Genomic DNA, 49,178 nt, shown 5'->3' with positions numbered 1-49,178 from the left:
ACCTTGAGCGCTACACAAACCCATCAGCGCCATCGGCAGAGGAGCTGGCAGAGTTCTTGGGAAGAGAGGTTAGGGAGGTGTCTAGGGAGTTCGTGGAAGATGGTAGAAGGATTCTTAGAGAGGCGAAGGAGGCTGATGTAGCGTTAGCGTGCTCAGGAGACCCCATGGTTGCGACAACACACCAAGAGCTCAGGGTGAGAGCGGTCAAAGAGGGTGTGCAAACCAAGATAATACACAGCACATCCATAGTCTGCTGCATAGCAGGCGAACTAGGGCTCCACCAATACAAATTCGGCAAAACCGTCACCGTAACAGCATCGCCACAAGCAGCGCTCACAGTGCTAGACACCATCCACTGGAACCTACTCAGAGGGCTACACACACTCCTACTACTAGAGTGGCACCCAAACCGAAACCTAACCCCAAGCGAAGCCCTAAAGATGCTGATCGACGCAGACGAAGAAGCGAGGCTAGGAATCCTCAACCCAAATCTATTCGCAGCTGTCGCAGCACGCCTATGCCAAAGAAACCAGCTGATAAAAGTTGGGCAGCTCAAAGATCTCCTACACTACGACTACGGCGAACCACCCTACAGCATAGTGATACCAGCAGACCTACACTTTACAGAAGCAGAAGCCGTCGAAACACTCTTCAAGACAGAGTGCAGCAACGCCAACAACACACAATACGCCAAGAGTAAGGCTAACATTTTAGTACCCAGATACGTTGAGAAGACCCGCGCAACCCTAAAGAGGGTAAGAGAGATGCTCACCACAAAGGAAACCAAACTCAACACCACCGATCTACTTGAAAACGTCGACTGCTACAGCAGCGACGCACTACGCTTCCTAAACGAAGGAAAGCCTGAGCTAGCCATACTAAGCATAGGATACGCCGAAGGGCTTCTAGATGCGCTACGCTTCCTAGGTTTGGTGGAGGTACCTTGGTGAACAAGGAGATAAAAGAGGTCTTAGCAAAGATCCTCATCAACCAGATAAAGCAAGGAGCCGCGAGGATAGAGGATCTCAAACAGACACTACCATTCAACACAGCAACACTAAGGAAGCTGATTAAGGAAGCGGCGAAAAAAGGTTTGATTAAGAGAAGCCGTGGCACCCTCCTCTTAACCGAAAAGGGTAGAAGTACTCTAAAGGTGGTTTTAGCAGGCGGGGTCTTCGACGTTATACACCCGGGGCACATCTACACGCTGAAGTCATCCAAGGCTCTAGGCGATGTGCTCGTAGTTTCGGTTGCGAGGGATAAGACGGTCTTGGCGAATAAGGGGCATATGCCCATAAATAGCGAATCTGAACGTGTTGAGCTCGTCTCCTCAGTTAAATACGTTGATCTAGCGCTGCTGGGAAGTGAGTCGAGCATCTACGAGGTTGTCGAAGCTGTACGCCCAGACATAATAGCACTAGGGTATGATCAGAAGCACAGAGAGGATGAGCTGCGTTCAGAGAGCGAGAAGCGGGGTGTAAAAGTGGAGGTGGTGAGGTTAGATACCCCTAAACCCCATGTGAAGACATCCACTATCCTCAGAACAAGGGACGACGTATTAGAAGACTTTTAGCGCTCAGAATCATCCTCCATCAACCGCACGTTAACGGTTACTTCAGCGCCATCCTTCAACCCAAGCCTCTCTCTAACATTCACAGGCGCTATAAACTCAACTACACTATCATCGTAGTGTGTACGATCTATAGCGAGCACAGCACCCTCCACCACATCGTTTAGAGTCGCTCTAAAGCATCTAGCCCCACCATACGTTCGCTGCCCATCCTCAAACTCGTGTATCCTTATGCCCCTGTAATGCTCCAGCTCCCGCCTAAGCCTCCTATCGACAGGTGTGGAGAGCTTTATGTTCAACGTGCCCGGATAGGGGTCGAAACCTAGTTTAGCTATGAACTGCTTACGGTACCCTTTCAGAGAAACGTAGTAGGCGCCCTCCCCGATTCCTGTGAACACCCTTCCACGTAGCGTAATAGATTCGGGCATAGCTTCTAGAGCTTGCCTCAGCCTCTGGTAGATGTCAGCCAATACCCGCAGACCCTGCTCGCTCAGCTTAACCCCGAAGCCTCCTTTCACCCTTAACCGCTCTACGTAGCCCTCCCTCTCCAACTCAAGTAGGTGGTTGGATGCCGCTTGCTGTGAGCGACCGATCCTCTTAGCTAACTCATAGGTCGAGATCTTGATCGGCTCATCTTTGGCGCCCAGCAGAAGAAGCTCTATGAGCGTAGGTATGAGCGCTGGTTTTATCTTAGGCTGCTTGTCTCCAGCTTCTTGCAAGCCTATCAGCCTCTCTAAGCGCATCTGGGTATCTTAAGCCTAGTAGTTGAATTATTCTCCTCACACCACTCAACCCAACTTTATGCCCAGGGCTTACGTAAAAGGCTCTGCAACCCTCGGGTTTAACTCGGTATCCTACACATCTACCCTCATAAACTATTCTAGCGAGCGCTTTACCGCTATCTTCAACTTCACCAACAAGAAGCCTCTTAGCCACACCAACAGTAGGTTGGTCGAGAAGAACACCTATCACTGTAGCCAAACCAGCTCTTCTAGGGTGGGCTAAGCCGTGACCATCCACCAGAATGAGGTCTGGCACACCCCTAAGGTTTCTGTATGCAGCCAATAAGAGGGGTGCTTCTCTGGCGTAGAGTAGTGTTGGTATGTAGGGGAAGGAGGGGGTGCTTCTTATCACACTCTTTTCAACAACACCTTTCCCGATCTCCCAGATCACAGCGGCTGCCGATGCGGTGTTGTTGGAGTAGGCTGCGTCAAGCCCACACACCTTGGTTATCTTCGGCTCAACCCCACTTCGGTAGAGCTTGGCTATAGCTTTCTGCATAGCTTCGAAGAATATTATCTGATCCTCCATAGGCTTAGGGTTCATCGCTGCCCGCCATTTTAATTGTCTTTTGAAGGTCTTTTATGAGCGCGGCACGCCTTAATTCTTCGGTTACGATGGCTCTCGTGTCCTCTATCAGTACCCTGGCGACATCGGTCTTCCTCCTTATCCCCTGCACGATATGGTCGTAGGCTGCGAAGGGTGTTAATGAAGCGTATATGTCCTCCATCGCCTTGAAGAGCCTTATGGCTTCCTTCACCCTACCCTCTCTTAAGCGGTCATAAACCATTCTTTTGATCTCACCTACCGCATCTAAGATACCTAAGAGGTAGGGTATGTCGTCTACACCTAATTCCTCCTGCTTAGGGATGCTCTTCTTCTTCTTAGATACAGCTATGGTTATAGATGCCTCAACAAACTCTGCTGCCGGTTGAATAAGATACTTTTGGAGGTCGTTTCCAGCTATCTTAGAGGTTTCGACCAAAACCCTCCTCGACTCCTTAAGTAGACGCTCAGCCTCCTTCCTCCTCTTCGCGTGCACACTTATGATAGCTTTGGAAGCGTTCAGCGTTACGGCACGCACATCTCTTAAGATCTTTTCACGCCGCTCCTCTATCTCCCTAAGCCTACCCTCAATCCTACCTAGCGTTTCCACATCTATTAAACTACCCATTTTGCCTTCTGGTGGTTTAAGCGGCTACAAATATCTTTCGAGCCCCAACCATTTGTGTAAGAAGGGTTCTATGTAGTCTGCTTCGCCTTTATCTAATCCTCTGATTCTTACGATCTTAGGTAACCTACCTTTCCTACCCACATATCTGCCTTTGACGATGAAAACACCATGAAGGCGATCGATCTTATCCGCCTCCTCCAACCCACTTTGCACCGCACCCTCATCTTCCCCCTTAACCGCATTACATATCCTTGTGGCAGCAGCATCGGCTAAAGCAGCGCTTTCAGCGTAGACGACAGCAGCATCTGCTTCACCAAAACTCATCGCGTGGCTGACGGTAGCAGAGCTGGTAGCCAACCCAGCTGGTAAGCCATCGCCCCCTAACACGAAACCTATCTTATTGGATATGGGGGTTGCACCAGCGTAGAGCGCGACGCATATCTCTTTATGCGAGGCGGCTGAAACCTCTCCTCCGTTCTCAACCACCCTTACCCTGCAGCCCAATCTCCCCATGCTCTTAGTAGCTAAGTCAGCTAACGCTCCCGGTAAAGCTGCCATAGGGCCTACATCAGCTAATTCCGCCGCTACACAAGCGAGCTTCACCGCTTCGGGTGCTTCATCAAGCGGTCTTATCGGTTTGAGTGCGTACCTAAATCTTAGATCTCTTCTTATGTAGTGTTCTAGTAGGAGCCTCTGCTTATAGACGGTTTCTGCTGCGAGAGATATCGCTTCTCCTTCGTCTGAGATGATGTGTAGGTTTGACTCCTTGATCCTCACGTTAGCGTAATAGAGGTCTCTATGGTATGTGGGGTATATGCTTGGGAGGGTTATCAGCGTGCTCAAATCAGCTGGATGGCTTTGCGTGGGCAAGCGCTTATACATATACCACAACCTATACACCTCCTCTCATCTATCTCGATATCTAAGCTCTCATCGAATCTTATGGCTCGAGATGGGCAGGGCGATATGCAGGCGCCACAGGATATGCATCGCTCTCTATCGACTTCAACTAGGCTGCGGAGCTCGGTGACCTCTAAACCAGCTGCTCTAAGATACTCTAAGGCTCTCTTTAGTGCTTGGCCTTGTGTAGCGATATCTATAACCATCTCACCCTCCTTTGGTGTGAGCTTGGCTTCGATGATGTTGATCAGCAACCCAGTCTTCAGTATGATCTCAGCTAAGACTGGTTTGGAAGCGGCTTCGTGTGAGTATCGGAGCTTCACTTTCATACCCCTCTCCTCCCTACGAGTTTCCTGGATATGTCGTCTGATGTAATCAGACCCTTTACACGCATAACATCATCAACCACGGGTAACCCTGAGATGTGGTGCTCTGCCATACGCTTAGCAACCTCATCGACCCTCTCAGACTCCTTTGCTGTTATGACGTATCTTGTCATTATCTCTTTCAAGGTCTTCTTGTCCTCAGCCAAAGCTCTCGTCAGATCCCAGGTTGTTACGATCCCTATCAGCACACCTTCTTCGCTTACGATAGGAACGTGGTCTATGTTCTTCTCAATGATCATCTTCGCTACTTTCTTTATATCGTCCTCTGGTTTTGCCAAGACGAGGTCTTTAAGGGGCATCATGATGTCGCCAACTGTCACCTCGCGCTTCTTGATCTTGAGCGGCTTGAACTCTCTGTAGTTTGGTAGGAGTTCTATCGGGCGCTGTATGAAGAACTCTCCAGCTTCTATCCACCGCTTCAGTGTTTCAGCTATCTTCCTAGCAACCTTTATGCTTGAAAGCGGGGATGATGGTACCTCCTTATCCCCTATAACTACCTTACCGGATTTGAGCTCAGCATAATTACTCTTCTTAATGATCGGTCTATCTCTGGAGGGCACGCTATAGTCAAGTATGTCAACTGGTATATCTTCGTCTTTAAGAGCTGCTGTGGCTGCTACACGCATATTTATGATCGGGATTGGGATGCCTACACCAACATAGAGAGTTGTGCCGTAGTTGTGGAAGACAGCGCCCTTCAGATACTCTGCACTCATTCCTCTGAGGTCTCCTTTGACCGCGAGTGTCGCAAACCCGCTTTGGGGTTTATGCTGTGTGCCTTCACCTACCACGTAGCCGACGCCTCCTCCTAGGAAGATTCTGGTGCCGAAGCCGATCGTCTCTAAGTTCAGATCTTTGTAGAGGGGGCTGAGTTGACCTGAGCCTGAGAAGGTTACGTTACCGTATCTAGGCAATAGTGTTCCCATGTAGGTGTAGAGGATGTGGTCGGAGGTGTTCGTTGCTGCGTTGTATCTCTGGTAGGCGTTGCGTGGGTTATAGAGGTAGGCTTGGTTAAGATCATCTAAGATGATCGTAGTCTCTAAGCTTCTTCTCGGGTAGCAGTCCGTGCCATATGATTCAGCTCTCAACTCAACCTCCTTACCAGAAACCAGATCCTCTATTACGTGCCCCCCACCGTATTCAAAAGGCTTGGTTTCACTCATCGATGTAGCGCCTAAGTATGCGTCTACGGCAGCAAGCCCTTTATACACAGGAACATCATTAAGCCAGCATCTAACCATCTTAATAGGCGGCTCAGAGTGGCCAAAATTTAGGAAGGCGCCTGAGCTGCACATAGCGCCGAAGGTGCCTGTTGTTACAACATCAACTTCTTTAGCTGCTTTTTCTAACCCGCTCTGCTCAACAAATTCGATGAACTCTTCAGCGGTCATAACTACTGCGTCTCCACGTCGAATCTTCTCATTTATCTCCTCGTATCGTCTAAGCTCTTCTTTGCCTCGTTCCACATTCAATCAGCTTCAACCTCCCGCGGATGCGGACGATTTAACAACTTTACTATACGCTTTTTCAACAGCGTTTAATTTTAGATTAAACTATACCTATAGCGATTTCCCGAAATCTGCGGTTGGTAAAAGAGATTGATAAGAGGCTAAATAGAAAGTTAGCCAAAACATTTAATAACTTTAGTGTAAAAGAGCAACACCTTCGGCGACGCTCGATGCTGACAACAACCAGCAACGGTGTAGTTGCTTACTTCGTCATGGAAGTTGGGATCTCCAGTAAGATACCCACCTACAGCGGAGGATTAGGTATACTTGCAGCAGACACCTTGAGGGCTGCTTCTGATCTAGATCTACCGTTTGTTGGCGTTACTCTGCTCCATAGGCGGGGCTATTATAAGCAGATTCTATCTGCTGATGGTAAGCAGATGGAGGAGTCGGATGAGTGGAATCCTTCTGAGCATCTGAGTAGATTACCGGTTGAGGTTTCGGTTGAGCTTGAGGGTAGGAGTGTCAAGGTGGGTGCTTGGAAGATGGATGTGAGGGGCGCTGATGGTTCTCCTGTGCCTCTTATCTTCTTGGACACCAATTTGGATGCGAATGTGCCTGAAGATAGGGAGATTACGTCCCTTCTATATGTGGATGATAGGGTTTGTAGGTTGAAGCAGGAGGCGGTTTTGGGCATAGGTGGTGTGAGGATGCTTGAGGCTTTAGGCTATAACGTCAGAAAGTATCATATGAATGAGGGGCATACGAGCTTGGTAGCAGTGGGGCTTCTTAGAAGGTGTGAGATGGCGGCGGAGGAGGTTAAGAGGAGGTGCGTCTTCACAACACATACACCAGTGTACGCTGCGAACGACATATACCACTATGGTTTAGTTAGCAGCATCTTAGATGGTATAGTGCCTGAAGATGTTTTGAGAAGGTATGGTGGGCAAGATGCGCTGAACATGACGCTTCTTGGCTTAAATCTGAGCGGTTTTGCTAATGGTGTTAGTAAGAGGCACGCTGAGGTCGCTAGGCAGCTATACCCAGACCACGACATAAAGGCTATAACTAATGGTGTTTATCCATATGCTTGGGTCTGCAAAAGCCTAAAGACGCTTTACGACAGATATCTGCCCGGCTGGGGCAGAGAGCCAGAGATTCTGAGCAGAGCCGATCTTATACCCGATGATGAGCTCTGGCAAGCGCATTTGGAGGCTAAGAGGGATTTGATCGACTATGTTAACCAGAAGGCTTCCACAGACTTATCTTATGACGCTCTGACAATAGGTTTCGCTAGGAGGGCAACCGGCTACAAGAGGCACACCTTAATCTTTACTGATCTGCGGAGGTTGAAGAGGATCGGGAGGGGGAGTAAGCTTCAGATAGTTATGGCTGGGAAGGCGCATCGGAGTGATATAGATGGTAAGGGGATGATTGAGGCTGCGCACCGCAGCATAAGGGAGTTGGGTGGGCACGTTAAAGCGGTCTACCTCGAGAACTATAATATTGATATTGATATGGCACTAAAGATGGTTTCGGGCTGCGACCTCTGGCTCAACACACCTCTACCACCATATGAAGCCTGTGGAACAAGCGGGATGAAGGCTGCACTTAACGGTGTTTTGAACTTCAGTGTGCTGGATGGTTGGTGGATTGAGGGCTGCATAGAAGGCGTAACAGGCTGGGCGATCGGTCCGTATCCAGACGCTCAAGTTTCTGCTGAGGAGCGCTACGTCAAGGAGCTTGAAGATCTATATGGGAAGCTGGAGTACATAATTTTGCCGAAGTACTATAAGGAGGGTAGGGGTGAGTGGATAAGGATGATGAAGAACTCTATAAAGCTCCTTGGACCGAGATTCAACACACACCACATGCTCTACAAATACATCGCCTCAGCATACAGCAGATAATATCGCAGCACAAACGTGGACCACATAGTAAACGCGTTCAACTACAGCCTAAGACGTAATTACCATCGAGCAAAACTTATCTATTAACAGATAATCTCTTTGGCAACGTGAGTAGATGAGCCAGGAGGAGCTGTTAGAAGCCTTAAAGGAGCTCAACACCCAGCATTATACCTTCCGCAAAAGATTCGAAGAACTGCAAAGCGCTTTGGATAGGGACCCGGTGTCGGCGAGCAGAGACTTCCTAATGTTCTTTGAAAACGTTATAATACCGCACTTCAAAATCGAAGAAGAAAAGGTCTTCCCGACTGTCTTACATATTAAGCCGGAAGCAGAGCATTTAATCACCCAGTTGAAGGAGGAGCATAAGACGCACTTCAGCCTACTTAACCAAATCAAAGAAGCCATCAAAGAGTTGTGTAGAGTGGGTGCTAGCCATACGGAGAAAGAGGAACCTTTGTATCAGATAGTTTTAGAAGAAGTGTTAAAAACGGTAGGGAAGAAGTAGGTTCAAACGTTTTTTCCCTAATAGCTGGTTTGAGGAAGAGAAGAACCAGTTTTCCTACAGGCTGAGCTCATTAGGGTAGGATACGTTTTGAGAAGTAGTGTGAGGAGTAAAGGGGTGCAGCTGGGTTATGACCAGTAGCCCTATCTTTAGCTATCAAGTAAACTATCGGAGCCTTGGAGAACCTCATAAATATGGTATCGTGACCCACACATAACCCTACAACGACGTTCAACTCTGTACAAACACGATTTAGCACCATCGCTTGAAGAATTGGGTTGCATATAGGTTCATAACGCCCAGGTTTCCTCTTATCCTCCTCCTTGAGTCCGATGCGCGTCTTATCTATGGAGCCGCATTTACAGGCTACGGAGTAAACATCAAGCCCCCACACCTCAAAAACCTTATCGAGCTTGCTAGCCTCATCACTTAAACCTACACAAAAAGCAACACCAATCCTCCTAACATTAAGCCTTCTACAAAGTTCAACGACCTCCCTAACTCTAGGCCAGAACCCATACCCCTCCTTCTCGATGAGCGTGGAGGAGCGGTGAATATTTCTAATAAACTCGTTCTCATACTGCTTCATAGACTCCTCAACGATCCCAGGGTATGCAACCATAGGGCAGAAAGCAGGCTTTTTAGCTTCAGGATCATTTGCGCAGGGCTTTAATGGACACTTAGCGCATTGAGGAGATTTCTCACCACTCATATCGATGAGTTTGAATCAAGAGGATATTTGAACTTAGCGTTCAATTTAACGACTATCACATAGGTTTATGCTCTAGAGTATGTTGAAGCATCTCTAAGCTTATTACCATAAACAGTTTTTATATGATAGAGAAGAGAGGCTGTCCTTATGCCCAACCTCTCTTTGCTTGTAACCGGCGCCTCTGGATTTATTGGGCGGCACGTCACAGCATACCTTTTGAAAAAAGGCTTTAGCATATTAACTACAGATCTCAGAGGTGCTGACCTTAATGGAGACCTACGCGATAAGGTGTTTGTGCTAGATGTAGTTTCAAAGCTTAAGTTCGATGCGGTTGTTCACTTAGCCGCTGTAACTGACATAAAGATGAGCATCCAAGACCCCTACCAAACACATCTGGTGAACAACTTCGGCACACTCAATATACTGGAAGCAGCTTCAAAGAAGGGTGTGGAGAGGTTCATCTACGCGAGTTCAGCAAACGTTTACGGTCTTCCATTCGAGCTCCCTGTTAGGGAGAGCACACCCTTCAACCCCAGAACACCCTACGACTACTCAAAGGTGGTCGGCGAGTATCTCGTCAGAAGCTACGCAGCAACCAAGAAGATCAAGACCACCATATTAAGATCTTGGAAGATCTTTGGGGAGTATGAGAGGCTTACGGCTGCGATACCCAACTTTATTAAGTGCTGCTTAAGAGGCGAGCCTATACCGCTCTACAACGGAGGCGCTGACACCACAGACCCATATTACGTTGAAAACTACGCTAGAGTCGTGGAGCTCTGCCTAATCAAAGAAGAGGCTATAGGAGAGGTGTTTAACGTAGGGACTGGTGTCGAGCGCTCGATCAAGCAGATCGCCGAAGAAATCAAGCGTCTCACAAACTCTAACTCACAACTCCTAAACCTACCGCCTCGAAGTGATGCGGAGAAGGAGCCTATGAGAAGCTACCCAGATATATCGAAACTTAGGCGGCTGCTCGGCTATGAGCCAATAGTCTCATTTGAGGAGGGTTTGCGAAGAACGATCAGCTGGGTTAAAGCTGTCATCAGTTAGATTAGAGAAGCGTTGACTAGACAGCAAGCTCTTGGAGGATTTCAGTTATGTCAGCGGCTGGGAAGCCTTCTGGCGTGCTTATCCTCTGCTTCGCAGGCGGGTTAGAGAGGTAGCTTCGTAGTCTAAGATCTAACCTCTGCTCATAAGTGGGTACATTCTCATTCTGGTAGAAGACACCTATCGGGATACGGTCACCCCACTCGAACGAGAGCTCGATAACCTTAGAGATCTTCGCCATAACCTGCTCTTTTGTCATATCAGCCCTCACCACAGGATCATATCCAACATCCTCAAGCCTATACACACGCGGTCTAGGCTTCTTAGTCACCGGATCCAACCTATCTTCACCAGAGTAGAATGCTTTAGTGTTGACATCGTTGTAAGTCGGGCAGGGCTGAAGCACATCGACAAAAGCGAAGCCTCTATGCTTAATCGCCTTCATGAAGATCTCCTTCAAATGTCTAGTATCATAAGCATAACCCCTAGCTATAAAGGTTACACCGGCTGAGAGCGCTAAGAAGATCGGGTTTACGGCTTCGTTTATGTTAGGCTCAGGCAGAGCCTTGGTCTTCACACCATATCTTAGCGTAGGAGAGGCTTGACCCTTCGTAAGCCCATATACACCATTATCATGCACAATATACGTCACATCAACATTCCGCCTACCAGCATGGATAAAGTGGCTCACACCTATACCCAACCCATCGCCGTCACCACTCACAGCGATAACCTCCAGATTAGGGTTCGCCAACTTAGCACCTATAGCGTATGGCAAAGGTCTGCCGTGCAGCGTGTGGATACCGTATGCTTTAACGAAATGCGGGAGCTTACCTGAGCAACCTATCCCGGAGAAGATCACAACATCATCAGGCTCTAACTCAAGCTCAGCCAAAGCAGACTGAAGCGCACTAAGTATGCCGAAGTCTCCGCAGCCTGGGCACCAGTCGTTATGTATCTGCTCCTTGAAGTCCGCTAGCTTAAGCGCCAAGTGTCAGAACCCTCCTTTTAGGCGCTGTGCCTTCAACCACAGACCTTAAGGCTTGATAAACCTCGTCTTGCAGCATAGGTCTCCCATTATATTTGACGATGTAGTTACTTATCTCTATGCCCGTCTTCTCTGTGATCAAGCCACCTAGCTGACCCGAGTAGTTCATCTCAACATCTATCACCTTTGAACCATCCAGAATTTTGGCGATGTGCTTTGACGGTAGGGGGCAGAGCATCTTTACTTGTAGGAAGCCTACCTCAACACCCTCAGGGTTCTCACTAATGTGCCCAAACTCATCATGCTCATCCCCTGAAGCCCAATGCACACAGCCCTTTGTACCCAGCTTCACCCTCGGCGAAATACCTGTTGGCGTAAACTCAAACCGCTTATACTCCCCACCAGCAGCCTTAATCTCCGCAACCTCTTCTTCGCCAATAAGATCTCCGCGCTCTATCTTCACCAAACTCGGATCCAGCGTTAATGTCTGATTACTATTAGCTAACGCTTTGTCCACCAAATGGATAACTAGGGTCTGATACTTCTCAGCGTAGTTAAAGGCTCTTGCAGCATCATAGAAGGCTTCCTCAATATCACCAGACGCTATAACGATCCTAGGGAATTCACCGTGCCCAGCGTGTAGAGCAAACCTCAGATCACCCTGCTCATGCCTAGTTGGAAGACCTGTTGACGGACCACCTCTCTGATATAGAGTTACAACCACTGGCACCTCATTCATACCAGCCCAACCCAACCCCTCAACCATAACGGAAAAGCCTGGTCCCGAAGTGGACGTTGCTGCACGAGCCCCAGCTAACGCTGCCCCAGTAGCGCTTGTTAGCGCTGCGAGTTCATCCTCGGTCTGAAAGACCACTATCGAGCCTGACTCATCGCCTCCGTTAAGTCGGAAGACAGCGTGCGCTTCCAGAAAGACGCTTTCGTCAGCAGCTGGGGTGATCGGGTAGTAGCTCTGAAATCTACATCCGCCTACAAGCTTACCTAGAGCGATAGCCTCGTTCCCAGTCAAGAGAATGAGCCTACCATTAGGTTGGCTCTTCAGCTTATGGGGGTAGGAGCTGCTGAAGCGCTTCTTAACGTAGTCATACGCAACTCTTGCGCCCTCAATGTTTTCCTCAACAGCCTTTGCCTTGCCTTTAAAGACGTTCTTTATAGCCTGCTCTAAGAAGGCCAAGTCGAGCTCCACTAGCGCCAGGCTGGAGGCTACAGCCAGCACGTTGATCATCCTAGCCAATTCGCTGATCTTCTTTTCAGAAGCTCTGGAGATTTCACCGAGTATCCCATCATAGGGTATGGGGTACGTCTGCACACCCCTCGCCTTACATTCCTCAATTAGGCTGCCGATCGTAGAGTTTAGACCGCGTTCCTCAAGCCGCTTCACTATCCTATTCTTTACAATCTTGTCTAAAGTTGGTATAGCTGCTACCTTCCTATCTAGAAGCTTCGGATCATAGATTAGTCCACCACCTTCAGCAACCTCATCGCAGTGGACAGCAATCGTCTCCTCGTCAAACGAAGCTAGCAAATCCACTCTACTCTTCAAAGATCTTACAGGCTTATCGCTGACCTTGAGCTGAAAGTAGCTATGCATCCCTTTTATGTTGGAATGGTATTCTCTTTTCCCATAGATGTGTAAGCCCGCTAGACCACACGCCTTGGCGAAGATGTTAGCTGAGGTATCTACTCCGCTACCCTGCTGGCCCCCTATCATATATGTGAAGCTGTTTATCAAAAAGGTTCAGCCACCTGTTGCTCTACCATACCCTAACGCGCACTCACAATCATCGATCTTCCCACAGTAGGGGCAGGCGCAGACACACTCATCAATAGGCATATGGCATCTCTCACAGTAGGCTTCGGCGAACGCTGGTCCAAGAGGCACGATAGTTAAGACCTCAGGCACCTCCTCTCTGATAGCGTTAAGTATGCCTCTTTGAAGCTCGAAGGCTAGTAGCTTGCATTCTGAGCAGGCTTCAGACGGTCTGATCTTAAGTACCCCCTTCTCAAACCCTACGTAGCGCAGAGCCGTATCTTCTCCGATCTCTCTGTTTATCTTCGCCAATACGGCTTTGATTCTCTCTTCTAGTGTTTGCATACCCATATAACCACCTTCTGCGAGCTAAAATTGTTTTCGCCACCTTCTGAAGCCACGCGATTAGGAAGCATCTAAATCAATATTATACCGACCGCAGCATTTAACCGTTTACACCAGTCGCAAAAGTGTGGGGGCAAGTTTAAAGGTTAGGGTTGGCAAAATGGGAGGGAGGGGCTCAAGCGTGGACACAACCTCACCTATAGAATTCTTGGTGAACGTAAGAGAGAACCTACTAGCCCTATCTCCAATGAAGATTATTCTTAGACGCAGCATACCGCCCATCAACCTCCCATCGTTTAAAATAGAGGAGCAGCCCGAGGGAACAAGTTTGGAAGTACCGAGGTGGGTCGGTGAGGTGCTGGTTGATTTAGGCTTCGCCTCAGCACCAAACGAAGGGTTTGAAACTGAACTCTTCAAATCACTCAGCAGAGAGCGTATGCAAGGACCTTTGCAGCTTTCAACCCTAAAGAAAGACTTCTACATCAACCTAAAGACATTCCTTGAAGACCTATCTGAAAAGGCCCGCAGCGACACCAAGTTTATTACGCAGTATGAGAAGAGTGCTGCTGCTGCGCGTGATCTGATGAGGTATAGGGTTCAGAAGCTCCTCTACATAGCCTCAGCAACAACACTGACCTCCGATTTGATAGAGAAGACCACACCAGAGGAGCAGAAGCTCATCGAATCTGTTAAAGGTTTGGTCAAGAGCTGGCTATCTTCAATTATAGGTGAGGGGTGATGGCTGAGCTTACACAAGCCCGTCTGCAAGACGTATTCAGCGACTTCATAAAGACATATAGAGATAAAACCGGAGCCTTAAAGTATAGGGAACGTGTTTCACAGATACCCATTTCAGGTGCGAAGTCCCTTGTTGTAGACTTCGATGATCTGTCATTCTATAATGTGGATGTGGCAGAGAAGATTTTACGAGAACCTGATGAAGCTTTAGCTGCATTCAAGAACGCAGCCTACGAAGCTGTTAGAGTTGAGAACGCTACTTATGCGGAGAGGATACGTAATGAGTTGACCGTCAGAATAAGGGGTCTGCCGACGAGAATCGAATTAAGGCGCATATCAACAGAGTATCTGGATCAGCTAATCTCTGTTGCAGGGATGGTGGTGCGCACATCTGAGCTGAGACCTTTAGCGGTTAAGGCTGCTTGGAGGTGCAAAAAAGGTGGTCACATAAATTACGTTGAGCAGAAGGGTATCGTCCTTATTAAGCCCAGAAGGTGCTCAGAGTGCGACGAGTCAAAGGAATTTGAACTTGACCCTAAGAAGACCGAATTTGTGGACTACCAAGTCATAAGAATTCAGGAGCTGCCTGAAGAGCTGCCACCGGGGCAGCTACCGCAGACTACAGATGTGAGCCTGATAGGTGATCTTGTCAATAAAGCAAGACCAGGAGATAGGGTGATTGTTACTGGGATTCTTAGGGCTGAGCCTGAGTCTGCACTAGGTGGTGTTAAGTTCAGGCTCTTCCGCTCTAGACTCGATGGGAACTATGTTGAAACATTAGGTGAGACCCCTGAGAAGATTGTGATAACTAAGGAGGATGAGGAGATCATAAAGAGCATCGCCTCACAGCAACTAGCCTATGAGCGGCTGATCGCATCTATCGCACCATCCATCTACGGCTATGAAACACAAAAAGAGGCGATATTGCTACAGCTCGTAGGTGCACCGCAGCGAGTGCTGGAAGATGGCACAACCTTAAGGGGCGACATAAACGTGCTTCTGATCGGAGACCCCGGTACCGCTAAATCTGAGATGTTGAAGTATGTAGCGCGAGTCGCCCCTAGAGCACTATACACTTCTGGTAGAGGCTCGACCGCTGCGGGTTTGACCGCTGCTGTCGTGAGGGAGAAGACGGGCATGATGATGCTTGAAGCTGGGGCGGTTGTTCTGGCGGATCAAGGGCTGGCTTGTATAGATGAGTTTGATAAGATGAGACCTGAGGATAGAAGTGCGTTACACGAGTGTATGGAGCAGCAGACTTGTAGTGTGGCTAAGGGTGGTATAGTTGCCACGTTGAATGCTAGAACCGCTATACTCGCAGCGCTTAATCCGACCTTAGGTAAGTATGATCCTCACCGCAACTTAACCGATAACGTTAACCTTCCCATACCTCTACTCACTAGGTTTGATCTGATATTTGTTTTAAGAGACGTTCCCGAAAGGTCTGGTGACGAGCGTGTAGCTAGGCATATTCTTGAAACGCATAGGAAGGGTAGCTTCGCGACACCCCCTCCTATTGGTGTAGATCTGTTAAGGAAGTACATAGTCTACGCTAAGAGAATCAACCCCACTTTAACACCCGAAGCTGAAGAGAAGCTTCTGGAATATTATCTTAAGATGCGAAGTGTAGGTGATGCATCTATGATAACCGTCACACCTAGGCAGCTCGAGTCGCTTATCAGATTAGCTACCGCTAGAGCAAGGGTTATGCTAAGAGATAAGGTGAATGAAGAGGATGCGTTAAGGGCTATCTCTCTGATGGAGAGGATGCTCAGCACCGTAAGCGTAGATGTGAAGACGGGTAGAGTTGATCTAGGCGTCTTGCACGGCAGACCCCTCAGCGAAAGAACTCTGCTTGAAACAGCCTTAGACGTATTTAAATCGCTTTCTGGTCCTGAGCAGAAGCCTGTAGATGGTAAGGTGTTTATAGAAGAGCTCATTAAAACTGGTAAATTTAAGCGGGAAGAAGCTGAGCGGATGCTGCAGATACTTCATAGAAGCGGACAGATCTATGAAGTCAGACCAGGCTACTTCAGAAAAGTTGTGTGATCATATCACTTGCGTATAAGAGACCTACCCCTGCCTAAACCCCTTGTTGATCTGCTGGAGGAGAAGGGTTACGTAGACCTCTATCCACCCCAAGAAGAAGCCGTTAGGAGAGGTGCGCTCCAAGGAACCAACGTCCTTCTAACGACACCAACCGCTAGCGGCAAGACACTTGTGGCGATAATCGCTGCTGGCAAAAGGATTCTGGAAGATGGGGGGAAGGTGGTCTACCTCACACCCCTAAGAGCGCTAGCTGCTGAAAAGTATGAGGAGTTCAAGATGTTGGAGGCTCTGACAAAACCCGATGGCTCGAACGTTAAGGTACGCATCTCAACAGGGGACTATGATTCCCCGGGTGAGTTTCTTAGAGATGGTGATCTAATCGTCTTAACCAACGAGAGGTTCGACTCAATACTTAGACACGGTGCTTCTTGGATAGATGACGTGAGGCTGTATGTTGCGGATGAGGTGCACCTAGTAGGTTTACCGAGAAGGGGACCCACTTTAGAGAGCATACTAACCAAGATCAGAGCCTTTTCCCCAGATTCACAGATAATAGGTTTGAGCGCTACGATAACGAATGGGGCTACGATAGCAAAATGGCTTGGTGCTGAGCTCATCAACATAGACTGGAGACCAGTAAAGCTCGTTGAAGGTGTCTGGGACCACGGCAGAATTGTCTACGCAGACGGCAGAACCAAGACCGTAAAGAGCACTGGAAGAGGCGCTGCGATAGATGTTGCCGCAGACGTGCTCGATGAAGGCGGGCAGGCACTAATATTTGCGGAGACTCGAAGGAGGGCTGTTAGCTTAGCGGCTAAAGCTGCTGAGGTCACTAAACGCTATCTTACAGAGGAAGAGAAGCGAGAGTTGAGTGAAGTAAGTAGGAGGATATTGACTGAGGTTGAGGAGACCTCGTTGAGCAGATCTCTAGCTGAAGCGGTTGAGTGCGGTTCAGCGTTCCACCACGCTGGTCTCGCATCTATCCATAGAAGGATCGTCGAGGAAGCCTACAGAAGTGGGCTAATAAAGATACTAACAGCAACACCAACGCTTGCTGCCGGAGTTAACCTTCCCGCCAGGAGGGTTGTGATATCAAGCCTCTATAGATATGATGCAGAGTATGGTGGGCAGAGCCTGCTTTCTGTACTTGAGTATAAGCAGATGTGCGGTAGAGCTGGTAGACCTAAGTTTGATGATATAGGTGAGACAATCCTCTTGGCTTCGCCCTCATTCACCAAAGAAGAGCTCTTCGAGAATTACATAAAAGGTAAGCCTGAACCCATCACATCACAGCTCTCAGACGAAGGTATGCTTAGAACACATCTACTTGCTACAATAGCCAGCCTACCGGGGTTGACCGACGATGATATTGACGAATTCTTCTCCAAGACGCTCTTCACGCTGCAGTATAGGCGACCTACGGTGAAGATTAGGTTGAGCAGATGCCTATCTACCCTGCTAAGAGACGGGTTAGTTGAGAAGGTCGGTCGCAGATATATGGCTACAGAGTTTGGCAAACGAATCTCGCTACTCTATATAGATCCTGAAACGGGAGTGCTATTTAAGAAGGCGCTTCAAAGAAGTAGGGCTGGGCAAAGATACGAAGCCGGTATAATCCACATCATCTCAATAGCGCCTGATATGTCGCCTAAGCTTGCTCTCAGAAGCAAAGATACGGATGAGGCTAGGGAGTATATAGAAGAGCATAGCGAAGAATTCCTCATACAACCCTATGAGGAAGCGGCTTACTGGAGCGGCTCGGACTCCTTCAGGAATGTGCTTGTATTAGATGCTTGGATAAGGGAGGCTAGCGAAGACAGCATACTAGAAAAATATGGTGTTGAACCCGGAGACCTCTACAGAATAACCGAGAACGCCGAGTGGCTACTCTACTCTTTTGAGGAGATTGCCAAACTACTCCAGATCAACTACTTAATAGATGAGATCGAAGAGCTGAGAATGAGAGTAAAGTATGGTGTTAGAGCCGAGCTGCTGCCTCTAACTAAACTCGAGGGCATAGGGCGAGTTAGAGCCAGAGCCCTCTACAGCCGAGGATTCACAGACCTTAGCAAGATTGCTTCAGCCAAAGAGGAGCAGCTAGCCTCAGTACCTAAAATAGGACCAGCGTTAGCCAAGAAGATAAAGAAGCAGGTTCAGAGTTTGAGATGAATCCAGTAAGCGGGCTTGCAGCCTGTATAAGCAGAAGGGAAGAGGATATCTTAACGAAGATACTTTGGCAGATGATTCGTCGGGCACCCTTCGGCTTCCACCTCTACACAAAACAAGGAGACCTAAGCACCTGCAACATAGATGAATACTCTGCTGAGTCCGGGGTTTGCTTAAAGTTTCAGGGTGAAGCACCACATCCTATACCGATGCACGGAGAGATCTATGCGCCTGAGAACTTCGACTTGGAGAAACTGGGGCGCAAACTTCTCGACAGACAGTTTGAGGAGGCTGCCGAAGATCTGAAATCGGTTGATGGAGCGTATGCGATGATCTTCGCTGGTGAAGAGGAGATGATTTTAGTGAGAGACCACCTGGGTCAGAAACCACTCTACTACGTGCAGAAGCCTGAGCTTATAGCAGCAGCAACAGAAAGAAACGCCTTAGAGTTGTTAGGCTTTGAAGCAGAGGAGGCGCCGAAGAACGCTTTACTTCACCTATCTTTCGGCGAGAAGCGGGTGTATAAGATCCCAGAAGTAAGAGACGAGGGGGTGGTGGAGGATCTGGATGAAGCTGCCAGCCGAGTTTCAGCTCTGCTCAGAACATCGGTTGAAGCGAGGTTGAAGAAGGCTGGTAGGGTGGCTTTAGGTTTCTCAGGGGGCTTAGATAGCGCGCTTCTGGCGAAGATCGCCTCAAACATTATGGAGATTAAGGTGCTCTGCTTGGGTTTAGAGGGGTCAAGAGATCTTGTGTGGGGCGCTAAGGCTGCTGATCTTCTAGGTGTTGATGCTGAACTATACACGGTTGATGCTGAGGAGGTAGAGGATGCTTGCAACAGATTACTCGCCTACCGAAGTTTCAGCGCACTCGACTTAAGTATTGGGGTTGGTGTAGAGTTGCTGGCTAGACGGGCAAGGGAGGAGGGTTACCAGACTCTCATGCTCGGGCAGCTGGCTGATGAACTATTTGGGGGCTATATGCGATACCACGGCGCTTTCCTATCGAAAGGTCTAGAGGCTGCCCAAAAGCTTATTGTAGAAGATATCTCATCTGCAGAAAGAGGTTTAGAGAGAGACGAATACGCTTCAGCACCATATGTTGATCTAAGCCTACCATACGCTTCGAAGCCGCTCGTCAAATACGCTCTCAACATACACCCCAGGCTCAAAGTCGACGAGAAAAGGAGAAAGATAGTTCTGAGGAGGGTGGCTGAAATACTAAATCTACCAGAAGAGATCGCCGAAGCTCCCAAGAAGGCGCTGCAATACAGCACAGGTATAGCCAAGGCTATCAAGGCAGCAAAGAAACCCTTATAACAGAAGCAGACGGTAGAAAAAGATAGAGGTTCTGCACAGGTGAGTCGAATGAGCCAATCTAGGTTCCCGATAAAGAGGATAAGCGCCGTGGAGCACCGCATCGAAGCAGGCTTCAAGCCTGGGATGAAGGTGCCAGTCACGATATACGCTAGCGATGAACTACTCGCTAAGATGCTGACCGATAGAACAATAGATCAAGCGGTTAACGTAACGCACCTACCCTACCTATACAAGCACGTTGTAGTACTACCGGATGGGCACGAAGGCTACGGCTTCCCTATCGGAGGGGTTGCTGCGAGCGACGCTGAAAAGGGTGTAGTATCGCCGGGCGGAGTGGGGTACGACATAAACTGCGGTGTTAGGCTCATCAGAACAAACCTCACCGTGGATGACGTTCGACCTCGTCTTAAAGAACTCCTCCAAACGATCTATAGAATGGTGCCATCGGGGCTCGGAAGTCAAGCCATAATAAAGCTCACCTCAAGTGAGTTGGATCTTGTTTTGACCGAGGGTGTGAAGTGGGCTATATCAAAAGGCTACGGCTGGGACCAAGATAGAGAAATGTGCGAAGAGCAAGGGGTTATGAAAGGCGCAGACCCAGCTGCTGTTTCAAACATAGCAAAAAGCAGAGGTGCACCACAACTAGGTAGCCTAGGTTCTGGAAACCACTTCCTCGAGGTTCAGAAGGTGGATAAGATCTTTGACAAAGAAGCTGCGGCGAAATACGGCATAACACAAGAGAACCAGATCATGGTTTTGGTCCACACAGGCTCGAGAGGACTCGGGCATCAAGTCTGCAGTGACTACCTTAAGATAATCGAGGCTGCATCAAAGAAGTATGGTATAGACCTCCCAGATAGAGAGCTGGCTTGCGCACCGATGTATTCGAAAGAGGCTGAAAATTATATGAAGGCTATGGCTGCTGCTCTAAACTTCGCTTGGTCAAATAGGCAGATGATCACACACTGGGTTAGGGAAGCTTTTAGGAAGGTCTTCAAGATAAGTGAGGAGGACTTAGGCATGAGACTCGTCTATGATGTTGCCCACAATATCGCAAAATACGAGTACCACAACATAGACGGCTCGATGAAGAAGGTTGTTGTGCATAGGAAGGGTGCGACTAGAGCCTTCCCGGCCGGAAGCGACGCAATACCACAACAATACAGAGACGTAGGGCAGCCTGTGCTTATACCCGGCTCAATGGGCACCTCATCTTGGGTGCTTAAAGGCACTGAGAAGGCTATGGAGCTGAGCTTCGGCTCAACCGCGCACGGTGCAGGCCGAATGCTCTCGAGAGCCGCCGCAGTCAAAGCTTACACAGCAGAGAAGATAAGGCGGGAGCTTGAATCCAAAGGCGTGTTGATAGAGGCAGCGAGTTGGAGGGGAGTAGCTGAGGAGGCTCCGGCTGCATACAAGAATGTAGATGAAGTAGCCGAGGTCTCGCACGCCGTCGGGATCGCAACTAAAGTAGCAAGGCTTGTACCTCTGGGTGTGGTTAAGGGTTAGTCTTTCCGCCTAAACTTCTCAGCAAGGGGGATAAGCCGCCCGTCTTCTAACACGGAGATCGTGGTTTCAACGGAGATGTGTAGACCTAAAGCCCTAAAGAGCGAAAGAAGCTCACCCCCTCTAATGTAGCCTTGGATGTAGCCTTGCTCTATAAGCTCAGCCAGTCTCTTAACGACGATTTTGGTCTCCTCTGGGTAGGCTCTCTCAGCAGCTTCGAGCACATCTAACCCCCTATCTATAAGCCTAGATATCAGTATGCGCCTTGGATCAGCCTTCTTCTCCTCTTCGCTCTGCTTAAGCAGCTTCTTCCGAAGCTCAAGCATCTTCCTAGCCCTAATCAACTCAAGATCCTTATCCTCAAGGGGGGTTTCTTCTGCGCTCATACCAGATATAGCGATCCAACCACCCTATTTATAGGCTTAGCTGCAGCAAAGTAGGTTGATGAGCACCGAGCTCTGGGTAGCGATACCTGATTCAACTCTAATAGAGTGTGTTGATCTGAGGGAGAAGACTGAAAAAGCAGGCTACATCGCAAGAGCTTGCGCCATACATAGAGTGACGAGGATATACATCTACCACGATCAGAAAGAGAAGGCTAGGAAAGACCAAAGGCTGCTCAGCATCCTTCTCCAATATATTGAGACACCACAGTACCTTAGAAGACACCTCTTCCCCAAGATGCCTGAGCTGGCGTATGCAGGGGTGCTCCCACCCCTACGCACACCAAGCCACCAAGTCAAAACAGATCTAAGTGAAGTTAAGGAGGGGGACGTAAGAGAGGGGTACTGCTATAGACGTGCGGGCGCATATTATGTTGACGTTGGGCTAGCTAAGCCAGCACGCCTTTTGGATGCTGAAGCCAACTTGGGTAGAGTGCTCGTTAAGATAGAAGACGTTGAACCAGAGTTGACCTGCAGATTAGTTGATAGAAGTGCTGTAAAAGGGTACTGGGGTTTCGCGGTAAAGCAGACCGAAGAACTCAGCAAACTCGTCAAAAGCCTAAAGCCAGTTCTGGTAATAGCAACAGCGAAAGAAGGCCAACCAATAGAAGAGAACTGGAAGAAACTACATACCCTCTTGCACTCAAATGAGCGGTGCTTGATACTATTCGGCTCACCAAGAAGCGGCCTCCAAGAGATCCTCCAAGAAGAAGGAACTTCGCTTGAAAACGTGGCAAACATAACCCTAAACTTTGTGCCGGAGCAAGGCACAGCAACAGTCAGAACCGAGGAAGCACTCTACATCGTCTTAGGCATAGTTAACCTTCTTCTACACCTACCTAAGGAGTAAATGATAAGTCGTTCAGCTGATCTAGAAGCTGCAAGTAAATTTACTGCAGAAGAGGAGTTGAATAATGTCCCGCAGAATTACCTTGTAACAATACTCCATCCAAGCCCTTGCAGTGTTGTAATGAAGCCATCTATGTTAGTGGGTGTTACCAAGAGGTATTCGCCACCTCTGAGCTTGAAGACAACGGCTACGTTGCTAGAGACTGCGAGGAACGCTTTTGCACCATTCTTCAACTTGAACCAGCCTAAACTGTAGCCTGGCAGCCCGTGCCCCCACGTTCTCAGACTCGGCTTAAGGTCGCTCCTCGAATTCAGGTCTGCGACGTAGACCTCCTCTACATCCCCTCGCTTAGCGGAGAAGCTGTACATCGGAGGGGCCTTAACCACTACTTCTTCGCTGGAAACCTCTATTTTCAGCAAGCATACGGGTAGAACCAATAATATTAGAACCGCTATGAGGATGATGGCTATGATGACTGTGAATATAACTACTGACTGCGGGGTGGGTATCGTGAAACTTGCTTGCATTCGCGCTTCTCATAAACATCGATTGTACTTGGGATTTAAAGCTTTAGAGGGAGCAGAAAACAGCTTCAGGGCAGCTGTTTCATATCATCTCGTCAAGCCTCATGCGCACCAAAATGTGAGGACGAAGCAACAATTAAGAGAGCATTTTGAACCACTACACAACCTAAAGAAGGGGGGCTAGTGTCTGAGGCCTAAGGAGCTGTGCATCAACGATGCTACCAGCTTCTATAACCTCAACCCCTTCGGGAATCATAAACACAGAGTTCGCTTCAGCCATATCTTGAAGCCTATGCTTAAGCGCTATGGGTTTAACTACCAACTCATCACCACTATAGCTGAGGTGAGCGTAGATGAACTGTGTCCAATCTTTCTGCCCCCTAACCTCTTCAGCCAAACGCGCCTTAACTATTGGGATCAGCGACCTCCTTAGGCCACAAAGCTTAAAGATGGCTGGTAGAACGAGTTGGAGGAAGGCGATTTCGTTCGACGGTGGTCCTCCGGGTAGGCAGAAGACAACTTTTGAGCCGAAGAGTCCGAAGGCTATTGCTTTGCCAGGCCCGATCTTCACCCTATGGTAGATCATCTGCCAACCTAGATCATCAAGCACCTTCACAACTACATCCTTCTCGCTCTTCCAAGCGCCTCCGCTCGTTAAGACCACGTCTGCTCGATGTAAGGCTTTGCTGAGGGCTGCTCTGATCACATCAACATCATCTTTAACGACTCGGCTCCTCAACTTCAGTCCAAGAGACGCAAGCCAGCAGTAGATGTTCAAGAGGTTGGTAGCGGCGACCTTACCGACACCAACTTTTCTCCCTGGAGCGACTACTTCACTCCCGGTAGCGATTATCTCAACCGATGGCTTCTTATAGACCCAGAGTGAGTCATATCCGCCAGCAGCGAGTAGGCTGATCGCAGAGGGGTAAAGTAGCTCCCCTTTGCACAAGATCTTTGAGCCAGCCTCTAGGTCTGAACCCTTCCTCAGCACGTTACGCCCAAGCTCAGCATCGGCATACACTTCAACGTACCCCTCCCGCTCAGCTGTAAACTCGATGGAGACGACCGCTTCTGCGCCCTTTGGTAAAAGGGCTCCAGAAGTTACCTTAACTGCACATCCGTCGGTCAACTCGAGGTCTTTATGTTCCCCTGCAGCTAGTGAGCCTATGATACGCAGCCGCTTTGGGTTTGTTGAGCTTGCGTCTGAAACATCTTTTGATTTGACAGCAAAACCGTCTTTAAGTGAGACGTCTGCCGTAGGCGTGTTCACCTTAGAGTAGATATCTTCAGCGGAAACACGCCCGACAAGTTTAGTTAGAGGGATCAGTTCTCTACCCAACGGCTTAACGTACTCTATTGTTAGCTTGTAGGCTTCTTGAAAACTTATGTCCTCTTTTCTACTCAACCCTACCTTAAAGAAGCAGTACTTGGATTTTAGTCTATCTCACATCACAAGCATCAGTATCCTATATGCTATCCCCCCGACTAGAAGGGCTAATGTGATATCTACTACAACAATGAATAAGGTTCTCCTTAGGCCGAACTCGTGAAGCAAAGCAGCGACTGTGGACACACAGGGTATATAGAGCATACTTACAAGGGTAAATACCACCATCTGCACCGGTGAAAGAACCAAAGAGAAATCGAAGGTGCCAAGAGCATCACCCAAGAGTATAAGAGCGAGCTCCTTACGGAGAACCCCGAATACAAGAGGTATGCTGCTCACAGCTGGCAGACCCAACCACCAACTGATTAGAGGCTCTAGGAGGTTGCTGGCTCGCTGAAGCAGACCAGATATATTCAACAGCTGCAATGCCATCGACCCTCCTACAATGATTGGGAACGCTATTTGTATGAAGTCTTTGGTCTTTGACCAAGTCTGCATCAGAACAGCTCTTGCAAGTGGCTTCCTGTATGGAGGCATCTCCATCACAAGCCCAACTGGTTCGCCTGGGAAGGTTCGGTATGCTAATCTGCCTAGGAGGAAGACGAGTATAAGGTTGAAGAGGTAGATGGCTATGGCAGCGGGTAGCCCAAGGTATCTGCCCACCAAACCCAAGATGATTACTGTCCTCGCTGCACAGGGTATCAGCACGGTAACGAAGGCCGCTAAAAAGCGCTCCCTATCGCTCTCCATTATCCTACAGCTTATGCAAGCCGGTACACTACACCCGTAACCTAGGAGGAGGGGTATGAACGCTTTGCCGTGTAACCCGATCTTATGCATAAAGTTATCCATAAGAAAAGCCGCTCTGGGCAGATACCCGCTGTCTTGCAGCACAGCCAGAATCAGATAGAAGGGGACGATATAAGGTAGAACAACAGTCAAACCCGCAACTACACCACCCAACACACCATCCACAATAAATGCTGCTAGAAGAGGAGGGGTGGCGGTTAGAAGCCCTTCTACAGCCGGAAGCAACAGATCGGTGAAGAAGCCCTCTAAAAGTGCAACAAAGAAGCCACCCACATAGAATATGGTTGCGAAGATGCTTATGAAGAGCGTAACCAATATGAGGTATCCTAATATGCCTCTTGCAGTAAGATCGCTCAGCTTCTCCTCAACGGAAAGCTTTGGTGGCGTAGCGATCTTGACAACTTCACCCGCTACTCTACTCGCCACACTATACCGCTCCGACGCGATTACGAGGATAGAGTTCTCACCATGCATCTTCTCTAAATGCTCTATAATCGCTTCAGCCAAAGCTAGGATCTGTTGCCCAAACCCCTCACGCTTCACCAACTCAACTACTTGGGGATCTTTCTCTAAGAGCTTTATAGCCAGCCATCTTGCAGAATACTTTGATACTAGAGTAGGAGCTCTCTCTTTAAGAACCTCAGAGAGCTTGCCCACATACTCTTCAACCTCTTTACCGTACTTTAACCTACTCTGCGCCCTCCTCCGACCAGATTTAACCACACCGACACAAGCTTCGAGTACTTCACTTATCCCAGAGCCGGTAACAGCTATCGTAGGAATAACTGGAACTCCAAGCAGCTCAGATAGCTTCTCAACATCGATTCTAACACCTTTTTTAGCGGCAAAGTCGACTTGATTTAACGCTATGACCAGAGGAGCTTCAAACTCAAGGAGCTGAAGCGTCAAGTATAGGTTACGCTCAAGGGCTGAAGCATCCACAACATTGACGACTACATCAGGCGTCTCCTCTACCAGATACTCCCTAGTAACCAACTCCTCCATCGAATAAGTTGAGAGAGAGTAGATGCCTGGTAGATCAACGACTTTAATGGTGTAATCTTGAAAACGTAGTGTACCTTCAGCCCTCTCAACCGTCTTACCGGGCCAGTTGGCAACGGTCTGATTTAACCCTGTGAGCTGATTGAATATTGCAGACTTCCCTACATTAGCGTTCCCAGCTAACGCGATTGTTATGCGCTTTGCCTCTGCTTTAGTGTTAAGCACTTGAGCCGCGCCTCACATAGATCTTTGAAGCAACACCATAACCTAGTATTATCGAGACACCTCTCAAAGAAACCTCTATCGGTCCATGTAGGGGTGCTACTCTGACAACGGTAACCTTCACCTTTGGGACGATGCCCATAGCCGCAAGCCTAGCGAGTAACCCTCTACCAGCGACTACAAACGCAACCTCCCCGACTTCACCACGCTTCAACTCAGTTAAAGGCACAACTTCTTCAACTTGACCTTTAAACTCTAGAAGGCTTTGGCGAAGGGCGTCTGAAGTCTCTTTATCTAAGCCGTGTCTGGTGGAGAGGTGCTGAGTAACCTCTTCTTTCGCCCCTCTTGTCAACCGCTCAAGCAGCCTCGATAATCTACCTCCACCCCTATGCACGAGGTGATCGTGAAGGTACTCAGCCCTATGTGCAAGGATCTCCTTAACACCCTTTTGGGTGACTGTAAAGAGAGAGTTATGCTGCTCGATGAATCCAAGCTCCACGCAATCCTTTAGCTTTTCCAGCGTCTTATCGGCGGACAAGCCCAATCTGCTAGCGATTTCGCTCAAAGAAGCACCCCTCCTTTCGCGATCCAGTGAAGCCACGATTTCAAGCAACTCTACAAGCTCGCCACCACTAGGCATAGCGCTCACCCTACGGTTTAGGTAGTTGATAGTAGGCTGGCCAACGCATCTACAACTTCTTTATCTAAAGAATGTTCCATCTTACAAGCATATTTGTGCGCACGCTCAGAAGGAATCATCAAGAAATCGATCAAGAAGCGCTCTACCAATCTATGCCTCTTAACGATCTCAGCAGCGATACGCTTACCCTTCGAGGTCAAAGTGATTCCACGATAGGGTTGGTGGACCACAAGCCCCTTACGCTCAAGCCTCTCAACAAGATTAGTAACCGTACCTAAAGTAGTCCTTAACCCTTCAGCAAGATCGCTAGTCCTAGCCACACCACCCGAAGCGGTCAACCTATACACTAACTCAAGAAACTCCTCTTGCCCCTGTGAAAACCCTGACACACCTCTGTGCACCATGCATGGTTTACGACATTGTCGTAGATATATAAGGATTAGGATGGGTTCAATTTCCGCCACACTTCTTTAAACCGCTAGTATGAGGTTAGGATGGTAGATGCTCCGGGCGGGATTTGAACCCGCGTTTGCGGCTCGAGAGGCCGCGATCCTTGACCGGACTAGACGACCGGAGCTCAGAGCTGGCTATTCATCTTTATGCTTTTAATATTAGCGGTTTGGTGTTGGTTGTGTTTCTCGTTTAATCGTCGAGTCGGACTGCGTGTTTGGTGATCTCTAGTGAGCAAGCGTGGTGTTTGGTGCAGAATTCTTCGCATCTTTCAGCCCAAGTCTTTTCTCGATATAGTAGGTGGCATTCTTCGCATTCATAAAGTATCTGATGCCCTTTTATGATACTCCGTACCATCATCTAACTATTTACTGCGCCTCTCTCTATTAAGAATTTACAGTACTGCTAGCTGCTTAAGAAGCTCTTTGACCTCATCGGGGCTTCTAAGATAGTACTTTGCGCTTGTTTGGATCGGTGTGTTCGCCACCAAGATTGTCACACCTCTGCTGAGCTTTAGAAAGGCATCTTCGTCTGATGTGTCGTCCCCAGCGTATATTGGTAGGCTCTCAGGTGCTACTCTCTCGATGAGAAGCTGCGCAGCTCTTCCTTTATTCCAATCCAACTTAGGCCTAACTTCAAGCACCTTCTTTCCGCAGTTAAGTTGTAGGCGCTGCCAACCTCTTATCACTTCAAGCACCTTCTGCTTAACCAAATCTACCTTCTCTTCTGGGGCGGCTCTGTAGTGTACGCTTACCGTGAAGATCTTATCCTCAACGATAACTCCTTCAAACCCACCTAACTCTCCCTTCAGCTCTTCATAGACTTTTGAAACGCTTCCAGCCAGCCTTTTAGCTCTTGGGTGCACAAACTCTACATCAGGTCCACTCAACTCTAAACCGTGGTTCCCTGCATAATATAGGTCTTCCAAGCCTACCCGCTTCTTAACATCCTCTAAGGTCCTACCTGAGACTATAGCAACCTTGTATCCTTGTTTATCGGCTAAGGTTTTTAGAAGGTTTCTTGTTTCAGGAGATAGATATGCGTCTTCTGGTCTCTCCACTATAGGTGTGAGTGTGCCATCGTAGTCTAGGAGTATGAATAGAGAGGGGCTCGACTTTATGGTACTTATGATTTTATTCCACTCCTCCCAAAGATGCTTGGGCGCCAAGGTTATCCGAGTTGTTGGTTAGGGTGTCTGCCGAGCTTTACTTCTGAACTTCTGCTGAATCTCAAGTATCCTTCTGTTTATCTCGGCGGCAGCTGTTTCTTTCTTCTCCGGCGCGTTTACCATAAGCCTAAGCTCTAGATGTATCTCTTTCTCATCACGCCTCTTTGTTGTTAGAAGAGGGGGGAAGTTTTCATCCCAATACATCTTCAGCTTATTGCAAGCCTTAAACACGTTTTCTTCAAATTCAGCCAAGTCGATGCTGGCTGGCACAACTATTGGTACGATTATCTCTTTCCAAGCTGCTTGCGTTGAGTTAACGATCGGCTCCTTCATAAACATCTGGTTCGGGATGCTGATTATATTCCCTTCTTTGGTCAGTAGGATCGTGCAAGTAGGGTTGACCCCAATCACTTTACCAGTGTAGTTGAGTACGGTGATCTCATCACCTAGCTTAAATGGAACGTAAAGCTCGCTGAAGTATTTGGCTGCCATGTTCTGCAGCACATCTCTGAATGCTAGGATCGCCGCGAAGCCTACTAGTGCAAATAGTAGAAGGATAAGATCTATTCTTACACCAACTGTTTGAACCGCGATCAACACGCCTATGACCCAGATCGCCACGATCACTACCTTCTCAACGTGGACCGCTATTATGGGGATCCCAGACCTGAAGATCCCTCGAATAAAGAGGGTTACAATCTTGGTTGCAATATATGTTAGAGCAAGAGTTATGGCTACGTAGATTATTGGGTAGATGCTCTCAAACGGTAGCATATCTGACACCGCCTAAGTATTTTGAGAGGACTTCAGCTTCCTTCTTTATACCCTCATCTAAGTGGCAGAGTGTGGATGTCTTGAATCCCTCTTTACCCAGCTTCTCAGCAAGATCTTCATCGCTCAAGACCCTAATGATTTTAGAGGCTAACTGATTGGTGTTCCTAGGATCAAATAAGAGCCCATTTACACCGTCCTCTATCAGATCAGCAACACCTGCGTAAGAGCTGACTATAACTGGCTTCTTATACAACCAAGCTTCAACTACCACGAGTCCGAAGCCCTCTCTAACCGATGGTAGTATAAAGGCGTCACACATCGCATACGCAGTCCCTAAGTCCTTCTCTGGGAGATAGCCAACGAAGACCACATTTCCCTTTAACCCCTTGTTTTCTGCGCACTCTTTGAGGTGTTGTAACCATTTTTCACCCTTTGATAACCCTAGTTTGGAGCTTGAAAAGCTACCATCGCCTACTAACACAAGCTTTGTGTTAGGGAGTTTGGAGACGACTCTCTTAAGGGCTATAATCACTTTATCCTGCGCCTTCATAGGATCTAATCTGGCCACTGTCAGCAAGACTTTATCCTTCTCATTTATACCAAGACGATCACGCAGTTCTTGGATCTGTTGCGCAGTTGGCTGCGTGTACTGTGAAGGGTCTATGTAGGGGTATATGTGAAAAGCGTCACCTTCATACCCCAATCTTCTTAACTCATCAAGGTAGGTTCGGCTGCTCACGATCACCACATCGTAGTAACTCAAGTACTTTAGTAGGGCTAGCTGCCAGCTCCTAGGTAGATCATGCGTTCTGAATGGTATATGCCACCTAAATATCTTCGGCTCGGCCGTGGGGAGCATAGACCCCATCGGCAAGAGCTGAAAGTCGTGTATGTAGAAGCCATCAAAATCAAGTTGACGATGGAGAGCGTAAGCCAACTCACTGAACTTACGATTCAAGAACATGTAGTCGATGTACTCGTCACACCAAAATTCAGGGACTTCTGGTTTCCACAGACCGTGAAATAGACGCCAAATCCCCTCTTTCACTGCGCCATAGCCTTTAATCTTTGCTTGAGGTAAGGTGACGTGGCTGAGATTGATGCCTTTAAGCGATGCTTTAGGTGGAGCATTGGGATTTAAAGAGATCCACTCAACCCCCTCTATTATACCACTCTGCATCATCCGCTTCAACAGCGGGTAGAGCATCCTGCTGACGCCGCCTGGGCTGAATCTATAATCCACACCTTCAGTAAGAGTAGAGAAGTCAGTAACTCCTGCGCCTCCAACCACGTTAGTGTTTATGAGCTGGATTAGCGGCGTCTGGGATGCTACGCAAAGAATACCCATCCTCTACCACCTAACATCTAATCAAAGTTGGCTAAAATAACTTCTCCCAAGCTATATATGGGTATCGAGCATAAGATACCAACTCTTCTCGAATCCCCAAGTAAGGAATGAATTAAGCTGCGCGATGGTAGCCTGTTACTTTACTAGGGTATCTTTCTTTGTTCTCCGCTTATCCCATATGCTCCTTATGTAAGAGTTAGGCAGGGCGTTATTAGCGTAAGAAATATATCTAACGTATTTTTAGTTTATATTGTGGGTATAGTTCTTGGCTGCAAAGTTAGGTGGGTTTATGGGTAAGATCCTGTGGGTCAATCTGTCGTCAAGTAAGATTCTAGAGAAAGATCTGCCTGCTGAATGGTGTAGAGAGTATGTGGGAGGAGTAGGATTGGGTGCAAGACTACTATACGATGAAGTGCCGGCTTGGGTCGCACCCCTAGATCCAGATAACAGATTAATCTTCACACAAGGACCTTTGTCTGGTACCGTAGCACCTACCGCATCAAGGTACACCGTTGTCACAAAGTCGCCTCTCACTGGATACTTCGGCGATGCTAGCGGTGGCGGCTTCTTCCCAGCTGAATTAAAGAAGTGTGGCTATGACGTTATTGTTGTAAGCGGAAGAGCACGTAAACCTACGCTTCTACTCCTATATAATGGGAGGGTTGAGCTGAGGGACGCCTCAGCATACTGGGGGATGGATGCTAGAGAAGCTGAAAGAGCGATAAAACGCGATCTAGGAGAACCGCAACTAAAAGCTTGCACCATCGGAAGAGCGGGTGAGAAGATGGTCAGATTCGCAGCCATAATGAATGATGAAGCAGATAGGGCGGCTGCTAGATGCGGTGTCGGTGCTGTAATGGGCTCAAAGAACCTTAAAGCTGTCGTTGTTAAAGGAAGTAAGAATCCGACCGTCGCAGACCCGTCAACACTCAAGCAGCTGGTGGTAGAGATAACAAACTACGTTAAGACTAACAAGAATGTAGTATCGTTCACGAAGGGAGGAACACCCGGATCTTTCGCATTCTTCTGGCAGTTGGGTGATGTACCAGCTTATAATTGGAGCGGCTCAAGCTTCGGACCTTCTGACGCATATGTTGAAATGGTAGCATACCCAGGAGGATACGAGACCATCCTCTTAAAGAACCGTACTTGCTACGCCTGCCCCATAGGCTGCAGAAGAGTCAATAAAGCTCTAGACGGGCCATATGAAGTTGAGGAGGGGGTTGAGGGCCCTGAATATGAGACGGTAGCCTCGTTTGGTCCTAATTGCGGAGTCAATGATCCTAAGGTTATCGCCAAAGCAAATAACCTCTGTAACCTCTACGGTTTAGATACGATTTCAGCAGGAGGTGTGATAGCGTTTGCGATGGAGTGCTTTGAAAAAGGTGTCTTAAGCGAGAAAGATACAGGTGGTCTTAAGCTGAAGTTTGGCGAGGGGGAGGCTCTGCTGCAATTATTGGAGATGATAGGAGAAAGAAAGGGAATCGGCGACATATTAGCAGAAGGTGTTAGAAGGGCTGCTAAGCAAATAGGAGGCAGTGCTGAAGAATACGCTATACACTCAAAAGGGTTGGAGATAGCCATGCACGACCCAAGAGCAGCTCAAGGTGTAGGTGCACATTACGCTTGCACACCAACAGGGGGAAGACATACAGAGGGGTTAAGCCTATTCAGAGAACTCAAAACTAGATTCTCCACGGAAGGCAAGGGTAAACTCGTGAAGGAAGTAGAGGATTGGAATGCATTTACGCAAGCCTCAGGCTGGTGCCTGTTTGCTGTAGATGCGCGAGGCTACCCTTCCAATGAATATATGCTTAAAGTGTATAACGCTGTAACTGGGTTAAACCTCTCTTTGGCTGACGTTATGATGCTTGGTGAAAAGATATTCAATCTTAAGAAGTGTTTTAATGTTAAGCACGGCTGCAGCAAGAGCGAAGATACTCTGCCAAAGAGGCTACTAACGCTACCAACAAAGGCTGGAGCGGTTGTTAAGTTGGATGAACTTTTACCCCAATATTATGAAGCACGTGGCTGGGATGCTGCCACAAGCAAACCCAGCAAAGAGAAGCTTGTCTCCCTAGGTCTAAGCGATGTCGCGAGAGATCTTTGGGGTGAATGATTAGCGTTTAGGGTTTTATTACCGCTCTGCCCTCGATCTCTCCCTTTCGCAAGCTAGACAAAGCTTCATTGGCTTGATCCAGTCGAAATGACGTTGAAATCACGGGTTTTACCACCCCTTGGCTTGCAAGGTGAAGCATCTCCTGTAAGTCGGTGAGTGTACCTGTGTAGCTGCTCAATATGTTGAAAGCCATTATGGGCAGAAGAGGTATCTGGATCTTAAGAACCCCACCAAATAAACCGACTACTACGAGCCTGCCACCCTTTCCGAGGATTTTTAGAGCTGATTCTACAGTCTGGGTGCTGCCTACAAAATCTATAACAGCATTCGCTCTCTTACCTTTGAACGCTTCTTTTAACGCGGCTGAAACGTCTTGTTGAGCCGAATTTATCGTGAGATCGGCGCCTAGAGTTTTTGCGTATGCTAGCTTCTTATCATTCACATCTAACACAACTACGGTAGATGCTGTCAAAGATTTAGCGAGCTGTATAGCCATACCGCCTACTCCGCCAGCGCCTATTATCACAGCGATCTCATCCGGCTTAATCTGCGCACGTTTTACCGCCTGCAACGCAGTTATACCCGAACATGCCAAAACACCTGCCTCCTCTGGCTTTAAACCATCATATCTCAAGACGTAGCGCTGATTAGGTACAACAACATATTCCGCATAGCCGCCATCAGAATAAACACCTAACGATTGTGGTCTCTCACACAGGTTGTCAAGCCCTGCTCTGCAGAAGCCGCAGACACCACAACCTATCCAAGGATAAACCACGACACGCTCACCAACTTCAAACCCAGTTACACTTCTTCCTTTGGCTTCTACCTTCCCAGCAACTTCGTGGCCCAAGGTTAAAGGTAGGCGTATCCGTTTATCTCTTATTGTCAACCTCTCCTCCTCTTTGGCACCATAGTAGCCGTCACTTAGATGTATGTCACTGTGACATACACCACAAGCCTCAACTTTAACCAACACATTATCATCTAACAGCGGTGGTGGTTCGCTTTCGATTAGCTGAAGGGGTTTCCCAAACTCCACTAGCTTCATAGCCTTCATGACGACTCAATTGTTATATGCGCTACGCTTTAGTTTAAAGTTTTCTTTTGCGATATATTTATAAACCAAATAGTGGATAATAATACTTGTGCCGATCCGAAACGGACAAGAATATATAGAGAGTCTGAGGAAGCGTAAGCTTAAGGTCTACTATATGGGGCAGCTCATAGAGAACCCAGTAGACCACCCAATAATCAGACCATCAATAAATGCGGTGGCGGAAACCTATGATCTTGCCGTTAGAGAGCCTCATCTTGGCCAAGCCTACTCGTCTCTAATAGGCAAACCTGTCAACCGCTTCCTACACATAACAGAGAGCGCAGAAGATGTGGTGCTGCAAAACAAGATGCAGAGGAGATTAGGTCAGCTTACAGGCACCTGCTTTCAGCGCTGTGTAGGCATGGATGCCTTGAACACACTCTACTCGGTAACTTATGAGATAGATGAAAAGTATAAGACCGAGTATCATAAGCGCTTCGTAGAGTTTGTAAAATATGTTCAAGAAGAGAATCTTGTAATAGGCGGCGCCATGACCGACCCTAAAGGAGATAGAAGTGTAGGACCATCAAAACAGATAGACCCAGACCTCTTTCTCCACGTTGTTGAGAGGAGGAAGGATGGTAGTGATAAGAGGGGCAAAGGCTCATCAGACAGGCTGCATAAACTCACATTGGCTGATTTTTATGCCGACCATGCGCCTCGAACCTGGTGAAGAGGATTACGCAGTCTCTTGCGCTGTACCCGTTGATGCACCTGGTTTGACCTACATCTATGGCCGGCAATCCTGTGATACGAGAATAGTTGATGGCGGGGAGATCGATGCAGGTAACTCCCTCTACTCTGGGCAGGAAGCTTTGATAGTCGTCGAGGATGTGTTTGTACCATGGAAGTATGTGTTTATGTGCGGTGAGATAGAGTTCGTACCCACCTTAATAGACAGATTCACAGCATATCATAGGAGAAGCTATACGTGCAAGAGCGGCGTTGGTGATGTGCTGATAGGCGCTGCCGCCCTTATAGCCGATTATAACGGCGTCGGCGATAAGAGTCATATCAGGGAGAAGCTGGTTGAGATGGCGCACCTCAATGAGACCATATTTGGCACAGGTATAGCATCATCTTATTCATCGTATAAGACGAAGGCTGGGAACTGGCAGTGTGATCCTCTACTTGCAAACGTATGTAAACACAACGTTACAAGATTCACTTACGAAATAGCTAGGTTAGCTCAAGATCTAGCGGGAGGCTTTGTAGTAACACTACCATCTGAAAAGGAGCTTAAGAATCCTGTCACTGGACCGCTTGTAAGAAAGTTCTTGGCAACGAAGGAGGGTGTGGACCCAGAAGACAGGATTCGAATACTTCGCCTAATAGAGAACATGACTATAGGTAGAAATGCGGTAGGCTACTTAACCGAATCCCTACACGGAGCAGGCTCGCCGCAAGCACAAAGAATAGTCATCGCTAGGCTTATGAATATCGAGGAGAAGAAGAAGTTAGCAAAGAAGTTGGCTAAGATAAAAGATCTTCAAGCAGAGATTAAAGTAAGTGCGTCAAAACCGGCTTAACCGCCGGCTGAAGAGTATCTCAGCTACGCTTCCTCTGCTCTAGAATATGCCTTATTACAAGATCTTGTATTCTTATGCAAGGTAGGTTGAATTTGGCACAGTATTGCGCTAGCTCGCTGTCTAGCGTTATTAAGCAGACCTCTCCCTTAGTTTTCAAGAGGTATTCTACTATGTCAGGGTCTGGTATACTTATGCTCGAGTCTTCGTCGCCCCGTATGAGCTTAGACGCTGTCTCGCACTCGATTCCTAGTTCACGCAGCTCCTTAGCTAAACCGTAGAGCATAGCGTCAACCATATACTTCATCTTCGCCCTGTGTTCGGGTACTCGTTATCTAGTAATTTAGTTTTCTTTTTAAGCAGGCGAGTATAATAATAGGGTGATGGCGGGGCTGGATGACATAACTATAATTCGTGATGTTCCTACGAAACTCTTTCGCTTTACGGACTACTTTAAAGGCTTTGAGAAGGTCCCTGCTGTTCGAAGCCTCTTTGGAGATAGGACGGAGGAGATTCTAAGCAATCTTAAAGTGGAGTTCTTTTCTTCACGCTATGGATATATGGGTGTTAGTGATGTTGATGGACATCTGCTGGTAAGCACCTACCACTTAAAGCATAGCGACTTGAGAACCCTTTATCTAGATATCATCCACGAGCTCTACCATCTTAAACAGTTCTTGGATGGTAAGCAGCTCTTTAATGAGGAGCTTTCTTATGTCGATAACCCTATTGAAATTGAAGCTTACCGTTTTACAGTAGAGGAAGCTAAGAGGATAGGCTTAACTAGGGAGGAGATAATCGAGTATCTGAAAGTAGATTGGATTAGCGAAGAAGAGCATAAGAGGCTTATCAAAAGGTTAGGGCTCGAGTGAGCCGCTTAAAATCATCTTATATAGAGAGGTCTTCCAAGCTGCTTCCTCTAGAGCCTTCTTGAACAATTCTCTATCCTTCTCAGCGACTCCCCTATACGGTTTAGCTGGCGAACCTAATGCAACACATTCACGGGGTATTTTTGTGCCAGCCGTTACTAGGCTCCCTGCGCCTATTATGCTTCCTTCCCCAATCTGTGCACCATCTAAGATAACGGCATCTATTCCTATCAGCACTCTACTTTCAACTATACATCTATGGAGGACGGCTCTGTGGCTTACCAGCACTTCTTCACCTATGTGCGTATCTTCCACAAAACACTGCTCCATAATTACACTACTTCTTCCGATCTTTGTTGATTTAAACTCGCCTTTAACCAAGCAACCAAACCAAACAGCAGCGTAATCACATAACTCGACATCACCTAGGATCCTAGCTGTAGGGTCAACATAGACATCCTTGCCCAGCCTAGGTCTTTTTCCGTTAAACTCTAACAGAGCCAATAGGGCGAAGACGGCATCGACGACTCTTAAAACTTTTGATCTCTACTTTATCTTTGCAAGCTCGGCTTGAATCAAATCGTAGTCTGGTTCAACTTTCGGATCCTCCGAAACCCAAAGATATCTCACCACACCTTCTCGGTCTAATATGACGGCTCTCTTCGAAGCTGAGTAACCCTTGAGCCCAGCGAAGTCTCTGTGGACTATGTCATACATCTCGATAACCTTGCGATCATAGTCGCTTAGAAGTGGGAAGTTCAACATATTTCTCTCAGCAAACCCCTTTAACGTAAAGGGATCATTAACACTTACACCCAGCACCACAGCATCAAGCTTGTTAAAGTTATGTAAAGCGTCTCTTAAACTGCACATTTCTTTTGTACACACCGATGTAAAAGCGCCTGGGAAGAAGGCTAGCACAACTTTTTTACCTCGATAATCGCTAAGTTTGACTTGCTTTAGGTCTTGGTCTCTTAAGGTGAAGTCCGGTGCCTTTTCCCCAACTTTTAGGGTCATAGCAATCTATTTTGCGCTTACCCAACCTTTAAGATTTGTGGACCTTATGAACCGTTGATACAGTAAACACCACACTCTGGGTTAGTGTGTTTGCATTAAACGCTTATTTAGCTAGATGTAGGGGTCTCTGTCTGGTGCGGCTTGCCAACCTTCAAATTAGTGGTCTCAGACCCTAAAACAGGTAAATCCATCAGCAAGGAGCTAAAAGATCAGCTGGCTCAACCGCTGGTAGGACTTAAGATAGGCGACATATTCGATGCTGAAGTCATCGGTATACCCGGTAAGATAAAGATAACTGGCGGAAGTGATAAAGCTGGTTTCCCTATGCGTGCAGATGTTTTAGGCGGGGTGAAGAAGTATGTTCTATTAACAAGGGGAACGGGGCTACGTAAGGCTGAAAAAGGCGAGAGGAGACGAAAGCTGGTTCGAGGTAACACGATTACAGAAGAAATCTATCAAGTCAACGCGGTTTTGGTTGAGGGGAAGCTGCTTAAAGAAGAGGAATCTACCCAACTAACCAAGTAAACTAATCAAATATCGCTAGATATGTGCTCGGAGGTGGCGGCTCCACCAGAATTCACACCGCAACCGAGCCCCATCTCCAACCAGATGAAGTTGACCACGTAGATGCGGCAGCGTAGCCAGCCCCACCTTAGAGCTGCTCCCTCCCGGACCTGACTCGGTTCGGTGGTTGAGAGTCACACCCTCCCCTTCGAGAGGAGTGCTCCTTGCTGCTACCCACCGCAGCGCGGCTTCATTCCCATCCGGTTGGCGGGTTTTTCAGATGCGGTGTTTTACCTGGTGGTTACTGGCTCCTGCGTGTAGCCGTTTTCAGGTTTGGGAGACGGCTAGCCTCCCAGCCCTCCCCGCCACCGGGAGAAGTTTAGGTTTGAGTGGTATTTGGACGTTTTGCTCTGTTTGCTTCACTTTTGAGCTTAGTGAGTATAGTGCAGACGCTGCATATTTGATTGGAGGAGGGGTAGCCGCAGTGACTGCATACAAGACTCTTCGCTTCGAGCTTTAGGTTGGATGAGATCTTAAGGTAGGATCTGAGTAGATTAAACTTTATGCCGGGATGCCTGAGCTCCATTTCGTTTAGTATAGATCTTACCTCAGACCTTATGGATTCACTCATATAGGGGCAGCTTGCACGCTGAAAAGGTATACCTTTAAGATAAGCGAAGAGCGCTACCTCAGCCTCAGGTATCTCCATCAGAGGTTTGACACGCTTCACAGGGAAGAACTCTGAGGTTTCTTCTAAAACTCTACTTCTAGCAACCCGCCATATGTCGCCTGAGAATAGGTTCATGAGGAAGGTTTGGAGGACATCATCCAAGTTGTGAGCCGTGGCTACGACATCTACGTCAGCTTCTTTAGCTAACTGATCTATAGCCCTCCTTCTGAGTGCACCACAGATGGTGCAAGCGGCTAAACTTTTATCCGTCCTTAGCTTGATCGCTTCATCTAATGTTAGAGAATAGGCATCTTTGAAGCTGAGTATGCGGTACTTTACTCCCAGCTTGTTGCACGTTTGAATGGCGTGCTTAACCGCTTCTTCCCTATACCCTTCTATCCCCTCATCTACGATAAGCGCCACAATTTCAGAAGCGTGCCCACTTGTTATTTTGGATAGTATATGAAGTAGGGTTAGGCTATCCTTTCCACCTGAAACAGCTACACCTATCTTGTCGCCGTAGCTCAGCATTTTATACTTTGAGATCGTTCGTCTGGTCTTCTCGATGATCGATTCTATGAAGCAGCTTCTACAAAGCCTCTCGCCTGAATAGTATCTATAATACACCGATGCTTCTCCGCATCTACTGCACTTCAGAAGCGTAGCCATCATTGTATAGTGCAGCTCACTAGATTATATATCTGAACTTCCAAGCCTACGGTAGAAAGACGGTTGCCAGACGAAAAAGAAGGAAAGAAGTTCGGTGTAGTGGAGTTCCAACCACCACTTCTAATAGTGAAGACTAAACGTGGGTTAAGGCTGCTTGATCGACTGGGCAGATACATTCTAACACCTTGGTTAGGCTGGATCTTTACACTCCTTATGCCCATCATAGCCGTAATCGGACTCTACATCGTGATCCGCTCTGTCAGCCTAATCGTATCTAATGCCTTGGCGAGAGAGTATATTAGATCTGTTACACCCCTTGCAAACCTACTTATACCAGGTCTCAACCCCTACCTTCCCTTATTATACGGTTGGGTGGCACTTATCGTGGGGATCGTTATTCACGAAGCAGCACATGGCGTCTTGGCTAGAAGTCTGAACTTTCCGGTGAAGTCCACGGGCTTGCTCTTCTTCTTATTCATCCCGATAGGTGCGTTCGTTGAAGTTGATGATAAAGAGATACGCGCGGCAAGAGCGAGAGACTCAGGGCGGGTCCTCGCAGCAGGGCCTGGGTCTAATATGGTGGTCGCGTTAATCAGTCTGCTAATTCTGCTTACACTACTCGGCTCAGCAGCACCTATAGTCGATGGAATTGGTGTAACAGCGGTTGCCGAAGGGTACTCCGCGCATACGGCTGGTATAAAGCCTGGTGATGTGCTCACATCGATAAACGGCGTCAGCACCAAGGATATGGGTGATGCTTATAACACTCTTTCTACACTCAAGCCTGGGGATACAGTTGTGTTGGGGTTTGTGAGGTTGGCCGGAGGGGAGGTAATAGGTTCTTATAGTGTTGAGGTTTCAGCTGCGGCAAACCCCTATAATTCTTCCAAGGGCTATCTCGGGTTGACCGGTGTTGGGCTCAGAGAGGTGCTCGATAATTACAGGGATGCTTGGAGGGTCAATCCCCTCTTGTATCTGGTTTGGCCTACTTTCTCAACCGCTAATCAGCAGCTCATACCTTTTTCACAGCTTATGTCACACTTCTACTCATCCCCTCTAGGCTCTCTATATCCGACGCTGGCTAACCTCTTCTTTTGGATCTGGTTCGTAAACTTTAACATATCTATATTCAACGCCCTCCCAATCTACCCGCTTGACGGGGGGCAGACGTTCAGAGCGCTGCTGCAAGGCTCTCTTAAGAACATCGCTAGTGAAGAGACTATAAAACGGCTTACTCTCGGCGTAACTCTTTTGGTCCTCAGCCTAGTTCTCTCTATGCTCTTCTTCCCCTACCTCCTACCTCAATAATCAGGTTCTGTCAACTCTTAGAGAGATGTCCAACACCAACCATTAGAACGTCGAATCGCAGCCTACCAGCTTTAAGAAAGACGAAACGGCTTGTGGCGATGAGCTTCTCACTCGCCTAATTAAATGTTAGAATACTTTCGGTGCCAAGCAGCGATGACCTCAAATACCTTGGCTAGATCAAAACCCTTCTCACTCAAGCTATATCTGACCTCCCTTGGAATCTTCCTCAACTCGCTTCTCCTAACCAACCCCTCTTTTTCAAGCTCTCTTAAGCGGTCAGTAAGCGTCTTCGGGTTAACGCGTGTAACCCTTCTGATTTCGTTAAAACACATAGTGCTATTCACCGCAAGAACTCTGAGGATAGTTAAAGTGTGCTTACGAGCTAGGAGCTGTAGTGTTGCCTCAAATTCGCAATTTCCGGCCATCAGTTTACTGGTATAAACTATTTATAGTTTAATTTGTATAGTAAAATTAGAGTGCAACATGCTAGGTGGATTAGCTGCATACTCAGATCTAGCGTCGCTGGTGATAAGGGTGCTTGTAGGCGTCCTCATGATAATCCACGGCTACCCCAAGGTGTTTGTAAAAGAGGCGAGGCAGCAGATGATACCTATGATGCAGAGTGTAGGGGTTCCGAGAGCCGGCTTTGAAGTTGCCGCCATTCTTGAGTTCTTCGGAGGACTATTCCTTCTATTGGGACTACTTGGCTAATCGCGATCTTCTTCGTAATATACATGATTGCTACGACAACCCTCTATTTAACTAAGTTGGCTTATGCGCCGATACCTATGGGTGCGTTTGAGCAGCAGTATAAACAGACTAAAGGCTACCTCAAGGGTTGGGAGCTGGATACAGTCATCATAGCATCTAGTGTAGCTCTGATGGTGCTGGGCGGGGGCGTCATATCGCTAGATGCTCTACTAGGGCTTTAGACGACAAGCACCCATCTTTTCTTTTTCCAGCATCTTGTTTACTTCGGTGAGTAGGCTATTGCATCGATTTCAACAAGCATTTCTGGGGCAAAAAATTCCACACCAACTGTGGTTCTAGCTGGAGGCGGCTCCTTAAAGAACTCTGCAAAGACCTTATTCATCACCTGAAAGTCTTTAACATCCTTTAGGAAGACCGAGATCTTTACCACATCGTCTAAACTTGAACCTGCAGCTGTAAGTATGGATTCTATGTTTCTAAGTGTCTGCCTAGTCTGCTCCTCTACGCCCCCTTCAACAAACCTTCCCGTAGCTGGATCTATCCCAACTTGCCCAGAGATAAATATGAAGTCGCCCGCTCTGACTGCTTGTGAGTACAGTCCAGCTGGTTTAGGTGCTTTGTCAGTCTTGACCGAGACTCTCATATCCATCCTTAAGTAAAACCTCACCTTAAATACATTTTCGCATATTTGAGGAACAAACAATATTAGTATCTTTAAGCTATATTTATAGTGTGAAACTCCAAGAATATGAAGCGCTTAGAGCGTTCTCCACCGTAAACGTGAAGGTTCCTAGGCACATCCTAGTTAGGGACGTTGAAGAAGCTGTTTCAGCATACAGAGCTATCGGAGGGCCGGTTATGCTGAAGGCTCAGGTCACAGTTGCTGGTAGGGGTAAGGCTGGAGGTGTGGTTAAAGCTGACTCTGAATCTACTGTGAGGTCTGAAGCTGAAAGGCTCTTTAAAACCGAGATCAACGGGCTCAAAGTGAGGGCTATCTTAGTAGAGGAGTGGATCAAAGCTAAGGAGGAGCTCTACTTGGGTTTCACGATCGACCGCTCAGCAAGGATGCCGATCGTTTTAGCGTCTAGTGTTGGAGGCATCGACATAGAAGAACTTCTGAGGACGCGATCCGATCTGCTAGTGAAGAGGCATATAGACCCGCTTGTGGGTCTTATGCGCCACCAAGCCTATCAGATAGCGAGGTCCATTGGTCTGAAAGGAGAAGAAGCCAAAGCGTTTACTGAGCTCACGCTTAACCTATACGCACTCTTTCAAAATCTTGACTGTGAGCTGCTAGAAAGTAACCCGCTAGCCTTAGCGGAAGACGGCTCACTAATAGCTCTTGACGCTAGGATCATAATCGATGATAACGCTCTATTTAGGCACGGCGAATTCGGTCAGGAAGACGAAGATCTCACCGAGCTTGAAAGGGAGGCGAGGCGTGAGGGTCTAAGCTACGTGGAATTAGATGGCGATATAGCGATAGTTGGAAATGGTGCTGGACTAGTTATGGCCACGCTGGACACCGTAACTATCTTTGGCGGTAGACCAGCTTGCTTCCTTGATGTAGGCGGGGGGGCGACGGAGGAGATTGTTGAAAAAGCTCTCAAAATAGCTTTAAGAAACCCCAAAGTGAGGGTGCTGTTCTTGAATGTCCTCGGTGGTATAACAAGATGTGACGAAGTAGCGCTAGGCTTGGTGAAAGCTCTTTCAGTAACCAAAGGCGTGCCTGCTGTCGTGAGATTGGTTGGTGCGAATGAAGAAGAGGGGCGTAAGATACTGAGGGATGCAGGTATAGGATATTATGAGAGCTTAGAAGAAGCAGCCGAAGCCGCTGTGAAGGCGAGTAGGGGGGTTAAAAATTGGCAATACTCATAAACTCTAGCACACAAGTGCTCATACAGGGGATAACTGGTAGGGAGGGATCCTTACACGCAGCCCATATGCTCAGATATGGCACAAAGATTCTTGCAGGCGTAACACCAGGTAAAGGTGGGACCTATGTTAATGATATACCAGTCTACGATTCGGTAGCAGAAGCTCTAGATAAACACCCAGACATCAACACCTCAATAATCTTCGTACCAGCACCTTCAGCACCAGATGCCGTAAACGAGGCTGTAGATGCAGAGATCAAGCTTATCATCGTAATAACTGAGCGTATACCTGTGCACGATACCATGAAGATGCTCGCCTACGCATCAAGCAAGGATGTTAAGGTTATAGGACCGAATTGTCCCGGTGTGATAACGCCAGGCGAAGCTAAGGTTGGGATAATGCCTGGACACCTATTCAAGAGAGGCGGGGTTGGGGTAGTGTCAAGAAGCGGGACCTTGATGTATGAAGTGGCTTGGGCTCTTACCAAGAGCGGGTTTGGGCAGAGCACAGCGATTGGAATAGGTGGAGACCCTGTTATTGGGTTAGATTTTGTAGACGTGTTTAAGATGTTTGAAGAAGATCAGGAGACCGAAGCCGTTGTAGTTATAGGTGAAATAGGTGGGGATGCCGAAGAGAGGTTAGCAGCCTACCTGCGTAACAAAGGTTTATCAAAGCCCGTAGTCGCATATATTGCTGGTAGGTCTGCGCCGAAAGGTAAGAGAATGGGGCACGCTGGAGCGATAATATCATTAGGCTCAGGCTCTGCTGAAGAGAAGAAAGCCGCTTTAACCAGCGCTGGCGTTGCCGTAGCAGAGCTTCCTTCACAGATCCCCCTCTTACTTAAGAATGCTCTCAGTACCAGAACGGTAATCGATAAAAGACGTTTAGGTGCTAAGTAAAGATAGGTGGCTGCGAGTTTGGATAAAGTATGCGTCGTTATGACGACTTATGAGTCTGAGGAGAAGGCAGCTGATGCGGCGAAGAATACGGTCGAGAAGGGGCTTTCAGCTTGCGCCACATTCTTCAAAGTAAGATCGATCTACAAGTGGAAAGGCAAGACGGAGGATGCTACAGAGTACTTGGTTATTTACAAGACATTAGCCACAAAAGCGGAGCAGCTGAAGAGCGAGGTGCTGAAGACACATAGTTACGAGGTGCCTGAGCTACTTGAAATAAACGTAGATGGTGTAGGCGAAGGTTACTTGAAGTGGATATTGGAAACACTAACTTGACAACACAAAACGAAGTAGAGCTACTACACCGCCTAACGCAGAGATCTGAAGCCCAACCTCTGTTGAAGCGTCTAAAAGATAGATCTGCCCCCTAGTGGATTCGACCTTATTTAAGAGCTGAACAATTCCTTCTTCTTTGGCTTCTTCAGCGAAGGCTTTGTCTGAGACGAGAAGATATTCTACAGCGCCGGCTTCAGCAGCCCTAGCCACTTCATCTAACCCAATAGCAACCCTACCATCGTTCTTTGCGATTCTCTGAAGAACCTCTTCCACGAGTAAAGACGCCTTGACTATCTTATGGTCTTTTAAGAGCTGCTGGAGGTTCTGCGACTTTAGAGCCATACGGACGCCATCCTCCCCAGCAACGTCCACACCTTCGACTACGACAACACGCTTCCCTATCTTATTTATACCCTTTAGTAGGTTAGCTAGGGCGTTTTTAGTAGGTCCCGGGCCTACGATGTAGATCATCTCACCTTCTCTAGCGCTTGCCTTAAGCGCTTCGATAACCTTGCTATAGTATGCTTGTATTGCACTGCTTTCTGAATACGCCTTCCCACCAGCGAAAGACTCTATATTGGTTATAATCTTAAGGTGTGCGCCCTTAACTCTGCCTATCGCTGCTTCTCTCCTATCAACTGCTAGGATTATAAAGCTTGGTTCAGAGCTGTAAGCCTTCTTTAAGATGTTTAGGTGTAAATGGCTGAATGCAGTCTTTTGAAGCTCGATCTTCTTCTCAGGTGTTATGAGGAGGGAGTGGTGAGCACCCTTCTTGACCGATTCGTCCGAAGCATTAACGATCCTACCGAATACTCTAAGGCGGCTTAGGCTGCTATCTATAGTCGTCTTTTCCACCTCAAGCGTTATGCGTACAGGTATCCGCTCGCCCTTGTCCGGTCTGATGAACTCACCTTGACGCTTTATAGAACGCGTAGTCAAGGTAGTCAGCAGATCCCTTGGTTCGATCACCCTTCTTAACGCCCAGAGGTCGTCTTCATCTTCAGGCGTTAACGCTATGAAGCCCTTCTTCAGACTGAGCTTATGGATTATCAAAGATGCTGCTACTCTATACCGAGATCTTTGAATGTGTTAACTCTAAGCCCTTCAGGTATATTCTGCAGCTCACCCAGTCTATGCCCAATGAGCGTCTTGACACCAGCCTTTGATGCTGCATCCACAAGCCTCTGCGTTATGATACCATCGAAGATTATGTGCGTGTATCCGCTTGCCTTCTCTAAACTTGGGTATAGCTCGTTAACAGGCATCCTCGCAATTTCGTTTAGAGCTTCATCAAGCACCACAGCCTCCAGGGTACCGTTAAGCGAACCGTAGAGAGAAGCTACCTTCTCGGTAAAGGCATCTTGCAGTACCTGCGTCTTCTTGGTTGATGTAGGCTCCTCTTTAAGCAGCTCTATGATCTCAACCGGTGTTAGTTCCTCTACCTCCTTACCTCTAGGCGCCCTGACCACACGCACAATATTAGCTCCAACCTGCTCTAACTCGCGTAATATAAGATCCCCAGCCCTATCCCCATCTAAGAAGGGTATAACCTTCTTCTCACGCAAAAATCTTATTAGAGATTCAGGTATCTTGGCGCCTTCAAGAGCGATGACATTCTCAAAGCCTGCTCTAAGGAGATTTATAACATCAGCCCTACCCTCGACTACGATTATCTGATCTGCAGTATACACACCAGGTCCAGCAGGCAGCCCCTCTTTACCAAAAGCGATTACACGCGCCCTCTTTGTCGATTCGATAACGTCACGTACGATCTCCTCGCTTTCACTCATAGCCTTCGATGCCCACTCCCTAAGAATCTGTTTAGCCCTTTCAACGATCAGCTTCTTCTTAGCAGCCCTAACATCTTCTATCCCCACTAAGGTAAAGCGGGCTGAACAGGGACCCACTTTATCGACGCTCTCGACAGCTGCTGCCACGAGCGCTGCTGTGGAGATATCTGTAGACATCGGTATAAGGACCTCACCACTGGTCCTATCATTCTTTGAACTTATGTTAATCTCTATCCTACCTACCTTCCACGACTTCTGAAGCTCATTTAGGTTCATCTCTGGACCGAAAAGTCCTTCTGTTTGACCGAAGATCGCGCCTATCACATCGGCTTTTTCAACTACACCCTCTACGTCGAACCTTAGCTTTACTAGATACTTTACTATACCAGGTTCTGGCAAGGTTATATCTACCTACTCTGTTAAGCGACATCAAGCTTAACAGACTGTAGGCGGTTTGGTCATAGATATAAACCTAACCCAGACCTGTCTCTACCTTACAGCCAGTTCATCTTTACAAAAGCTTTGAGACTTCTGCATCTATTCCTAATGGTTACCTCAGTTACACCAGCAGCCTTAGCTAGATCCTTCTGCCTTATAGGCTCACCTTCCAGCGTTCCTGCGATGTAAAGAACCGCTGCTGCTGTCCCCATCGGGTCTTTACCCACCAAGTTCCCGGACTTCTGGGCTAACTTAACCAATTCAAACGCTTTCCTCTTTACCTTCTCTCCAAACCCGACATTCGCAGCTACTCTGCACACACATTTCATCAGATCTACAGTAGGCAGCTGGAGGTCAACCACTGAGAGCATCTTTCTATAGCACCTAGCCAACTCCTTCTTAGATACATTCGTTATAGCGGCAAAGTCTTTTAGAGTCCTCGGAGCTTCTAAATCTCTGCAAGCAGCATATAAGGCTGCTGCAGCTGTTGCTTGGATGGGTCTACCTCTCGTGAAGCCTTCTTTGAGGACTTTTCTGTATATCCACGCCGCCTGTTCCAGTATTGTCTTGCTTACTCCAAGTTTATCCGCTATCTTCTCTAGCTCTTTTAGCCCTTTATGTAGCGAGCGGTTTGTCGAGTTCTGCATGCTTGCGCGCCTATCGAGCAGACGAAGTCTATTGATAGTCGCAACACCATCAGCAGATATCGCCTTACCGTTTGCGTCCTTAAGTGATGTAGAGATGGTCGTTGATAACCCTTTATCGTGTGAGAGAAGTGTGCAGGGCAACCCGGCTCTTGAACTCTCATCATCTAACTTCCTCCACTCAGGGGCAAAGGTGGGTACACTCTCAGTAATCACTGCGCCACACATCCTACAAACTACTTCACCAGCTACACTATCAATTATAATGGAGGTCGAGGCGCACACCGGGCAAATGCTCATCGAACCTAGAACGAGCGAGGGTTTGACTTCTGACGCCAAGTCAGCTACTACTCTCTCTAGGCGCTTCTATATACATTATCTAAGTTTTTTTACTATTGTATATACTACCGCTCTTCTTGACATCATCCGTCACTTCATTATGCAAACCAGAAGAAGGGACGACCCTTTTTGTAACAATTTATGTCGCTACTGCTGCTATCATGGACTATATAATATAGCTGTTCTCACCTATGCTATAATAAATGATATATAGCGGTAAGTGTAATATATTCTTGCCGATGGAGTTAGAGATTCGGAAGGTTCAGCAAGTCGGCTACTCAACACTAGTCGTCTCTCTACCAAGGGACTGGGTTAAAGAAGTAGGCTTAAAGCAAGGCGACGTAGTGTCTCTAATGAGAGACGCAGACGGAACGCTAAGACTCTTCCCAGGCATGGGTAAAGAGTCTAAGGCTCCTGTTAAAGTAGTTGTCGAGGCTGATAAGATAACGGAGGAGGGGCTGCTTACAAGACTTATCACAGGAATGTACATCATCGGGCATGACACCATCCAGATCAGTTCTAGAAGGGGGTTAAGCAAGATGCATCTAGATGAGATTAGAAAGACTGTGCAGCGGCTTACGGGAATAAGCATAGTGGAGCAGACATTAACCTACACCACTCTACAGAACTTTGTTGATCCGACTAAGTTCCCAGTAAATGGTCTTCTGAGGCGCCTCTATATAATCACGTCTTCGATGTTGAATGCAGATTACCGTAGTCTAAAGGAGAGGCGGAAAGACTTGGCTAATGAGGTGCTACATATGGAGAACGAGGTAGATAGAATATACTGGCTGGTGGTTAGGCAGCTCCTCTTAGCTACAAGAGATAGAATGATAGGGAAGAAGCTTGGGATAGAACATCCTCTGCATATCGTTGGTAGCAGAACAGTAGCTAAGTTTCTCGAGGAGATAGGCGATTGCATAGAAGACATAGCTACAGAAATTCTTCGATTGATAGAAATAGGTTACGACCCTAATGAGGAAGTGTTGCGCTCGGTTTATGAATTTTTTGAGCTTGTAGAGGACATATACAGTAAAGCGATGAAAGCTTTCTTTCAACTAGATCTGAAGCTTGCCAACGAATCAGCCCAGAGAGTAGATGACGCAGACCTTGTAGCCAATAACCTTACCGAGAAGATATTCACGACTATTAGGCAATGCAGCCAAGATCCAGCGGCTTGCAACGTACCTAACTTAAACTACTACTTATCCCTCAGAACAATAATAGGTACACTTGAGCAGATAGCAGACCATTGCAGCATCGTATGCGAGATCACGATCAACCGATACCTAGAAGAGCCTACTGAAATATGCAGATTTGAAAACGCTTAGGATAAGCGCAAGTTAGAATCTGCAGAACTGTTGCGGTGTTGGTAAGTGTATCGTGGACAGCTAAGCATTTTAGGAACCTCTACTAACATGCTTTAGGCATGGGTGGCGGGA

The 49,178-nt window shown here is 47.7% G+C and carries 51 protein-coding genes, 1 tRNA gene, 1 other RNA gene and 1 pseudogene; 22 read left to right on the top strand and 32 right to left on the bottom strand.

The window, feature by feature from the left end:
* Together dph5 and HA494_07450 are read left to right on the top strand one after the other, a co-directional pair.
* Nucleotides 1–950, top strand: a 950-nt coding sequence (gene dph5 / locus HA494_07455; protein ID NHV97601.1) for a diphthine synthase, incomplete at its 5' end; no start/stop codon positions are given.
* Between the two features lie 8 nt (nucleotides 951–958).
* On the top strand, nucleotides 959–1,573 hold the full coding sequence (locus HA494_07450) for an FAD synthase (GenBank protein ID NHV97600.1): 615 nt from the start codon (nucleotides 959–961) through the stop codon (nucleotides 1,571–1,573).
* Here the strand turns inward: HA494_07450 and HA494_07445 are convergent.
* From HA494_07445 to HA494_07420, 6 genes are read right to left on the bottom strand one after another with little or no spacing between them, the layout of a single operon-like run.
* On the bottom strand, nucleotides 1,570–2,289 hold the full coding sequence (locus tag HA494_07445) for a DUF120 domain-containing protein (protein NHV97599.1): 720 nt from the start codon (nucleotides 2,287–2,289) through the stop codon (nucleotides 1,570–1,572). The two genes, HA494_07450 and HA494_07445, sit on opposite strands and share 4 nt — an antisense overlap.
* Nucleotides 2,261–2,896: an endonuclease V gene (locus HA494_07440; protein ID NHV97598.1), complete on the bottom strand. Its 636-nt coding sequence runs from the start codon at nucleotides 2,894–2,896 to the stop codon at nucleotides 2,261–2,263. The genes HA494_07445 and HA494_07440 overlap by 29 nt, the downstream gene beginning before the upstream one ends.
* The gene (locus HA494_07435; protein NHV97597.1) at nucleotides 2,886–3,524 is read right to left on the bottom strand and encodes an RNA-binding protein; all 639 of its coding nucleotides are present in this window, start codon (nucleotides 3,522–3,524) and stop codon (nucleotides 2,886–2,888) included. Before HA494_07435 ends, HA494_07440 begins: the two co-directional genes overlap by 11 nt.
* Before the next feature lie 24 nt (nucleotides 3,525–3,548).
* Nucleotides 3,549–4,367, bottom strand: coding sequence for a UPF0280 family protein (locus HA494_07430; protein ID NHV97596.1), 819 nt, complete (start codon nucleotides 4,365–4,367; stop codon nucleotides 3,549–3,551).
* Nucleotides 4,364–4,753 (bottom strand): 4Fe-4S binding protein, encoded by a 390-nt coding sequence (locus tag HA494_07425; protein NHV97595.1) that lies wholly within the window; start codon nucleotides 4,751–4,753, stop codon nucleotides 4,364–4,366. The genes HA494_07430 and HA494_07425 overlap by 4 nt, the downstream gene beginning before the upstream one ends.
* Complete coding sequence (locus HA494_07420; protein ID NHV97594.1) at nucleotides 4,750–6,201, bottom strand: CBS domain-containing protein; 1,452 nt, start codon at nucleotides 6,199–6,201, stop codon at nucleotides 4,750–4,752. Before HA494_07420 ends, HA494_07425 begins: the two co-directional genes overlap by 4 nt.
* A gap of 329 nt (nucleotides 6,202–6,530) precedes the next feature.
* Between HA494_07420 and glgP the strand changes: the two genes are divergently transcribed.
* The gene (gene glgP / locus HA494_07415) at nucleotides 6,531–8,168 is read left to right on the top strand and encodes an alpha-glucan family phosphorylase (protein NHV97593.1); all 1,638 of its coding nucleotides are present in this window, start codon (nucleotides 6,531–6,533) and stop codon (nucleotides 8,166–8,168) included.
* Between the two features lie 115 nt (nucleotides 8,169–8,283).
* Nucleotides 8,284–8,673, top strand: a complete 390-nt coding sequence (locus HA494_07410; GenBank protein ID NHV97592.1) for a hemerythrin domain-containing protein — start codon at nucleotides 8,284–8,286, stop codon at nucleotides 8,671–8,673.
* A 70-nt stretch (nucleotides 8,674–8,743) separates the two neighbouring features.
* On the opposite strand, the gene HA494_07405 is transcribed toward HA494_07410, so the two are convergent.
* Nucleotides 8,744–9,382 (bottom strand): DUF1847 domain-containing protein, encoded by a 639-nt coding sequence (locus tag HA494_07405; protein ID NHV97591.1) that lies wholly within the window; start codon nucleotides 9,380–9,382, stop codon nucleotides 8,744–8,746.
* A 147-nt stretch (nucleotides 9,383–9,529) separates the two neighbouring features.
* Here HA494_07405 and HA494_07400 point away from each other — a divergent pair, with 147 nt between their 5' ends.
* Nucleotides 9,530–10,435, top strand: coding sequence for an NAD-dependent epimerase/dehydratase family protein (locus tag HA494_07400; protein NHV97590.1), 906 nt, complete (start codon nucleotides 9,530–9,532; stop codon nucleotides 10,433–10,435).
* A gap of 16 nt (nucleotides 10,436–10,451) precedes the next feature.
* On the opposite strand, the gene HA494_07395 is transcribed toward HA494_07400, so the two are convergent.
* From HA494_07395 to HA494_07385, 3 genes are read right to left on the bottom strand one after another with little or no spacing between them, the layout of a single operon-like run.
* The gene (locus HA494_07395; GenBank protein ID NHV97589.1) at nucleotides 10,452–11,423 is read right to left on the bottom strand and encodes a 2-oxoacid:ferredoxin oxidoreductase subunit beta; all 972 of its coding nucleotides are present in this window, start codon (nucleotides 11,421–11,423) and stop codon (nucleotides 10,452–10,454) included.
* Complete coding sequence (locus HA494_07390) at nucleotides 11,413–13,167, bottom strand: 2-oxoacid:acceptor oxidoreductase subunit alpha (protein NHV97588.1); 1,755 nt, start codon at nucleotides 13,165–13,167, stop codon at nucleotides 11,413–11,415. The genes HA494_07395 and HA494_07390 overlap by 11 nt, the downstream gene beginning before the upstream one ends.
* A gap of 9 nt (nucleotides 13,168–13,176) precedes the next feature.
* The gene (locus tag HA494_07385; GenBank protein NHV97587.1) at nucleotides 13,177–13,533 is read right to left on the bottom strand and encodes a NifU family protein; all 357 of its coding nucleotides are present in this window, start codon (nucleotides 13,531–13,533) and stop codon (nucleotides 13,177–13,179) included.
* A gap of 127 nt (nucleotides 13,534–13,660) precedes the next feature.
* Between HA494_07385 and HA494_07380 the strand changes: the two genes are divergently transcribed.
* From HA494_07380 to HA494_07360, 5 genes are read left to right on the top strand one after another with little or no spacing between them, the layout of a single operon-like run.
* Nucleotides 13,661–14,272, top strand: coding sequence for a DNA replication complex GINS family protein (locus HA494_07380; GenBank protein NHV97586.1), 612 nt, complete (start codon nucleotides 13,661–13,663; stop codon nucleotides 14,270–14,272).
* Nucleotides 14,272–16,320, top strand: a complete 2,049-nt coding sequence (locus tag HA494_07375; GenBank protein ID NHV97585.1) for a minichromosome maintenance protein MCM — start codon at nucleotides 14,272–14,274, stop codon at nucleotides 16,318–16,320. Before HA494_07380 ends, HA494_07375 begins: the two co-directional genes overlap by 1 nt.
* 9 nt (nucleotides 16,321–16,329) lie before the next feature.
* Entirely contained in the window at nucleotides 16,330–18,489 is a 2,160-nt protein-coding gene (locus tag HA494_07370; GenBank protein NHV97584.1) for a DEAD/DEAH box helicase, read from the top strand.
* The gene (locus tag HA494_07365; protein ID NHV97583.1) at nucleotides 18,486–19,802 is read left to right on the top strand and encodes an asparagine synthetase B; all 1,317 of its coding nucleotides are present in this window, start codon (nucleotides 18,486–18,488) and stop codon (nucleotides 19,800–19,802) included. Before HA494_07370 ends, HA494_07365 begins: the two co-directional genes overlap by 4 nt.
* Before the next feature lie 48 nt (nucleotides 19,803–19,850).
* Nucleotides 19,851–21,308, top strand: a complete 1,458-nt coding sequence (locus tag HA494_07360) for an RtcB family protein (GenBank protein ID NHV97582.1) — start codon at nucleotides 19,851–19,853, stop codon at nucleotides 21,306–21,308.
* Here HA494_07360 and HA494_07355 read toward each other — a convergent pair.
* A complete protein-coding gene (locus HA494_07355; protein ID NHV97581.1) occupies nucleotides 21,305–21,691 on the bottom strand; it encodes a double-stranded DNA-binding protein in 387 nt (128 codons plus the stop codon). The genes HA494_07360 and HA494_07355 overlap by 4 nt on opposite strands.
* A 58-nt stretch (nucleotides 21,692–21,749) precedes the next feature.
* Between HA494_07355 and HA494_07350 the strand changes: the two genes are divergently transcribed.
* A complete protein-coding gene (locus tag HA494_07350; protein ID NHV97580.1) occupies nucleotides 21,750–22,598 on the top strand; it encodes a methylase in 849 nt (282 codons plus the stop codon).
* Nucleotides 22,599–22,675: 77 nt separating this feature from the next.
* Here HA494_07350 and HA494_07345 read toward each other — a convergent pair whose 3' ends face one another.
* The 10 genes from HA494_07345 to HA494_07300 form a co-directional block, all read right to left on the bottom strand.
* On the bottom strand, nucleotides 22,676–23,125 hold the full coding sequence (locus HA494_07345; GenBank protein NHV97579.1) for a hypothetical protein: 450 nt from the start codon (nucleotides 23,123–23,125) through the stop codon (nucleotides 22,676–22,678).
* 163 nt (nucleotides 23,126–23,288) lie between these two features.
* Nucleotides 23,289–24,527: a molybdopterin molybdotransferase MoeA gene (locus HA494_07340; GenBank protein NHV97578.1), complete on the bottom strand. Its 1,239-nt coding sequence runs from the start codon at nucleotides 24,525–24,527 to the stop codon at nucleotides 23,289–23,291.
* Between the two features lie 39 nt (nucleotides 24,528–24,566).
* Nucleotides 24,567–26,546, bottom strand: a complete 1,980-nt coding sequence (gene feoB / locus HA494_07335; protein ID NHV97577.1) for a ferrous iron transport protein B — start codon at nucleotides 26,544–26,546, stop codon at nucleotides 24,567–24,569.
* Nucleotides 26,539–27,183, bottom strand: a complete 645-nt coding sequence (locus HA494_07330) for a hypothetical protein (GenBank protein ID NHV97576.1) — start codon at nucleotides 27,181–27,183, stop codon at nucleotides 26,539–26,541. Before HA494_07330 ends, feoB begins: the two co-directional genes overlap by 8 nt.
* A gap of 17 nt (nucleotides 27,184–27,200) precedes the next feature.
* Entirely contained in the window at nucleotides 27,201–27,587 is a 387-nt protein-coding gene (locus tag HA494_07325; GenBank protein ID NHV97575.1) for a metal-dependent transcriptional regulator, read from the bottom strand.
* Between the two features lie 98 nt (nucleotides 27,588–27,685).
* Nucleotides 27,686–27,760 (bottom strand) — tRNA-Glu (locus tag HA494_07320).
* Between the two features lie 65 nt (nucleotides 27,761–27,825).
* The gene (locus tag HA494_07315; protein NHV97574.1) at nucleotides 27,826–27,993 is read right to left on the bottom strand and encodes a hypothetical protein; all 168 of its coding nucleotides are present in this window, start codon (nucleotides 27,991–27,993) and stop codon (nucleotides 27,826–27,828) included.
* Nucleotides 27,994–28,027: 34 nt separating this feature from the next.
* Nucleotides 28,028–28,801, bottom strand: a complete 774-nt coding sequence (gene otsB, locus HA494_07310; GenBank protein NHV97573.1) for a trehalose-phosphatase — start codon at nucleotides 28,799–28,801, stop codon at nucleotides 28,028–28,030.
* A gap of 18 nt (nucleotides 28,802–28,819) precedes the next feature.
* Nucleotides 28,820–29,575: a mechanosensitive ion channel family protein gene (locus HA494_07305; protein ID NHV97572.1), complete on the bottom strand. Its 756-nt coding sequence runs from the start codon at nucleotides 29,573–29,575 to the stop codon at nucleotides 28,820–28,822.
* Nucleotides 29,562–30,923 (bottom strand): glycosyltransferase family 4 protein, encoded by a 1,362-nt coding sequence (locus tag HA494_07300; GenBank protein NHV97571.1) that lies wholly within the window; start codon nucleotides 30,921–30,923, stop codon nucleotides 29,562–29,564. The genes HA494_07305 and HA494_07300 overlap by 14 nt, the downstream gene beginning before the upstream one ends.
* A 265-nt stretch (nucleotides 30,924–31,188) precedes the next feature.
* Here HA494_07300 and HA494_07295 point away from each other — a divergent pair, with 265 nt between their 5' ends.
* Nucleotides 31,189–33,042 (top strand): aldehyde ferredoxin oxidoreductase family protein, encoded by a 1,854-nt coding sequence (locus HA494_07295; GenBank protein ID NHV97570.1) that lies wholly within the window; start codon nucleotides 31,189–31,191, stop codon nucleotides 33,040–33,042.
* A gap of 7 nt (nucleotides 33,043–33,049) precedes the next feature.
* Here the strand turns inward: HA494_07295 and HA494_07290 are convergent, their stop codons facing one another.
* Nucleotides 33,050–34,102 (bottom strand): alcohol dehydrogenase catalytic domain-containing protein, encoded by a 1,053-nt coding sequence (locus tag HA494_07290; GenBank protein ID NHV97569.1) that lies wholly within the window; start codon nucleotides 34,100–34,102, stop codon nucleotides 33,050–33,052.
* A gap of 154 nt (nucleotides 34,103–34,256) precedes the next feature.
* On the opposite strand from HA494_07290, the pseudogene HA494_07285 reads away from it, so the two are divergent.
* A pseudogene (locus tag HA494_07285) lies at nucleotides 34,257–35,670 on the top strand (4-hydroxybutyryl-CoA dehydratase).
* 19 nt (nucleotides 35,671–35,689) lie between these two features.
* On the opposite strand, the gene HA494_07280 reads toward HA494_07285, so the two are convergent.
* Nucleotides 35,690–35,974 carry a hypothetical protein gene (locus tag HA494_07280; protein ID NHV97568.1) on the bottom strand — a complete coding sequence of 95 codons (285 nt, stop codon included), beginning with the start codon at nucleotides 35,972–35,974 and terminating at the stop codon, nucleotides 35,690–35,692.
* Between the two features lie 76 nt (nucleotides 35,975–36,050).
* Here HA494_07280 and HA494_07275 point away from each other — a divergent pair, with 76 nt between their 5' ends.
* Entirely contained in the window at nucleotides 36,051–36,539 is a 489-nt protein-coding gene (locus HA494_07275) for a hypothetical protein (GenBank protein NHV97567.1), read from the top strand.
* On the opposite strand, the gene HA494_07270 is transcribed toward HA494_07275, so the two are convergent.
* Together HA494_07270 and HA494_07265 are read right to left on the bottom strand one after the other, a co-directional pair.
* Nucleotides 36,525–37,040, bottom strand: a complete 516-nt coding sequence (locus tag HA494_07270; protein ID NHV97566.1) for a gamma carbonic anhydrase family protein — start codon at nucleotides 37,038–37,040, stop codon at nucleotides 36,525–36,527. The genes HA494_07275 and HA494_07270 overlap by 15 nt on opposite strands.
* Before the next feature lie 42 nt (nucleotides 37,041–37,082).
* Complete coding sequence (locus tag HA494_07265; GenBank protein ID NHV97565.1) at nucleotides 37,083–37,553, bottom strand: peroxiredoxin; 471 nt, start codon at nucleotides 37,551–37,553, stop codon at nucleotides 37,083–37,085.
* Between the two features lie 141 nt (nucleotides 37,554–37,694).
* On the opposite strand from HA494_07265, the gene HA494_07260 reads away from it, so the two are divergent.
* Nucleotides 37,695–38,078: a 30S ribosomal protein S6e gene (locus HA494_07260; protein NHV97564.1), complete on the top strand. Its 384-nt coding sequence runs from the start codon at nucleotides 37,695–37,697 to the stop codon at nucleotides 38,076–38,078.
* Between the two features lie 34 nt (nucleotides 38,079–38,112).
* On the opposite strand, the gene ffs is transcribed toward HA494_07260, so the two are convergent.
* Nucleotides 38,113–38,425, bottom strand: an RNA gene (ffs, locus tag HA494_07255) — signal recognition particle sRNA.
* Between the two features lie 11 nt (nucleotides 38,426–38,436).
* On the bottom strand, nucleotides 38,437–39,396 hold the full coding sequence (locus HA494_07250) for a TIGR00269 family protein (GenBank protein ID NHV97563.1): 960 nt from the start codon (nucleotides 39,394–39,396) through the stop codon (nucleotides 38,437–38,439).
* Between the two features lie 63 nt (nucleotides 39,397–39,459).
* Here HA494_07250 and HA494_07245 point away from each other — a divergent pair, with 63 nt between their 5' ends.
* Nucleotides 39,460–40,704 carry a PDZ domain-containing protein gene (locus HA494_07245; protein NHV97562.1) on the top strand — a complete coding sequence of 415 codons (1,245 nt, stop codon included), beginning with the start codon at nucleotides 39,460–39,462 and terminating at the stop codon, nucleotides 40,702–40,704.
* Nucleotides 40,705–40,823: 119 nt separating this feature from the next.
* Here HA494_07245 and HA494_07240 read toward each other — a convergent pair whose 3' ends face one another.
* The gene (locus tag HA494_07240) at nucleotides 40,824–41,129 is read right to left on the bottom strand and encodes a helix-turn-helix transcriptional regulator (GenBank protein NHV97561.1); all 306 of its coding nucleotides are present in this window, start codon (nucleotides 41,127–41,129) and stop codon (nucleotides 40,824–40,826) included.
* A 58-nt stretch (nucleotides 41,130–41,187) separates the two neighbouring features.
* On the opposite strand from HA494_07240, the gene HA494_07235 reads away from it, so the two are divergent.
* The gene (locus HA494_07235) at nucleotides 41,188–41,415 is read left to right on the top strand and encodes a DoxX family membrane protein (GenBank protein ID NHV97560.1); all 228 of its coding nucleotides are present in this window, start codon (nucleotides 41,188–41,190) and stop codon (nucleotides 41,413–41,415) included.
* A 56-nt stretch (nucleotides 41,416–41,471) separates the two neighbouring features.
* On the top strand, nucleotides 41,472–41,636 hold the full coding sequence (locus HA494_07230) for a hypothetical protein (GenBank protein ID NHV97559.1): 165 nt from the start codon (nucleotides 41,472–41,474) through the stop codon (nucleotides 41,634–41,636).
* A gap of 38 nt (nucleotides 41,637–41,674) precedes the next feature.
* Here the strand turns inward: HA494_07230 and HA494_07225 are convergent, their stop codons facing one another.
* Nucleotides 41,675–42,058: a deaminase gene (locus HA494_07225; GenBank protein NHV97558.1), complete on the bottom strand. Its 384-nt coding sequence runs from the start codon at nucleotides 42,056–42,058 to the stop codon at nucleotides 41,675–41,677.
* Between the two features lie 89 nt (nucleotides 42,059–42,147).
* Between HA494_07225 and sucC the strand changes: the two genes are divergently transcribed.
* From sucC to HA494_07210, 3 genes are read left to right on the top strand one after another with little or no spacing between them, the layout of a single operon-like run.
* Nucleotides 42,148–43,293 (top strand): ADP-forming succinate--CoA ligase subunit beta, encoded by a 1,146-nt coding sequence (gene sucC / locus HA494_07220; GenBank protein ID NHV97557.1) that lies wholly within the window; start codon nucleotides 42,148–42,150, stop codon nucleotides 43,291–43,293.
* On the top strand, nucleotides 43,278–44,192 hold the full coding sequence (gene sucD / locus HA494_07215) for a succinate--CoA ligase subunit alpha (GenBank protein ID NHV97556.1): 915 nt from the start codon (nucleotides 43,278–43,280) through the stop codon (nucleotides 44,190–44,192). Before sucC ends, sucD begins: the two co-directional genes overlap by 16 nt.
* Before the next feature lie 18 nt (nucleotides 44,193–44,210).
* On the top strand, nucleotides 44,211–44,525 hold the full coding sequence (locus HA494_07210; GenBank protein NHV97555.1) for a divalent-cation tolerance protein CutA: 315 nt from the start codon (nucleotides 44,211–44,213) through the stop codon (nucleotides 44,523–44,525).
* On the opposite strand, the gene HA494_07205 is transcribed toward HA494_07210, so the two are convergent.
* The 3 genes from HA494_07205 to tfb form a co-directional block, all read right to left on the bottom strand.
* On the bottom strand, nucleotides 44,517–45,578 hold the full coding sequence (locus HA494_07205) for an mRNA surveillance protein pelota (protein NHV97554.1): 1,062 nt from the start codon (nucleotides 45,576–45,578) through the stop codon (nucleotides 44,517–44,519). The two genes, HA494_07210 and HA494_07205, sit on opposite strands and share 9 nt — an antisense overlap.
* A gap of 8 nt (nucleotides 45,579–45,586) precedes the next feature.
* Nucleotides 45,587–46,714, bottom strand: a complete 1,128-nt coding sequence (locus HA494_07200) for a DNA primase (protein ID NHV97553.1) — start codon at nucleotides 46,712–46,714, stop codon at nucleotides 45,587–45,589.
* Nucleotides 46,715–46,809: 95 nt separating this feature from the next.
* On the bottom strand, nucleotides 46,810–47,697 hold the full coding sequence (gene tfb / locus HA494_07195; protein NHV97552.1) for a transcription initiation factor IIB: 888 nt from the start codon (nucleotides 47,695–47,697) through the stop codon (nucleotides 46,810–46,812).
* A gap of 272 nt (nucleotides 47,698–47,969) precedes the next feature.
* Between tfb and HA494_07190 the strand changes: the two genes are divergently transcribed.
* Nucleotides 47,970–49,067, top strand: coding sequence for a phosphate uptake regulator PhoU (locus HA494_07190; GenBank protein NHV97551.1), 1,098 nt, complete (start codon nucleotides 47,970–47,972; stop codon nucleotides 49,065–49,067).
* The last annotated feature ends 111 nt before the right edge of the window (nucleotides 49,068–49,178 follow it).

The organism is Nitrososphaerota archaeon, from assembly GCA_011605775.1.
In the GTDB taxonomy this organism is placed as follows: domain Archaea; phylum Thermoproteota; class Nitrososphaeria; order Nitrososphaerales; family JAAOZN01; genus JAAOZN01.
The sequence above is the reverse complement of the archived record's forward strand: the minus strand, read 5'-3'. Positions and strand labels throughout refer to the sequence as shown.

Coding starts and splice junctions, on each gene's coding strand:
- HA494_07440 (NHV97598.1), bottom strand. CDS start 2,896: ATGAACCCTAAGCCTATGGAGGATCAGATAATATTCTTCGAAGCTATG.
- HA494_07355 (NHV97581.1), bottom strand. CDS start 21,691: ATGAGCGCAGAAGAAACCCCCCTTGAGGATAAGGATCTTGAGTTGATT.
- HA494_07410 (NHV97592.1), top strand. CDS start 8,284: ATGAGCCAGGAGGAGCTGTTAGAAGCCTTAAAGGAGCTCAACACCCAG.
- HA494_07290 (NHV97569.1), bottom strand. CDS start 34,102: ATGAAGGCTATGAAGCTAGTGGAGTTTGGGAAACCCCTTCAGCTAATC.
- HA494_07265 (NHV97565.1), bottom strand. CDS start 37,553: ATGACCCTAAAAGTTGGGGAAAAGGCACCGGACTTCACCTTAAGAGAC.
- HA494_07365 (NHV97583.1), top strand. CDS start 18,486: ATGAATCCAGTAAGCGGGCTTGCAGCCTGTATAAGCAGAAGGGAAGAG.
- HA494_07275 (NHV97567.1), top strand. CDS start 36,051: ATGGCGGGGCTGGATGACATAACTATAATTCGTGATGTTCCTACGAAA.
- HA494_07300 (NHV97571.1), bottom strand. CDS start 30,923: ATGGGTATTCTTTGCGTAGCATCCCAGACGCCGCTAATCCAGCTCATA.
- HA494_07305 (NHV97572.1), bottom strand. CDS start 29,575: ATGCTACCGTTTGAGAGCATCTACCCAATAATCTACGTAGCCATAACT.
- HA494_07280 (NHV97568.1), bottom strand. CDS start 35,974: ATGAAGTATATGGTTGACGCTATGCTCTACGGTTTAGCTAAGGAGCTG.
- HA494_07425 (NHV97595.1), bottom strand. CDS start 4,753: ATGAAAGTGAAGCTCCGATACTCACACGAAGCCGCTTCCAAACCAGTC.
- HA494_07250 (NHV97563.1), bottom strand. CDS start 39,396: ATGGCTACGCTTCTGAAGTGCAGTAGATGCGGAGAAGCATCGGTGTAT.
- HA494_07225 (NHV97558.1), bottom strand. CDS start 42,058: ATGAGAGTCTCGGTCAAGACTGACAAAGCACCTAAACCAGCTGGACTG.
- HA494_07360 (NHV97582.1), top strand. CDS start 19,851: ATGAGCCAATCTAGGTTCCCGATAAAGAGGATAAGCGCCGTGGAGCAC.
- tfb (NHV97552.1), bottom strand. CDS start 47,697: ATGAGCATTTGCCCGGTGTGCGCCTCGACCTCCATTATAATTGATAGT.
- HA494_07400 (NHV97590.1), top strand. CDS start 9,530: ATGCCCAACCTCTCTTTGCTTGTAACCGGCGCCTCTGGATTTATTGGG.
- HA494_07235 (NHV97560.1), top strand. CDS start 41,188: ATGCTAGGTGGATTAGCTGCATACTCAGATCTAGCGTCGCTGGTGATA.
- HA494_07405 (NHV97591.1), bottom strand. CDS start 9,382: ATGAGTGGTGAGAAATCTCCTCAATGCGCTAAGTGTCCATTAAAGCCC.
- HA494_07330 (NHV97576.1), bottom strand. CDS start 27,183: ATGCCTAGTGGTGGCGAGCTTGTAGAGTTGCTTGAAATCGTGGCTTCA.
- HA494_07345 (NHV97579.1), bottom strand. CDS start 23,125: ATGCAAGCAAGTTTCACGATACCCACCCCGCAGTCAGTAGTTATATTC.
- HA494_07435 (NHV97597.1), bottom strand. CDS start 3,524: ATGGGTAGTTTAATAGATGTGGAAACGCTAGGTAGGATTGAGGGTAGG.
- HA494_07315 (NHV97574.1), bottom strand. CDS start 27,993: ATGATGGTACGGAGTATCATAAAAGGGCATCAGATACTTTATGAATGC.
- HA494_07420 (NHV97594.1), bottom strand. CDS start 6,201: ATGACCGCTGAAGAGTTCATCGAATTTGTTGAGCAGAGCGGGTTAGAA.
- HA494_07385 (NHV97587.1), bottom strand. CDS start 13,533: ATGCAAACACTAGAAGAGAGAATCAAAGCCGTATTGGCGAAGATAAAC.
- HA494_07325 (NHV97575.1), bottom strand. CDS start 27,587: ATGGTGCACAGAGGTGTGTCAGGGTTTTCACAGGGGCAAGAGGAGTTT.
- HA494_07350 (NHV97580.1), top strand. CDS start 21,750: ATGAGCACCGAGCTCTGGGTAGCGATACCTGATTCAACTCTAATAGAG.
- glgP (NHV97593.1), top strand. CDS start 6,531: ATGGAAGTTGGGATCTCCAGTAAGATACCCACCTACAGCGGAGGATTA.
- HA494_07375 (NHV97585.1), top strand. CDS start 14,272: ATGGCTGAGCTTACACAAGCCCGTCTGCAAGACGTATTCAGCGACTTC.
- HA494_07240 (NHV97561.1), bottom strand. CDS start 41,129: ATGGCCGGAAATTGCGAATTTGAGGCAACACTACAGCTCCTAGCTCGT.